The sequence below is a fragment of the Cellulomonas humilata genome (assembly GCF_030814415.1).
Classification (GTDB): Bacteria; Actinomycetota; Actinomycetes; order Actinomycetales; family Cellulomonadaceae; genus Cellulomonas; species Cellulomonas humilata_A.
Genome location: NZ_JAUSVB010000003.1, coordinates 456558 through 513809, shown reverse-complemented (window position 1 = coordinate 513809; position 57252 = coordinate 456558). Strand labels below are relative to the sequence as shown.

Below are 57252 nucleotides of genomic sequence, written 5' to 3'. Positions count from 1 at the left end.
CCCCGGCGGGCACCAGCTGGCTGGCCACCTGCACCATGCGCGCCTGGGTGGTGTCGGTGCCGGGCAGCGCCACGCCGACGAGCTCGGAGTCGACCGTCCAGCCGGCGCGGACCACCCCGGACCGGTGGCCCAGGACGGCCGCCGGGTTCATCGCGAGGCCCATCTCGTTCACGAGCACGACCGGCAGGTCCCCGACGGACATGCCGACGGACGTCTTCGCGTCGATGCCCAGGATCGCCGCCGCCCGCTCGGAGATGTCGAGCACCCGGCCGGCCAGCGACTGGACCAGCACACCCTCCTTGGTCACCGCCTGGAGCGCGTCGTAGCGGTGCCGCAGCTCGCGGGACAGCTCCAGCAGCTCGTTCGCCCGCCGGACCTGCGCGCGCTGCCGGCCGAGCAGGATGAGGACGGCGACGAGCGCCAGGACCGCCACGCCGGCGATCACCGTGCTGACGACCCCCCAGGGGTCGGGGAACGCGGCGCTCACCGACCCCCGCCGGACCAGCGTCCGGCGTCGTCCTCCTCAGCGCCGTCGAAGTAGTCGGTCGCCACCGGCGGCTCGCCCGGCAGGGCACCGTCCGTGGTGGCGTACCGGTCACCCTCGTCCTCGCCGGGCGCGCCACGCAGCATCGCGAGGGTCGCCGGCAGGTCGTCGGCCTGCACGAGGACCTCGCGGGCCTTCGACCCCTCGGACGGGCCGACGATCTCACGCGACTCGAGCAGGTCCATGAGCCGACCCGCCTTCGCGAACCCGACCCGCAGCTTGCGCTGCAGCATCGACGTCGACCCGAACTGCGTGGTGACCACGAGCTCCGCGGCCTGCAGCAGCAGGTCGAGGTCGTCGCCGATGTCCTCGTCCACCTGCTTCTTGACCGGCGCCGCCGTGACGTCCTGGCGGTACACCGGCTTGAGCTGCTTCTTGACGTGCTCCACGACCGCGTGGATCTCCGACTCGGACACCCAGGCACCCTGCGTGCGCATCGGCTTGGCGGCACCCATCGGCAGGAACAGTGCGTCACCCTGGCCGATGAGCTTCTCGGCGCCGGGCTGGTCGAGCACGACCCGGGAGTCCGTCAGCGAGCTGGTCGCGAACGCGAGGCGGGACGGCACGTTGGCCTTGATGAGACCGGTGACGACGTCGACGCTCGGGCGCTGGGTGGCCAGGACCAGGTGGATGCCGGCGGCGCGGGCGAGCTGCGTGATGCGCTGGATGGACGCCTCGACGTCGCGCGGGGCCACCATCATCAGGTCGGCCAGCTCGTCGACGACCACCAGCAGGTACGGGTAGGTCGCGATCTTGCGCTCCGAGCCGGGCAGCGGCTTGACCTTGCCGGCGCGGACCGCGGTGTTGAAGTCGTCGATGTGCTTGAACCCGAAGTTCGCCAGGTCGTCGTAGCGCGCCTCCATCTCGCGCACCACCCACTCGAGCGCCTCGGCGGCCTTCTTGGGGTTCGTGATGATCGGCGTGATCAGGTGCGGGATGCCCTCGTAGAGCGTGAGCTCGACCCGCTTGGGGTCGACGAGCACCATGCGGACCTCGTCGGGCGTGGCGCGCATGAGGATTGAGACGATCATCGAGTTGACGAAGCTCGACTTGCCCGCCCCGGTGGCGCCGGCGACGAGCAGGTGGGGCATCTTGGCCAGGTTGGCGACGACGTAGCCGCCCTCGACGTCCTTGCCGACGCCGATGACCATCGGGTGCTCGGTGCGCTTCGCCGCGCTGGAGCGCAGGACGTCGCCGAGCGAGACGGTCTCGCGGTCGGTGTTGGGGATCTCGATGCCGATCGCGGACTTGCCGGGGATCGGGGACAGGATGCGGACGTCCGCGCTGGCCACCGCGTAGGCGATGTTCTTGCTCAGCGCCGTGACCCGCTCGACCTTGACCGACCGGCCGAGCTCGACCTCGTACCGCGTGACTGTGGGCCCGCGCGTGAAGCCCGTGACCTGCGCGTCGATCTCGAACGCCTCGAGCACGGAGGTGAGGGACTCGACGACGCGGTCGTTGGCGGCCGACCGCACCTTGTGCGGCGCGCCCTTGGCCAGGGCGTCCTCGGACGGGAGCGTGTAGAGCACGTCTCCCCCGAGCATCGGCTGCTCGCCCCGCGGGACGGGGGTCGGCTCGGGTGCGCGCAGCGGGGCCTTGGTGCTCACGACGGTCGTCGGGACGGTGTCGGGTGCGGCGTCGCGGGCCGCCTGGGCCTCCGCCTCGGCCTCGGCCGCCGCGACGATCGCCGCGCGCTCGAACGCCTCGTCGCCGTCGTAGGCGTCGAGCCGGGTGTCGTCGGGGTCCTCGACCTGGTCGGCGCGCTTGCGTCGCCGCCCGAGCAGACCGCGCTTGGCGGGCGGAGCCTCGATCTCGGCGACTGCGGTGTGACCCGCGTTGATGACGAGCGGCGCGTCGTCGTCGGCCTCCTCGGCCGGCTTGCGGGTGTTCCCGGTCAGCTTGTCGTACACGCCGCGCAGGCGCGGGACGATCTGGTGCACCGGGGTCGCGGTCACCACAAGAACACCGAAGAACGCGAGCAGGATCAGCAGCGCGACGGCGACACCCGGGGTGAGCAGGCTGGCCAGCGGCGTGCCGACCAGGAAGCCGACGATCCCGCCGGCCACGCGCAGCGCCGCCATGTCGTCCGTGCCGGGCAGCCCGGCGCCGATCTGGACGAGGCCGCAGACGGCGAGGGTGATGGCGCCGATCCCGATGACGATGCGCCCGTTGGCCTCGACGCGCTCCGGGTGCCGCATGAGCCGCAGCGCGAGCCCGAGCAGGACGAGGGGAACCGCGACGCCGACCTTGCCGAACGTGCCGGCCACGATGTTGTGCACCACGGCACCGGCGGTCCCCGACAGGTCCCACCACTCGCGCGCGGCGATGACGATCGCGAGCCCGAGGAGCGTGAACGCCAGACCGTCCCGGCGGTGCGCCGGGTCGAGGTCCCGGGCGCCGTGCCCGACGCGCCGGGCGGTCCCGCCGACGAGGTGGGCGGTGCCCATGAACATGCCCTTGACGATGCGGACCGGCAAGGCCGGTCGTGGCGGCGGTGGCGCGGGCCTGCGCCCCTGCGGGCGGGACGATCCGGTCGTCTTGCCGGACGCGCGCGACGTCGCCGGCGCACCGGAGCGGGCGCGAGGGGTGGACGTGCGAGTCGCCATGGTCCTCAAACTAGTCGGGGCCGCCCGTGACACGTCGACCGTCGGGCGCGTGTCGGGCGCGCGTTCACCCGAGCAGCAGGCCGATACCCAAGGTCACGACCCCTGCGGCGAGCAGGACGGCGCCGACGCCGAGCAGGACGACGGCCCGGTTGGGCTGCTGTCGCCCGCGCCCCATCGCGGCGAAGAAGAACCCGGCCGACATGACGATCGCGGCAAGCAGCACCCCCGTCTGCGCGAGCCATCGCCAGAAGCCCGTCAGCGTCGTGGCCTCGCCGAGGAGCAGGCACACGAGCCCGAGCGTCACGAGGACGCCGGCGTGGGCGTGCCCGGCGCGGAAGAAGCTCTTCTGGAAGTCGGTGGCCTGCTCCTTGCCGGTGACGACGCGCAGCAGGAAGGCACCTCCGGACTCGATCGCGACCACCGACAGCGCGACGATGCCGGCGGTGACCCGAGCGGCCTCGGTCAGCTCGATCATGGGAGTCCTCCTAGTTTGCGAACAGCGTTATAGAACACCGTTCGCAAACCGACGTCAAGCCCTCTAGACTCGCCCGATGGCCCGTCCCCGCGTGCACGACGACGCTCTCCGTGCCCGCCTGCTCGAGGAGGCGTCGGCCATCGTCGCGACCTCCGGCGCCCCCGGCCTGACGGTCCGCGACCTCGCCGCCCGCGCGGGGACGTCGCCGTCGGCCGTGTACTCCCTCTTCGGCAGCCGCGAGGACCTGGTGCGGGCCGTCGGCGACGAGGCGTTCGCGCGCTTCGCCGCACGGCTCGCCGCCGTCCCCCGCACCGCGGACCCCGGCGCGGACCTGCTCGGGCTCGGCCTCGCCTACCGGGAGAACGCCCTGGCCGCACCGCACTTCTACCGGGTCATGTTCGGTGCGAGCGGCGCCGGGCTGCAGGACGGCACCCGCGGACCGGCGACCGCGAGCGCGACCTTCGGGGTGCTGCGCGACGCGGTCGCTCGCGTGCTCGGCACGGACCCGACTGACACCGTCGCCGCCGAGGAACCTGCGCTGGGGCTGTGGGCCGTCGTGCACGGCCTGGTCGAGCTCGAGCTCGGCGGCCTGCTGCCGGACGGATCCGCGCAGCGGTACGTGCACGTGCTGCGCACTGCGGGCCTGGCGATCCTCGAGGGCTGACGCCGCTCGAACCGCCCCCGGCAGTCCCGCACCGCCGCTAGGGTCGGCGGGACGCGACGGGCGCCGGGGCCGGTCGTCGGACGACGGGAGCCGCACCGTGTCGCACCGGACCGCCCTCGTGGTCGCGCTCGCGGTCACCGCGCTCGTCGCAGGCTGCGCCGCCCAGGCATCGACGAAGCCGCTCCCACCGGCGGTCCCGTCCGTCGCGCGCCCGGCCCCGGGACCGCTGTGGGCCTACCTCGACCAGGTCGACGTGCGCCTCGCGACGCAGGTGAACGAGGAGCGGACCCGGGCGTGCGTGGCCGACGCGGGGTTCATGTACTGGCCGGACGACCCGAACCATGAGCTCATGCAGGACACCCTGCCGTTCGCGCGCGCGTGGGGGTACGGCGGCCTGAGCCTGGAGACCGAGACCACGGCGGAGCTCAACGCCGCATTCGTCCGCACCCTGTCCGGACCGGACCGCGACCGGTACGACGCCGCGCTCACCGACTGTACGCCCGCCGACGTCGAGGAGCCCGCGCAGAGCTGGCGGGCCGACCCGGCCTTCGCCGACCTGGACGTGGAGATCAGCAGCTGGGTGCTTGCGACGGTCGACGACCCTCGCGTGCACGTGGCCGACGCGTCGTGGTCCGCGTGCATGGCCGAGGCCGGCTACGACGTCGGGTCGCCGGACGAGGCCGAGGAACAGGCGGCGGCCGCGACGCGGGGCGGCACCTTCTCCGACCCCGAGGTGCAGCAGGCGGAGATCGCGCTGGCGGTCGCCGACCTCACCTGCCGCGCGTCGACGGGGTTCACGGAGTCCACCCGCGTCGCGTGGCACGCCGTCCAGCAGGAGTTCGTCGACGCGCACCAGGACCAGCTGGACGCGTTGGTCGCGGCGCACGGTCTCTGAGCCGCGCGGCGGGACCGACCCTGCCGGTTGTCGGAGGCGCGTGCCACGGTGGACGCATGGCCGTGACCCGAACGCAGGTGCTCCGCTATCGCATTCACGCCCAGCAGCTGGACCGGGCGCCGAGAAAGGATCGTCGTCCCGACGCGGCCACGATCCTCGATCTCGGCGTGCAGGACACCGGCCCGGACGGTGCGCTCTGGGCGCTCGCGCTGCGCGGCGTCCCCGTGACCGCACACCACTGGCCGCACGAGCTCGCGCTCGCGTGGACCGTCCGGGCTGCGCCCCACGCCTACCGCCGCTCCGACCTGCCGGCCGTCGAGAAGGCGCTGCGCCCCTACTCCGAGGCCGACGCCGCCAAGCGCGTCATCAACGCCTCGGCTCCCCTGGCGGACGCAGGCATCCCCGTCCTCGACGCGCTCGCGACGGTGTCCCGGACGATGCGTGAGGTCGTCGCCGAGCCCATGGTCAAGGGGACGCTCTCCACCCGGATGACGGCGGAGGTGACCGAGCCGTACCTGCGCTGGTGCCCGGGCTGCCACGCCACCCACATGTACGAGATGCCGTTCCGGCTCGCCGCGCTGCACGCGGGGCTGGAGCTGGAGCCGTACACGTCCCCGCCGGTCGTGCGCCGCATCCCGCGCTGGCCCGCGAGCCAGGTGGGGAACCTCGAGCGGGCGGACGACAGCGACGACGGACCGGTGGACCTGCTGCGCGGGCTCCTGCACCTGCTCGGGCCGGTCACGCCGAAGCAGGCGGCGGTGTTTCTCGACTCGACCGTCCGGGACGTGAAGGCCCGGTGGCCCGAGGACGCCGTGGAGGTCGACCGGGACGGTGCGAGCATCCTCGACGCCGACCTCGCCGCGCTGCAGGATCCGCCGCACGAACCGCTCGTCCGGCTGCTGGGCCCGTACGACCTGTTCCTGCAGGGACGCGACCGTGAGCTCCTGGTCCCCGACAAGGCCCATCACAAGGCGCTCTGGCCCACCATCGGCCGGCCCGGTGCCGTCCTCGCCGACGGGGAGCTCGTCGGCACCTGGCGACCGCGCGCGAAGGGCAAGCAGCTCGCGCTCGAGCTCGACGAGTGGGTGCCGTGGTCGGGTCGCACGAAGGCGGCGGTCGGGGTCGAGCACGAGCGGCTCGCGGAGTTCCGTGGGGTGACGCCTGCGTGAGCGTCAGAGCTCGGTCGGACGCCCGCGCTCGAGCACGACCAGCCGGTCCCGCCGGCCGTGCACCGTGAAGCGCTCCTCGACGGCGGCGAGCGGGTCGACGAAGTGCGCCCAGTCCGTGTGGTGCACAGGCACGATCCGCGCGCCGGGCAGGAGGTCCGCCGCCGCACTGGCCCTGGCCGCGTCGAGCGTGAGCGGCTCGGCCCCGAACCGGCCGACGTTGGCGCCGCCCACGAACAGCACGGCGACCTCGATGTCCGGGACGCGTCGGGCGATCGCGTCGACCACGTCCAGCGACGCGTTGTCCCCCGACACGTAGACCGTCGGCCAGCCGTCGGCCCGCAGCACGAACCCGGTCACCACGCCGCTGAGCGGCTCGGCGCCCTCCGGACCGTGCCGCGCGGGAACGGCCGTCACCGTGACGGCACCAACGGTCGCCTGCTCCCACGGGACCAGGCCCCGGACGCCCGGGATCCGCGCAGCGGCGTCCGGCGTCGACAGCACGGTCGGGACCGACGCCAGGAGCGACCGGCCTGCGTGGTCGAGGTTGTCGGCGTGCTGGTCGTGCGAGAGCAGCACGACGTCGACCGGACCGAGCTCGGCGAGCGGCACGGCCGGACCGACGAGCTTGCGCAGCGTGGTGCCGGTGCCGGGGTACTCCCCCGGCGGGTCGAACGTCGGGTCGGTCAGGAAGGCCTGACCCGCGTAGCGGAGGTGCACGGTGGGTCCGCCGACGTAGCTCGCGGTGATCGAGGTCATGCGGCCAGCCTCGTCGCGCGGGTTGATGACGACCAGTGGCCCGAAGGACGCTGTTCGCTAGGATCGGGCCATGCACGAGGTTGCCGTCGTCGCGTTCCCCAGGATCAGCCCGTTCCACCTCTCCGTGCCCTCCACAGTCTTCGCGGCACGCTCGCGCAGCGCACCGACCCCCCGCTACCGCGTCACCGTCTGCACCGAGGAGCCCGGCGCACTGGCCACCGACGCCGGCTATGACCTGCTCGTCGCGCGCGGGCTCGACGCGCTCGCCGACGCGCAGACCGTGGTGATCCCCAGCTGGCTCGTCGAGCGTGCCCCGTCCGACGCCCTGCTGACCGCGGTGCGCGTCGCGCACGACCGTGGCGCCCGCGTGGTCGGGCTCTGCCTGGGGTCGTTCGTGGTCGCCGCGGCCGGGCTCGTCGACGGCCGCGAGGTGGCGACGCACTGGTCCGCCGCGCCCGAGCTCGCCCGACGGCACCCGTCGGCGACCGTGCGGTCCGACGTGCTGTGGTGCGACCTCGGCGACGTCGTCACCTCGGCCGGGGTCGCGGCCGCCCTCGACTGCTGCCTGCACGTCGTGCGCACCGACCACGGCGCCGCGTTCGCCGCCGACGTGGCACGGGCGCTCGTGCTGGCACCCCACCGGGACGGGAGCCAGGCGCAGTACATCCCCGCGCCGGTGGCCCCCACTCCGTCGGCGGACCCGGTCGAGGTCGCGATGGGCTGGGCGACCGCCCGGCTGGACGCGCCGCTGGACCTCGACACCTGGGCGCAGAGCGTGCACCTGTCGCGGCGGACGTTCACCCGCCAGTTCCGTGCCCGCACCGGCGCGAGCCCGTCGCAGTGGCTCCTGCGGCAGCGACTGGTGCGTGCCCGGGTGCTGCTGGAGTCGACCGACGCGCCCGTCGAGCAGGTGGCTGCGTCGGCCGGGTTTGGGTCGTCGGCGGCGCTGCGCCAGCACTTCGCGCGCGAGTTCCGCACCAGCCCGCGCCAGCACCGGGCGGCGTTCCGCACGGCCCCGTCAATGATGTCGGTGGCCGGTCCTACGGTGGGCGGTATGCGTTCTCGTTCTCTCGCGGCGCCCTCGTGAGCCGCCGCGGCTGGATCCTCCTGGTCGCCGTCGGAGTCATCTGGGGCATCCCGTACCTGCTCATCAAGATCGCCGTCACGGACGTCACGCCCGTCATGGTCGTGTTCGTGCGGACCGCGCTCGGAGCCCTGCTGCTCCTGCCCTTCGCGCTGCGCGGAGGGGGCCTGCGGGTGCTGCGCGGACACTGGCCGGCTGTATTGGGGTTCGCGGTGCTCGAGATCGTCCTGCCGTGGATCCTGCTGTCGAACGCCGAGCGCACGCTGTCCAGCTCGACCACAGGACTGCTCGTCGCGACCGTGCCGATCGCCGCGGTGATCCTCGGCCGGCTCGTGGGCGACCGACGTCCCGTGGCGTTCGTGCGCTGGGTCGGCCTGCTCGTCGGCCTCGGCGGCGTGGCGCTGCTGCTCGGACCGGGGGCGGCCGGTGGGGACCCGTGGGCCGTCGCCCAGGTGCTCCTCGCGGCCCTCGGGTACGCGGCCGCGCCGATCATCGCGGACCGCGCGCTGCGTGACGTGCCCGCCATCCCGCTGACCGCCACCTGCCTCGGCATCACGGCGCTCGCGTACGCACCCGTCGTGCTCGTGACGGGTCCGCACCCGTGGCCGCCCGTGGACGCCGTGCTGGCCCTCGTGGGGCTCGGCGCGCTCTGCACCGCGCTGGCGTTCGTGCTGTTCTTCCGGCTGATCGTCGAGGTCGGCGCCGCGCGGTCCACCCTCGTCGCCTACCTCAACCCGGTCGTCGCGGTGGCTCTGGGCGCGCTGGTGCTCGACGAGGTCATCACGGTCACCGTGCTCGCCGCGACCGCGCTCATCCTGATCGGCTCGGCGGCTGCCTCCCGGCGCACGCGTGACGTCGACGATGCGGCGCCGACCACCGAGGACGTCCCGACAGCCGACGAGGTCAGAGTCACCCCCACCTGACGAACGACGGCCCCACCCTGCGTGGCAGGACGGGGCCGAACGGTCGGGACGGGTCAGGCCTCGACGACCACGGGGATGATCATCGGCCGACGGCGCAGGCGGTTGGACACCCACCGCCCGACGACGCGGCGCATGACCTGCTGGAGGACGTGCGCGTCAGAGTTGCCGTTGCGGGCCGACTCCTCCAGCGCAGCGGTGAGCTCCGGGAGGATGTCGTCGAACACGGCGTCCTGCTCGGCGAACCCGCGCGCGTGGATCTGCGGCCCGGCGAGCACCTTGCCGTCGGCGGAGCTGACCACCGCGAAGATCGAGATGAAGCCCTCGTCGCCGAGGATCCGGCGGTCCTTGAGCTCGACCTCGGTGATCTCCCCGACGCTGGACCCGTCGACGTACACGTACCCGCAGGGCACGGCGCCGACGATCCGCGCGCGGCCGTCGATCAGGTCGACCACCACGCCGTCCTCGGCGAGGACCACGCGGTCGGCGGGGATGCCGGTCTGCACCGCGAGCGCCGCGTTGGCCACGAGGTGCCGGATCTCGCCGTGCACGGGCATGACGTTGCGCGGCTTGAGGATGTTGTAGCAGTACAGGAGCTCGCCGGCGCTGGCGTGGCCGGAGACGTGCACCTTGGCGTTGCCGGAGTGCACGACGCGGGCGCCGAGCCGGGTCAGGCCGTTGATCACGCGGAAGACGGCGTTCTCGTTCCCGGGGATCAGCGACGACGCCATGATCACGGTGTCGCCGGGGCCGACGGAGACCTTGTGGTCGTTGTTGGCGATCCGGGACAGCGCCGCCATCGGCTCGCCCTGGGAGCCGGTGCACATGAGCACGATCTCGTCGTCGCGCAGGGTGTCGACCTGCTTGAGGTCGATCAGCACGCCGTCGGGCACCTTGAGGTAGCCGAGGTCGGCGGCGATGCCCATGTTGCGGACCATCGAGCGGCCGACGAGCGCGACGCGACGCTGGTGCGTGTAGGCCGCGTCGAGCACCTGCTGGACCCGGTGCACGTGCGACGCGAACGACGCGACGATGATCCGCTTGGTCGAGTCGGCGAAGACCTGGTCCAGGACGGGACCGATCCCCCGCTCCTGGGCCACGAACCCGGGCACCTCGGCGTTGGTGGAGTCGACCATGAACAGGTCGACCCCGCGCTCGCCGAGACGCGCGAACGCCCGCAGGTCGGTGATCCGGCCGTCGAGCGGCAGCTGGTCCATCTTGAAGTCGCCGGTGTGCAGCACGGTGCCGGCGGCAGTGTGCACGGCCACCGCGAGCGCGTCGGGGATGGAGTGGTTCACGGCGACGAACTCGCACTCGAACCCGCCGAACGTGGCGGTCTGCCCCTCGCGCACCTCGCGCGTCACGGGCTGGATGCGGTGCTCCTTGAGCTTCGCCTCGATGAACGCGAGCGTCAGCTTGGAGCCCACCAGCGGGATGTTCTTGCGCAGCCGCAGCAGGTACGGGACGGCGCCGATGTGGTCCTCGTGGCCGTGCGTGAGGATGATCGCCTCGATGTCGTCGAGCCGGTCCTTGATGTACTCGAAGTCGGGGAGGATCAGGTCGACGCCGGGCTGGTGGTCCTCGGGGAACAGGACGCCGCAGTCGATGACGAGCAGACGTCCGGCGTGCTCGAGGACGGCCATGTTGCGGCCGACCTCTCCGAGCCCACCCAGTGCGACGACGCGCAGGGCGCCGTCGGGCAGTGCCGGCGGCAGGGTGAGCTCGGGGTGCGGGTGACTCATGTGACTCCTGGTGGGATCAGCGCACGACGACGTCGAGCAGCCCGGCGGCCCGCAGGCCGTCGCGGATCAGCGCGAGCTCGTCGTCGGTCGCGGGGACGAGCGGGAGGCGCACCGAGCGCTCGGGCAGGACGCCCAGCACCTGGAGCGCGGCCTTCGCGGCGACGGCCTGGAAGCCGGCACCGTTGAGTGCGTCGATCGCGGGCATGATCGATCGGAAGGTCTGGAGGGCCGCCGTGTGGTCGCCGGCGTCGAACGCCGCGACGACCTCGGCGAGCTGGCGGCCCACGACGTGGCCGGAGACGCTGACGATGCCGACGGCACCGTGCGCCAGCAGGCTCAGCAGGGCGCTGTCGTCGCCGGAGTACCAGGCGAGGCCGGTCTCGGTGATCGACTTGGCCGCCGCGTAGGTGTCGCCGCCGGCGTCCTTCATGGCGACGACCCGGTCGTGGCCCGCGAGCGCGGCGATGGTCGCCGGTGCGAAGCGGACGGCCGTGCGGCCGGGGACGTCGTAGAGCATCACAGGCAGGTCCGTGGCGTCGGCGACGGCCTCGACGTGCCGGCGGACGCCGTCCTGCGAGGGGCGCGAGTAGTACGGGCTGACGACGAGCAGGCCGTGCGCTCCGGCCTCGGCCGCCTGCTCCGCCATGCGGACGGCGTGCGCGGTGTCGTTGGACCCAGCGCCGGCGATGACGGAGGCACGGTCGCCGACGGCCTCGACGACGGCCCGGACGAGCTCCGCCTTCTCGGGTGCGTGCGTCGTCGACGCCTCGCCTGTGGTGCCGTTGAGCACGAGCCCGTCGTTGCCGTGGTCCACGAGGTGCTTCGCCAGCTGTACGGCTCCGGCGAGATCGACCGCGCCGTCCGCCGTCATCGGCGTGACCATCGCGGTGAGCACGGACCCGAACGGGCGGGCGGGCGTGGAGGTGCGCGGCATGGGGCCCACGGTACCGCCCCGCGCGCGCCCGACGTCGTGGGGTTCCGCCCCTCAGGCGCGCAGGTACGTCTCGAACCGGTACCGCGTGCCGCCGGCCGACGAGACGTGCCAGCCGTGGTCGGGATCGGCGCCGGCGCGCCGCCAGGATCTCTTGTCCAGGGACGGGGCTCGGGTGTCACCGCCCACGTCGAGGGACACGACGGTGACCTCGACGCGGTGCGCGAGGGGAAGCAGGGCCCGGTAGACCTCTCCCCCGCCGATGACCCAGGCGTCGCGGTCGCCGACCAGCCGGAGCGCCTCGTCGATCCCGTGCACGACGAGCGCGCCCGCGGCCTCGAACTCGGGGCTCCGGGTCAGCACGATGTTGTCGCGGCCGGGCAGCGGCCGGAACCGCGACGGCAGCGACGCCCACGTGGCGCGCCCCATGATCACGGGGTGCCCGCGCGTGAGGTCGCGGAAGTGGGCCATGTCCTCCGGGACGTGCCACGGCAGCGTGCCGTCGCGCCCGATGATCCCGGTGGGGGTCTGGGCCCAGACGAGCGCCAGGCTCACACGGCCACCGGGGCCTTGATGGCCGGGTGGTACTGATAGTCGACCACCTGCACGTCGTCGAACGTGTAGTCGAACAGCGAGTCGGCCTTGCGCAGCTCGAGGGTCGGTGCCGGGTACGGCGTGCGGCTCAGCTGCTCGCGGACCTGGTCGACGTGGTTGTCGTAGATGTGGCAGTCCCCGCCGGTCCACACGAAGTCGCCGACGTCGAGGCCCACCTGCTGGGCGACCATGTGGGTCAGCAGCGCGTACGAGGCGATGTTGAACGGCACCCCGAGGAACAGGTCCGCCGACCGCTGGTACAGCTGGCAGGAGAGCCTGCCGTCGGCGACGTAGAACTGGAAGAACGCGTGGCACGGTGCGAGCGCCATCGAGGGGATGTCGGCGACGTTCCACGCGGACACGATGTGCCGGCGCGAGTCGGGGTCGCGGCGCAGGTTGGCCAGCAGCTCGGTGATCTGGTCGATGTGGCCGCCGTCGGGCGTCGGCCAGCTGCGCCACTGCACGCCGTACACCGGACCCAGCTCACCGTCGGGCGACGCCCACTCGTCCCAGATGGTCACGTTGTTCTCGTGCAGGTACGCGACGTTCGACTCTCCCCGCAGGAACCACAGCAGCTCGTGCACGATCGAGCGCAGGTGCACGCGCTTCGTCGTGACCAGCGGGAAGCCCGCCGACAGGTCGAAGCGCATCTGGTGGCCGAACACGCTGCGCGTCCCGGTCCCCGTGCGGTCGGCCTTCGGGGTGCCGGTCTCGAGGACGAGCCGGAGGAGGTCCTCGTAGGGCGAAGGCACGCGCAGGTCCGTCATGGTCGTCATGGTAGGTCGCAGGTGCGGAAACCCTGTGCCGTTCCGTCCGTGCGTCGGAGCCGCTCGGGAGACATACTCCTCGGTATGACGCCGCCGTCCCTGCCGCCCACCGTCGCTGCCCACGTCCCCACCGGGGTCCTGATCGACGGGGCATGGCGCCCCGCGAGCACGGGCCGGACGTTCGAGGTCGCGGACCCCGCGACCACCGAGACGCTCTTCGACGTGGCCGACGGCGGTGAGCAGGACGCCCTCGACGCCCTGACCGCAGCGCACGACGCGTTCCCGCAGTGGCGCGCGACCGCACCGCGCGTGCGCGCCGAGCTGCTCCGGGCGGTCTTCGACACGCTGACCGCACGCACGGAGGACATCGCCGCACTGGTCACTGCCGAGGGTGGCAAGCCCCTGGCCGAGTCCCGGGCCGAGGTCGCCTACGGCGCGGACTACGTCCGGTGGTACTCCGAGCAGGCCGTCCGCTTCGAGGGGTTGGCCCGTCGCGCGCCCTCCGGCGCCAACCACCAGCTGGTCCTGCGCCGACCCGTCGGTCCGGCGCTGCTCATCACGCCGTGGAACTTCCCGATCGCGATGATCGCCCGCAAGGTCGCCCCGGCCCTCGCCGCCGGGTGCACAGTCGTCATCAAGCCCGCCCAGCTGACCCCGCTGACCACCGCGTACGTCGCGGAGATCATCCGCGAGGAGCTCGAGGCCCGCGACCTGCCGACGGGCGTCATCAACGTGGTGCCGTCGGCGTCGGCGCGCACCATCTCCGGTCCCCTGCTGGCGGACCCGCGGCTGCGCAAGCTGTCGTTCACCGGCTCGACCGAGGTGGGCGCCGCGCTGCTCAAGGCGTCGGCGGACAACATCCTGCGCACCTCGATGGAGCTGGGCGGCAACGCTCCGTTCCTCGTGTTCGAGGACGCCGACATCCCGGCGGCGGTGCAGGGCGCCGTGCAGGCCAAGATGCGCAACGCGGGCCAGACGTGCGTCGCCGCCAACCGGTTCCTCGTGCACGCGTCTGTCGCGGAGGAGTTCACGGCCGGCCTGACCGAGGCGTTCGACAAGCTGGTCGTCGGGCACGGTGCCGACGAGGGCACCACGGTCGGTCCGCTCATCGAGTCCTCGGCGGTCGACCGGGTCGAGGAGGTCGTCGCGGAGGCGGTCGACGCCGGCGCGCGCGTCCGGATCGGCGGCGACCGGCCGAACCGCCCGGGCTACTTCTACGCGCCGACCGTCCTCGACCGGGTCTCCGCCGACCTGCGCGTGATCACGGAGGAGACCTTCGGCCCCGTCGCCCCGGTGGTGACGTTCGGCTCCGAGGACGAGGGGGTCGCCCTGGCGAACTCGACGCCGTTCGGGCTCGTGGCCTACGCGTACACCCGCGACATCGCCCGCGTGATGCGCCTGGCGGAGTCGGTGGAGACCGGGATGCTCGGCGTGAACCGCGGGCTGGTGTCCGACGCGAGCGCTCCGTTCGGCGGCGTGAAGTCCTCGGGCCTGGGGCGCGAGGGCGGCGAGGCCGGCATCGAGGAGTATCTCGACAGCGTGTACGTCGCGATCTAGTCCTGGGACGCTGTGCCACAGTTGCCCGCGTGACACAGGACGCCGAAGGTCGGGCCGCCATCCGGCAGGCCGTCTCGGTCTCCCTGGCGACGGGCCTGTACGGCGTCTCGTTCGGCGCGCTCGCCGTCGCCGCCGGGCTCACCGTCCCGCAGGCCATGGCGCTCAGCCTCCTGATGTTCTCGGGCGGCTCGCAGTTCGCGTTCATCGGGGTCGTCGGGGCAGGTGGGCTCGCCGGCGCGGCCATCGCGACCGCGGGCCTGCTCGGCGTGCGCAACGGGCTCTACGGGCCGCAGGTCGCGCCGCTCATCGACGCCCGCGGCTGGCGTCGGCCGCTGGCCGCGCAGCTGACCATCGACGAGTCGACCGCGGTCGCGACCGCCCACAAGGCGCCCCACGCCGCCCAGCTCGGCTTCTGGTGGACCGGCGTGGGCGTGTTCGCGCTCTGGAACCTGTTCACGCTGGTCGGCGCCGTGGCCGGGGACCGGATGGGCGACCCGGCGAGGTACGGGCTCGACGCCGCGGCGGCTGCGGCGTTCCTCGGTCTGGTCTGGCCGCGGATCACCGGCCCGGGCTCGCGCCTCGCGCAGACGGTGGCCGCCGGCGCGGTCGTCGTCGCCCTCGCGCTCACTCCCCTGGTCCCCGCGGGGATCCCGGTACTGCTGGCCGCCGTGGTCGCGATCGTCGCGGGCCTCGTCGCACGTCAACGGGAACCGGTCGCATGAGCACCGTCGCCACCTGGATCGCGCTGGTCGTGGCCAGCGCCGTCGTCTTCGCGCTCAAGCTCGCCGGCCACCTGGTGCCCAAGCACTGGCTCGCCGAACCGCGCGTCGCACGGACCGCCGCCCTGGTGACGGTCGCCCTGCTGTCCGCGCTCGTCGCGGTGCAGACCGCCACCCGCGGGAACGAGCTCGTGCTCGACGCCCGGCTGCCCGCGCTCGTCGTCGCCGCGATCGCGCTGGCCCTGCGCGCGCCGTTCATCGTCGTCGTCCTGCTCGCCGCCGTCACCGCGGCCGTGCTCCGCGCACTCGGCATGCCCTGAGATCGTGGGCACCATCGGCGGCCGTCGGCCGTTGGGGTGTCGGAACGCCCCGCTGGTGCTGCAGACGCGCCCGGCACCACCACTTTCCGGAGGACCCCGTGGCCACTCCCGCCCAGCGCAGCTCGCTCGGTTCGTTGATCTTCTTCTCCCGCTGGCTCCAGGTCCCCCTGTACCTCGGACTGATCGTCGCCCAGGCGATCTACGTCTGGCAGTTCATGGTCGAGCTCGGCCACATCTTCTCCGAGGTGTTCTTCCACGGCGGGATGGACGAGTCCGCGATCATGCTCGCCGTGCTCGGGCTGGTGGACGTCGTGATGATCGCGAACCTGCTGATCATGGTGATCATCGGCGGGTACGAGACGTTCGTGTCCCGGATCAAGCTCGACGACCACCCCGACCAGCCGGAGTGGCTCTCGCACGTCAACGCGAACGTGCTGAAGACCAAGCTGGCGATGTCGATCATCGGCATCTCGTCGATCCACCTGCTGGCCAGCTTCATCCGGGCCGAGGCCATCCTCGAGGAGCCGCACGGCAACGCGGTGCTCCTGTGGCAGACCGCGATCCACCTCGCCTTCATCCTGTCCGCCGTGGCCCTGGCCTGGATCGACAAGATCTCGGCCAAGCACCCGCCGAAGGCGGCACCCGTCGTCGCCGAGGCTCGGGGGCCCGTCACGAACCCGCCGAAGGCGTCGGACGACCAGCGCGAGACGGTTAGCGTTGTCTAGTGCCCCTGTTCACTGAGAACGCCGACGTCTCGGTCCGCCCCGCCATCCGCGGCGACGAGCACGCCATCGCCCGGATCCAGGTCGAGGCGTGGCAGCTGTCCCACGTCGAGGTCCTGGGCCAGGGCGCCCTGGACCTGCTCGACGCGTCGGCGATCGAGGCGCAGTGGGCGTCGGCCGTCTCCTCCCCGCCCGGGGCGGGCTACCGCGTGCTGGTCGCCTGCGACGGTCCGACCGTCGTCGGCGTCGTGTCGGTCGCCCCGGTCCCGACCCCGGAGAGCCGGCCGTTCGACGCCCCCGGCGGTGCGATCCTCGCGCTCGAGGTCGAGCCGGCGCACCAGCGCGTGGGCCACGGCTCGCGGCTGCTCGCCGCGGCCGTCGACACGCTCCGCGAGGACGGCGCCGACCAGGTGCACACCTGGGTGCTGGACGGGGACGACGCGCGTGCGCAGTTCCTGTCGTCCGCCGGTCTCGGCCCCGACGACGTGGTCCGCGAGCTGGTCTCGGGCCGGATGCCCGACGGGTCGACACGCACCGTCACCGAGCACCGCTGGTCCGCCTCGATCTAGGCCCGGTGCAGCCGGCTGGCCGTCCGCAGCGACTCGCGGGCGCGCCGCCGGTCCCCCGCCGCGTCGTACGCGAACGCGAGGAGGTACCAGGACCGCCAGTCGTCGGGCTGCGCCTCGGCCCGCTCACGCGCCGGCTCGAAGGCCTCGCGGGCAGCGGCGCGGTCGATGCGCCCACCGGGCGACCGGGGCAGGTCGTCGACAGGCAGCTCGTCGGCCTCCGCAAGCTCGTCGGCCATCCGCTGCACGTCGATCGCGAGCCGCCACTCGCGCGCGACCAGCCAGATCACCAGCGGCGGCAGGACCCAGAAGGCGATCCCCAGGCCGATCCCGACGGGTTCGCCGGTGCGGATGAGGGCGGTCGCGCGCGTGGCGACGAGCCACAGGTACAGGCCGAGCAGCCCGGTGAGCGCGACGGCAGCGGCGACGGAGGTCCAGCGAGAACGGCTGGAGCGGGCGGCCACGGTCACGCCAGGTCGAGCAGCTGCTCGAGCCCGACGGTCAGGCCGGGTCGCGAGCCCACCTGACGCACGGCCAGCAGGACACCGGGCATGAAGCTGACGCGGTCGAACGAGTCGTGCCGGATGGTCAGCTGCTCGCCGGCGTTGCCCAGCAGGATCTCCTCGTGAGCGACGAGCCCGCGCAGCCGCACGGAGTGCACCCGCACCCCCTCGACGTCGGCTCCGCGAGCCCCGTCGAGCGCCTGCGTGGTCGCGTCCGGCACAGGACCCAGCGCGGCGGCGGCGCGCGCCGCAGCGATCGCCGTGGCCGTGTGGTGAGCGGTCCCGGACGGCGCGTCGACCTTGTCGGGGTGGTGCAGCTCGATCACCTCGACGGACTCGAACCAGCGGGCAGCCCGCGCCGCGAACGCCATGGCCAGCACGGCACCGAGCGCGAAGTTGGGCGCGACCAGGACGCCGACACCGGGCCGGTCGGCGAGGTGGTCCCGCACGCGGGCCAACGACTCGTCATCCCAGCCGGTGGTGCCGACGACCAGGTGGACCCCCGCGTCGACGAGCGCGTGCACGTTGCCCTCGGTCGCCGACGGGACCGTGAAGTCGACCGCGACCTGCGCACCCGCGTCGACGACCACCGACAGGTCCGCGTCGGCGTCGACCGCAGCGACCAGCTCCAGGTCGGGGGCCTCCTGCACGGCGCGGACGACCGTCTGTCCCATGCGTCCCGCCGCACCCAGCACGGCCACCCTGATGCGCTCGCTCACGAGGAGAAACCCTAACGTCAGGCAGCGAGCCCGAGCGCCGCCGCGATGCCCGTCTCCAGCCGTCGCAGCTCCACGTGGCTGAGGCCGGTGAACCGCTCGACCTCCCGGGGCGGATAGCCGGCCCGCAGGTACCACTGCAGGACGGCGAGCGCGTCCTGCGGCCGGACGGGACCGGGCCCGACGGCGTCCCGGACGAAGGCCGAGAACCGCACGGCCGCCAGGAACGCCTCCGGGGTGATCCCGAGCGTCTGGACGACCTCCCGGTGCAGGACCCCGATCGCGAGGTCGGCGTCCCGGGCCAGGTCCGACGCGCGGACCAGACCGCGCTGCTCGACGACGCTGCGCAGCACCGGGGTGAGTGCCTCCAGCGGCGACCCGACCGGCGCCGGCACGGCGTGCGCCGCGAGGGCCGCGCCAAGGGCCGCGGCCGCGTCCGCGTCGCGCCCCTGGCCCAGCGCGGTCACGCACTCCTCCTCCACCCCCGCACCGAGCACTGCCGACACCTCGACGGGCTCGTGGGCGGATGCGTGGACACCCATCCGCGCGAGCGCCACCGGGTCGAGCTGGGCACCGAGGCGGACGGACGGACCCTGCTGCTCACGGACGAACGCCCGGTCGGCGAGCCCGCGGACACCGCTGGCGTCCGGGATGCGCAGCTGCGTGAGCGGGTCGATGTGCACACCGGGGGTGCCGACGGCCACGGTGACGAGGCCGTGCCCGTCCGGCAGCAGCACCTCGCGCTCCACGGCACCGGCGGGCAGTCGCACCACCCACAGGTGCTCGACGATCCCGCGTGCACTCGGCGGCGGCGCATAGCGCCGGTAGACGACCTGGTCGAGGGCCATGCCCCATCATCGCGCTCCCGGCACCCCCGGTGGGCGCCTCAGACGAACCTCCACAGGTGGTCGTCGGTCCCGTTGTCGTCCCACACGAGCGCCTGCGCACCCTGCGTGGTGGACATGGCATCCACACCCAGCACGCGGCCGGTCGCGTTCTGGAGGCGGAAGTACCCGTTCGACCCGTACCGCAGCCGCCACCGCTGGGTGGTCGAGCCCGTGTCCGTGGTGGAGACAGCCCGTCCGCCGTTGCCCGTGCCGTCCACCGCGAGCACCTTGCCCGTGTGCTGGTTGCGCAGCCGCAGCAGCCCGTCGCTGCCGAGCGTCGCCGTCCACAGGTGGTCCGCCGTTCCGGTGTCGACCCACTGCACGGCGAGCGCGCCGTCGGCGGTGGACATGCCCGAGACCCCGAGCACGAGCCCGCTGTTGCGGTTCTGCAGGCGCCGGGCTCCCGTGGGCACGACGCGCCAGCGGTTGTCCGTGCTCCCGTCGTCTCCCGACATGACCGCCTGCGCCCCCTGCGCGGTCGAGTTCCCCTGCAGTCCCAGGACCCGCGACGTGTGCACGTTGCGGACGCGGTGCGTGCCGTCGCCCGCATCCACCAGCACCCAGCGGTGGTCCGCCGTGCCCGTGTCGCCCCACTGCAGGACGCGCGCGCCGTCCGTCGTCGACATGTTCTCGACGCCGAGCACCTTGCTGCTGTGCACGTTCCGGAGCTTGAGCGCGTCGCCGTCGGCCACGAACAGCCAGTCGTGGTCGGCGGACCCGTTGTCTCCCCACTGCAGCGCCAGGCCGCCATCGGCGGTGGACATGCCCGAGACGCCGAGCACGAGGCCGCTGGCGACGTTCACCAGGCGGTACGGGCCCGACGAGCCCGTGGCCCCACCGCCCTGGCCGCCCGTGCGCCAGTAGACGGTGTAGTTGTGGCCGTGGGCGTCGTAGAACGGGCCGAGCCCGACGTTCTGCCCGTCGGCCTGCGCGGTGAACGCCAGCGAGGTGGTGCTGGTGCGGGTGACGGACGCGATGTTCAGCGCCGGCGGGCCGGACAGCGTGCGGTCGCCGTAGTTGCCGGACAGCAGGGTGGGACCATAGAAGACCGCCCCCGTGCCGGCGTCGTCGTTGGTTGGCTCCACCCGCACACTCATCGGCAGCCGGAGGGCGAGCGCGTCGCCCGCGGCCCAGGTTCGGGTGACAGACGCGTACGACCCCGGGGCGGCCGCGACGTCCAGCGCCGCTCCGTTCAGGGTCAGCGAGGCGCCCGTGGCCCAGGCCGGGATACGCACCCGGACCGTCCAGGACCCCGACGGGCTCCCGCCGATCGTCAGGGTCGTCGTGTCCCCGACGGGGTACGACGTGGCCTGGGTGACCGTCACGTTGCGGGCGGCCCACGTCAGGGTGGACGGCATGAACAGGTTGACCGTCAGCGTGGTGCCCTCGGAGAAGTAGATCGAGTCCATGAGCTTGGTGTTGGTCTCGATCCCGGTGCCCTGGCAGCACCAGAACGTCGTGTACGGCGTGGAGAACGTGCCGCCGCCCCAGGCCGGGCCCGAGGAGGGCGTGCCGCGCCGGCCGCCCGGACGCAGCGGCGTGAAGTAGGAGAACCCGCCCATCGAGTCGGACGGGTTCTGCGCGCCGAGCAGGTGGTTGAGCAGCGCCCGCTCGTAGTAGTCGAAGTAACCCGCGTTGTCGGGGTCGAGAGTCCACAGCTCGCGCGTGAGCTTGAGCATGTTGTAGGTGTTGCACTGCTCGGCCGTGTCGTTGTCCAGGTACGTCGAGATCGCGTTCGGGGGACGGAAGTGCTCGGCCTCGCTGTTGCCGCCGATCGCGTACGTGTGCGCGCCCACCGTGATGGCCCAGGCGTTGCGGGCGATGTCCCGGTACCGCGTCGCGCCCGTGGACTTGTACTCGCGCGCGGCACCGACCCACTTGGGCACCTGCGTGTTGGCGTGCAGGCCGTTCAGCTGGTCACGGTTGGAGGCGAGCGGGTCGAACACCGACGCGTGGTCGAAGCGCTGCGCCACGGTGAGCCAGCGCTGGTCGTTGGTCATGAGGTAGAGGTCGGCGAAGACCGCGTTCATGCCGCCGAACTCGACCCGCAGGGCGACCTGCATCTGCGACTGCGACAGCCGGCCGGTGCGAGCGTCCACCCAGCCCGCGAACCGCAGCAGGACGTCGCGCGCCTGCGTGCTGCCCAGCAGCCGCCAGACGTCCAGCAGGCCGGCGAGCGTCTTGTGGATCGCGTAGTACGAGACGTTGCCGGACCCGGTCTCGACGGCGTTGAAGTCAGACTCCGGGAAGCCGGACAGGTACCCCGTCGTGAACCCGGCGGCGCCGTTGTTGGCCTGGCACTTCGCCAGCTCCGCCACCATCGTCGCGGCCTTGTCGCGGCACGTCGTGTCGCCCAGCACCGCCCACGCCTGCGCCCAGGCCGTGAGGAAGTGGCCCTGGCTGTGGGTGCGGAACGGGAAGTTCGGAGCCTCCCAGCCGCCCAGCGCCTGGGCGCCCTGCGTGGACAGCCGGTGGTTGGCGCGGAAGTTGTAGAGCAAGCGGTTGACGTCGACGCTGCGCAGGTACGCGAGCGTGCGGTCCTGGTTCTGCGTCCAGCGGCTAGCGGTCAGCCGCACCTGGCCGAGCTCGAAGGGCCGGGCACGGGTGCCGATCTCGGCACGGGCCTGCGCCAGCTCGGCGGCGTGCGACCGGGCGATCGGCCCCAGCTGCGGGCCCGCTGCGGCGGCGAGGCCAGCCACGCCCGCCAGCTGCAGGAGCCGTCGGCGGGAGAGCGACGTGCTCGGTCGGGGGGACTCGGGTCGTCCGGGCTCCGGGTTCATGCCGAACCTCTCCGTCGAGGTGATGTTAGCGCTCACAATTGGTACCGGAGCGACGCTAGGCGGTACGCGGCCGTGCGTACACCTGCCGGAGAATCCGAAACGCTTCGCATGCTCAGATCGGCGCGCGACGACGCCGACGGGGACCAGGTGCGGGGTTCGGTCAGTCCCCGAAGGGACCCACGCGCACGACCGAGCGCGGACGCGACGCCAGGTCGGCCGCCAGGTCCTGCACGTCCTGCACGGTCACGGCACGGATCAGGTCGAGCGACTCGTCGATGCTCAGCAGGGACCCGTGCACCAGCTCGGACTTGCCGAGCCTGCTCATGCGCGACCCGGAGTCCTCCATGCCGAGCACCAGCCCGCCGGCCAGCTGTCCCATCGACCGCTCGAGCTCGGCCTGCGTGATCGGCGCATCGGCCATCCGCTCCCACTCGGCGACCATCAGCGCGACGACCTCGTCGACCTTGCCCGGCGTGCAGCCCGCGTACAGGCCGAAGACACCGGTGTCGGCGTGGCCGGACGCGAACGAGTACGTGGAGTAGGCCAGGCCGCGGCGCTCGCGGATCTCCTGGAAGAGACGCGACGACATGCCCCCGCCGAGCACGGCGTTCAGGACCGAGAGCGTGAACCGCTTCGGGTCCGTCGCGGTGAGCGAGGTGCCGCCGATGATGACGTTCGCCTGCTCGGTGTGCCGGCGGATCGTCAGCTCGACACCCGCGGCGGGGATCCCGCCCTGCCCGGCCTGCACCGCCACGTCGGTCGGCACCCGGCGGCTGTGCGGCTCCGCACCGGCGTCCAGCGGCCAGCCGCCCGTGGTGAGCGCCTCGTTGACCTGGGCGCACAGCACGTCGTGGTCCACGCCGCCGGCGGCCGTGACGACGAGCGTCGACGGCCGGTAGTGCTCGCGGTAGTGCTCCCAGACGGCGTCGCGCGGGACGGCGCGGATGGTGTCGGGGGTGCCGCCGATGGGCCGGCCCAGCGCGTGGGCGCCCAGCACGGCGGCGGCGAACTGCTCGTGGACGACGTCGCTGGGGTCGTCGTCGTTCATCGCGAGCTCTTCGAGGATCACGCCGCGCTCGGTCTCGAGCTCGTCGGTGTCCAGGCGCGCGGACGTGACCATGTCCGCGATGACGTCGACCGCCATCGGGAGATCGGTGTCGAGCACCCGTGCGTAGTAGCAGGTGTGCTCCTTGCCGGTGGCGGCGTTGGCCTCACCGCCGACGGCGTCGAACGCCTCCGCGATGTCCATCGCGGTGCGGCGTGCGGTGCCCTTGAACAGCAGGTGCTCGAGGAAGTGCGTCGAGCCGTGGTGGCCGTCGGACTCGTCGCGCGAGCCGACCCCCACCCACGCGCCGACGGTCGCCGAACGCAGGCCCGGCATGTGCTCGGTGAGCACCCGGACCCCGCCGGGCAGGACGGAACGACGCACGATGGCGTCGCCGTCCTGCCCGACGGACTGCTCGGCCCCGGGCTGACCCGGGCGGACGAGCGGGAGGTCCAGAGGCATCGTCAGGCGTCGACCGGCTGCGACGTGTCCTCGGCGGGAGCAGCCTGCTCGGCGTCCCCACCCTCGGAGCCCTCGTCGATGACCGCGTGCAGCGACAGCTTGCCGCGCGGGTCGATCTCGCCGATCTCGACCTGGACCTTCTGGCCCACGGCCAGGACGTCCTCGACGTTCTCGACGCGACGACCACCGACGAGCTTGCGGATCTGCGAGATGTGCAGCAGACCGTCCTTGCCCGGCGAGAGCGAGATGAACGCGCCGAACGTCGTGGTCTTGACGACCGTGCCGACGAAGCGCTCCCCGATCTCGGGCATGTGCGGGTTGGCGATCGCGTTGATCGCCGCACGCGCGGCCTCCGCCGACGGACCGTCGGTGGCGCCGATGTAGACCGTGCCGTCGTCCTCGATGGAGATGTCGGCGCCGGTCTCCTCCTGGATCTGGTTGATCATCTTGCCCTTCGGCCCGATGACCTCGCCGATCTTGTCGACCGGCACCTTCACCGTGATGACGCGAGGAGCGAACGGGCTCATCTCGTCGGGCACGTCGATCGCCTCGGCGATGACGTCGAGGATCGCCAGGCGAGCCTCCTTGGCCTGCGTCAGCGCGCCGGCCAGCACCGAGGCGGGGATGCCCTCGAGCTTGGTGTCGAGCTGGATGGCCGTGACGAACTCGCGGGTTCCGGCGACCTTGAAGTCCATGTCACCGAACGCGTCCTCGGCACCGAGGATGTCCGTGAGCGCCGCATAGCGGGTCTCACCGTTCACCGTGTCGGAGACGAGGCCCATCGCGATGCCCGCGACCGGCGCGCGCAGCGGCACCCCGGCGTTGAGCAGCGACAGGGTGGAGGCGCAGACCGAGCCCATGGACGTCGAGCCGTTGGAGCTCAGCGCCTCGGAGACCTGGCGGATGGCGTACGGGAACTCCTCGCGGCTGGGCAGCACCGGCATGAGCGCACGCTCGGCGAGCGCCCCGTGGCCGATCTCGCGACGCTTCGGCGAACCGACGCGACCCGTCTCGCCCGTGGAGTAGGGCGGGAAGTTGTAGTTGTGCATGTAGCGCTTGCGCGTCTCCGGGGAGAGCGTGTCGAGCTGCTGCTCCATGCGCAGCATGTTCAGCGTGGTGACACCCAGGATCTGGGTCTCGCCGCGCTCGAAGATCGCCGAGCCGTGCACGCGGGGCAGGACCTCGACCTCGGCCGAGAGCGTGCGGATGTCCCGCAGGCCGCGGCCGTCGATGCGGAAGCCGTCCGTGAGGATGCGCTGGCGGATGAGCTTCTTCTGCACCGAGCGGTACGCGGCGGACAGCTCCTTCTCGCGGCCCTCGAACTGCGCGGAGAGCTGCGCGACGACCTCGGCCTTGAGCTCGTCGAGGCGGTTCTCGCGGCTCTGCTTGTCCGCGATGCTCAGCGCGTCGCTCAGCGACTGCGTCGAGGCACCCTCGACGGCCGCGTACGCGTCGTCCTGGTAGTCGGGGAACGTCGGGAAGACCTGGGTCTCCTTGGCGGCCTTCGACGCCAGCTCCTGCTGGGCCTGCACGAGCACCTTGATGAACGGCTTGGCCGCCTCGATGCCCTGGGACACGATCTCCTCCGTGGGGGCGGTGCCACCCTCGAACTTGATGAGGTTCCAGGACTTCTCGGGCGCCTCGGCCTCGATCATGGCGATCGCGACGTCGTCACCCACGACGCGGCCGGCGACGACCATGTCGAACGTGGCGCGCTCGCGCTCGGAGTACCGCGGGAACGCGACCCACTGGTTGTCGATGAGCGCGATGCGCACACCGGCGACGGGGCCGGAGAACGGCAGGCCCGACAGCTGCGTCGAGATGGACGCCGCGTTGATGGCCAGCGTGTCGTAGGAGTCGTCCGGGTGGATCGACAGCACGGTGATGACGACCTGGACCTCGTTGCGCAGGCCCTTGACGAACAGGGGGCGCAGCGGGCGGTCGATCAGGCGGCACGCGAGGATGGCCTCGGTGCTGGGGCGACCCTCGCGACGGAAGAACGAGCCGGGGATCTTGCCGGCCGCGTACGACCGCTCCTCGACGTCGATCGTCAGCGGGAAGAAGTCGAACTGCTCCTTCGGGTGCTTGCCGGCCGTGGTGGCGGCGAGCAGCGTCGTCTCGCCGTCCAGGTAGGCGACAGCGGCACCGGCGGCCTGCTTGGCGATGCGGCCGGTCTCGAAGCGGACGGTGCGGGTGCCGAAGCGACCGTTGTCGATCACTGCCTCGGCGAACTGGATCTCGGGACCCTCCACGGGTGCCCTCCTCTTTGGTGAAGGCGCCGGCCGTCCGCGAGCGATCTTCGATCGAGGCCACCGGACTCCCCTCGCGGAGCTTCCGGAAGCCACTACCGAGGACCGAACCGAGCGGACCGACGCGGTGTGGTGGTGCTGGTGGTGCAGTCGTGCTGGTGGGCCCGTGGGGGCCCGACGCGGCACCAGCCCGGACCCTTGAGCGGGTCCGGGCTGGTGCGAGGCGTTATCGGCGCAGACCGAGCTTCTCGATGAGGCTGCGGTAGCGGTTGATGTCAACCTTCTGGAGGTAGCCCAGCAGGCGACGACGCTTACCGACGAGCAGCAGCAGTCCGCGGCGGCTGTGGTGGTCGTGCTTGTGGGTCTTGAGGTGCTCCGTGAGGTCCTTGATGCGCTGCGTGAGCATCGCGATCTGGACCTCGGGGGAACCGGTGTCACCCTCGTGGGTGGCGTGTTCGGTCATGATGGACTGCTTGACGGCACTTTCGAGCGGCACGGTTCTCCAGGTTGTCTCGTTGCGCGGTGCGCCGGGGCATGTCCACCCGGGCTCTCTCTGTCCGCGGCCGTTCGTACGGCAGCGACCATCGTACCAGGGGCGGCAGGTCGCTCCGGACGCCGGTGAGCTCAGGCGCGCAGGACCTCGCGCGTACGGTCGACGTCCTCGTGCATCCGCACGACCAGGTCGTCGACCGAGTCGAAGCGCAGCGTCGGCCGCAGCCGTTCGACCAGCTCCAGCACCACCACCTCGTCGTACAGGTCGAGGTCGGTGCGATCGAGGACGTAGGCCTCGACGCGGCGCTCGACGCCGTCGAACGTCGGGTTGGTGCCGATCGAGATGGCCGCGGGCAGGACGGCGTCTGCGCTGCCCGGGTCGACCGAGACGCGACGCAGCCAGCCGGCGTACACGCCGTCGGCGGGCACCATGCCGGTCGCGTCGGGTCCGAGGTTGGCGGTCGGGAAGCCCAGGTCACGGCCGCGTGCGTCACCGTGCACGACGGTGCCGCGTACCCGGTGCGGCCGGCCGAGCACGCGCGCGGCCTGGACGACGTCGCCGGCGTCGAGGAGCTCGCGCACCCACGTCGAGGACCAGCGTCGGCGCAGCGGGTCTGCGGCGCGGTCCTCGGCGCTGCCCGGATCGGCGGACGCGGCGGGGGTCACGTCGTCGATGACCTCGACCTCGAACCCGTGCTCGCGCCCGAGCTCGACCATGGTGGACAGGTCTCCGGAGTTGCCGGCGCCGAACCGTACGTCCCGCCCCACCACGACCGTGCGCGCGTGCAGCACGTCCACGAGGTACCGCCGGACGAACTCCTCGGGCGTCTGCCGGGCGAACTCCAGGGTGTACTCCAGCAGGAGCACGGCGTCGAGACCGGTGTGCTCGAGGAGCTCGAGGCGGTCGGCGTCGCCCGTGAGGAGCGGCGGCGCGGTGTCCGGCCGGTGCACCTGCTGCGGGTGCGGGCTGAACGTCACCGCGACCGCCTGCGCGCCGGCCGACGCGGCGTCGGCGCACATCCGGCGCAGCACGCTGACATGACCGCGGTGGACGCCGTCGAAGTTGCCGATCGTCACCACCGACGGACCGAAGTCCGCGGGCACGTCGGACAGCTCCCTCCAGACCTGCACACCTGCTCCTCGTCGTCCGTGCCCCACCTGCGATCGAGGGCTCGACGGACAAGCCTGCCATCCCGCCCACCCGGCGCACGCCATCGAGGCGCGCGCCGGGCGATCATCCGGGCGTGACGACTAGCTCCGAGGGTGTCCCGGCAGCGTGATCGTGAGCCGGGCGGGGTTCGTCGCCGTGGTCCCGGCCGCGTTCTTGAAGACCGCTCGGTACTCCGTGCCGAGGCTCAGCACGGTGGCCTTGAACGTGAGCGTGGTGCTCTTCGCACCCGGCACCGTGACCCACGGGCTGCCGAACCAGCGCACCTGCCAGGTGACCGTCGGCGTCGGGTAGCCGGTGGCGGCCGCGGTGAAGGTCACCGTCGTGCCGAGCGCGGCGCGGACCGGCGCCGGGTGCGTGGTGATGACCGGGGCGGACTTCGCCACCTTCAGCGTCGCCACCTGCGTCGTCGCCGAGCCGGCCGCGTTGGTGAACACCGCGCGGTACCGGGCGTTGGCGGAGACGACCACGTCGAGCGTGGTCGACGTGGCACCGACGACGTCCTGCCACGGCCCGGCCTGCTGGACCTGCCACTGCACCGTCGGCGTGGGTGTGCCGGACGCCGTCGCGGTGAACGACGCCGTCGAGCCGAAGGCTGCCGTCACGGACGCGGGCTGCGCCGTGATGGCCGGGGCCACCTGCACCGGCGCACCGGCACCCAGGTCGGCGACGAACGACGCCACCCAGGACATCGACGAGTTCCAGTTGATCGTGATCTCGTTGGACGCCCAGGAGGAGATGACGTCGAGGTAGCACATCGCCGGAGCGCAGCCCTGGGTGAACGTCGACTGCATCGTCGGGTCCCACGTTCCGGTGATCGAGTTCGGGCCGCCCGCCAGCGAGCCCGGAGGCGGCTCCGGCAGACCCGGGTCGAGGGAGTTCGCGAACCAGCGGCTGTGCTGCTGGTGCGAGGCCACCTCGCCCCACCCGGTCACGTAGGACTGGTTGAGGCCGTTGCGGCCCAGCAGGTAGTCCATGCCCTCGAGCACCGCGCGGCTGTACGTCGCGTCACCGGTGAGGTCGAACGCCACGCCGAGAACGACCAGGTTGTTCGTCACCGAGGAGCTGGAGCCCCAGTCGTACGTGCCCGAGGTGGGCGAGTAGACCGAGCCGAACGGGTGCGCCGCCTGGCTGGCGACGTACTCGTCCGCACCGGCGACGACGGACGCCTTGACCTCGTCGAGGCCGGGCAGGTCGTTCGGCACCGTGGCCAGGTCCATGCGGCCGAGTGCCGCGACGCTGCCCCAGTTGAACCCGCCGGCCGTGAACACGTCCGCGGTGTGCTGCGGGCTGGTGAGGACGTACTGCTCGAACGCGTCCTCACCCGTGGTGAGGAACAGCTCCGCGGCCGCCCAGTAGAACTCGTCCGTGACCACGGAGTCGTCATACGGGCCACCACCGTCGGCACCCGCCGCGGCGGGTGCGAAGACGGCCGGGTGCTCGAGCGCCGCGGCCCAGGTCGACCGCGCCGTCGCCAGCAGGGAGTCGGCGAACGCGGCGTCGTACTCGCGGAACAGGCGGGCACCCTGCGCGGCCACCGCGGCGACGTTGAGCGTCGCAGCCGTGGACGGCCGGTGCAGCGAGCGCACCTGCGGGTCGTCCGCAGGAGCCAGCGGCAGGCCAGTCCAACCCTCGTCGTGGACCTTGTGGTGCACCATCCCGGCATACTCGCCGGAGGGCGCGATCATCTTCTGCATCCACTCGAGCTCCCAGCGCGCCTCGTCCAGCACGTCGGGAACGCCGTTGCCGTGCTCGGGCAGGTCGAGGGTGCCGTCGCCGAGAGCCCCCGGCGTCGCCGTCCACGCCGTCAGGGTCCGCTCGTAGGTGCCGAGCAGCTGCGCCACCGAGATGCCGCCGTTGACCACGTACTTGCCGTGGTCGCCCGCGTCGTACCAGCCGCCCGAGACGTCGAGCGTGTAGTCGCAGGTCCAGCCGTCGTAGTAGTCACGCGGACCGATGCACGGCACCTCGGTGTCGCCCTGGTTGGGTGCGACCCCGACGTGCCCGGCCTCACGGGCGTACTCCTCGCCGACGATCGCGCCGTCGATCGGCGTGCCCGAACGAGCGAGGTAGAAGTAGTCGAGCGCGTCCTGGCGGAGCTGCTGGTAGAGGTCCGCGTCGATGTCGAACGGGCGGCTCGTCTCGCCGTCGGCGACGAGCGTGTAGCCGGCACCGGCCGTGGTCACGTCCGAGAAGTCGATGACGTGGACGTTGAGGTCGGTCGAGTCGTCCGTGCCCTCGGGCGTGGTCGTCCCGCTCGCCACGACGGCGTCGCCCGCGTCGTGCAGCTCCCACGCCAGCGCCTCGGTCGACTCGGTCACGAGGGTCGCGCGCTTCGGGCCCTCGGGCACGTAGCCGACCTGGTTGACGCGCACCCGGGGCCCGGTCTCGGGCTCGTACGGCGGCGGCGGTGCCGCGGTGGTGCGCAGCGACACGTCGGTGATGCAGAACTCGTACCCGGTCGTCTTCCCCAGGTGGAAGGCCAGCTGGCCGGGCGCCGCGCCGTCGGCGGGGAACGTGAGGTTCGCCGTGAACGGGTACGTGTACGTGGTCAGCTCGCTGGTCAGCGGCACGGAAGCCTGCTCGAACGTGGTCCGGTACGCACCGCCGCCCTCGCCGACGATCACGCGCACCGGGGTGTCCGGCGTCGCCTTGGCGGTGAAGGTCAGGACGTAGTTCTGACCCTCCTCGACCGGGATCCCGGTGAAGGCCAGGCCCGCGTCCCAGGGGTTGGTCTGCCCGCCGGGCAGGGTGGTGCAGAAGCCCCCGTCGGCGAACACGGGGTCCGAGCCGCCGTACAGGCCCCACGGCCCGAGCGACTCGGCGAAGGACGTGTGCGGCAGGAGCTCGACGTCGGAGGACAGCGACACGTCGTCCAGGCAGAACGTCCAGGCGTCCGGGCTGAAGCCGCCGAGCTGGAAGGCGATCTGGCCCTCGGGCTCGTCCGGGGTGGCGGTCGCGGGGTAGCTGTCGCCCGCGGTGAACTCGTAGGAGAAGTCCGTGGGCTCCGAGGTCAGGGCGGGGCTCCTGTCCAGCACCGTCCCGTAGGGGGGGCCGTTCTGGCCGACGAGCGCACGGACGGTGACGTCCGTCGTCGCGGACGCCGAGAACGCGAGCGTGTACGTCGTCCCCTGCTCGACCTCGACGCCGTTGAGCAGGACGCCGACCCCGTACTGCGCGGAGCCCGCGGGCACGTCGACGCAGAAGGCGCCGCCGCTGGTGTCGATCGCCCCCTCGTGCCCGTAGGCGACCCAGGCCCCTGGGCCGTCGTCGAAGGACTCGGCCGGCACGTCGGCCACCGCGGGTGCGATCCCCACGAGCACGAGCGCGGCTGTAGCGGTCAAGGCGGCGCTGGTGCGCCAGGTACGACGAGAAACCACGGTGTCTCCCTAGGTAGGAGCGCTCCCACGACCCTGTGGGGCGCCGATGACGCTCCGCGCAGGGTAGCCCTCGAACCAGACATTTCGGAAGAGCCTCGAAACGATTCGCCCGGACGAGGTACCTGTGCTCAGGCGGGCGCGAACACCAGAGCCGGCCGGATCGTGCCGCCCCGCTCCTCGAGCAGCGCGACGAGCTCGCCGGCCGGGTCGATCCCCGCGACCGTCGTCCCCGGCGCATCCTCGACCACCGCGATGGACTGCCCGTAGGACAGCGCGCGGGCCTCGGCGGCGGTGAGGTCCCGCACCGGGAACGTGGCGCGCGCCGAGTCGGCCAGCGACACCACGTCGATCGGCTCGTCCATCGGCAGGGCACCGAGGTCGTCCAGCGACCGGGCCACGTCGAGCCCGTAGCCGCCGACCCGCGTCCGCCGCAGCGCCGTCAGGTGGCCGCCGACGCCGAGCCCGGCACCCAGGTCGCGGGCGAGGGCGCGGACGTAGGTTCCCGACGAGACCACGACGGTCACGTCGACGTCGAGCACCGGCGACCCGTCGTCGGTGCGGGCCGGGCGCACGTCGTGCACGTCGAACCGGCTGACGGTGACGGGGCGCGCCGCCAGCTCGACGTCCTCGCCCGCGCGGACCCGGGCGTACGCCCGCTGACCGTCGACCTTGATGGCGGAGACGGCACTGGGCACCTGCTGGATCGCGCCGGTGAGGACGGCCGCTCCCGCGACGACGTCTGCCCGCGTCACGCCCGAGGCGTCGACGACCGCCAGGGCCTCCCCCTCGGCGTCGTCGGTCGTCGTCGCGACCCCGAGCCGGACGGTCGCGGTGTACTCCTTGTCGGCGCCGACGATGTAGGTCAGCAACCTCGTCGCGCGGCCGATGCCCACCACGAGCACGCCGGTCGCCATCGGGTCGAGCGTGCCCGCGTGCCCGACCTTGCGGGTGCTCGCCAGCCGGCGCATGCGGGCCACGACGTCATGGCTGGTCCACCCGGCGGGCTTGTCGACGACGACGACGCCGTCAGCGGCGGTAGGCCGCCTGGGCCCCTGCTCGGCCGAGCGCGTCACGCGGTGCGCCGCTCGGCGATGCCGTCCTGCACGCACTGCACGAGCGCGTCGAGGCCGCCGTCCTCGCCGCGGTGCGCCAGGGCGTCGACCGCGAGGAGCACGTTGATCAGCATCCCCTGCGCGACGAACGCGCGGGCGGTCTCGTCGTCGGCACCGGACCGCTCCCGGAACAGGCGGAACGCCTCCCCCAGCGTGTGTCGTGCGACGCGGCCCACCTCCTCGTCGGCACCGGCGATGAACCCGTGCATGACCAGGCGCAGCAGGTCGCGGTCCGCCAGGAGGCTGACGTACGCGTCGCCCATCGCGTGGCCCGCCTCGGGCCCCGCCGGAACGGCGCCGAGCGTCTCGAGGATCTGGGCGCTGGCCTCGGAGTACGCCGCGAGGAAGAGCTCGAGCTTGGTACCGAACAGCCGCACCACGTACGGCTGCGACACGCCTGCGGCGCGCGCCACCTCGTCCGTGCTGGCCGCGTACCCGCGCTCGGCGAACACCTTGCGGGCGGCGACCAGGATCTCGGCACGCCGCTGGGTGCCGGACATGCGCGGGGTCGGCTTCTTCGCCGTCCAGTCGATGAGCTGCTCCTGAGACATGGTTGACATGTTATCAGCCAATGCCTACGGTCGCTCTTGTTAGTAATCAATCAATGCCAACAAGGAGACCCTCGTGACCGTCACGATGCCGGCACCGGCCGGGCTGCCCGTCGCGCCACCTCCCGTGGGGCGGCGCCGAGGCACCGCCGTCGCGCTCGTCGCCGCCTCCGTCCCGATGTTCATGGCCACTCTCGACAACCTCGTCATGACCACCGCACTGCCCGTCCTGCGCACCGAGCTGTCGGCCACCCTCGAGCAGCTGCAGTGGATGGTGAACGCCTACACGCTCAGCTTCGCCACCCTGATGATCGCCGCCGCGACCCTGGGTGACCGGTGGGGACGGCGCCGGGTGTTCGTCGCCGGCATCGTCGTGTTCGCGCTCGCCTCGATCGCGTCCGCGCTGGCCACGAGCGCCGAGATGCTCATCGCCGCCCGCGCGGTGCAGGGCGCCGGCGCCGCGGCGATCATGCCGCTGTCCCTCACCCTGCTCGCCGGCGCGGTCCCTGCGGCCCGGCGGGCGATGGCGATCGGGATCTGGGGCGGCGTCTCCGGGCTGGGCGTCGCGCTCGGACCCGTCATCGGCGGCGCCGTGGTCGACGGGATCTCGTGGGAGGCGATCTTCTGGATCAACGTGCCGGTCGCCGTCGTCGCCGTCCCGCTGGTCCTCTGGGCGCTGCCCGAGTCGCACGGCCGACGCCAGCCGCTCGACCTCGCCGGGCTTGCCCTGGCGGGTGCCGGCATCCTCTCGCTCGTCTGGGCGATCATCCGCGGCAACGACGACGGCTGGGGCTCGGTCACCGTGGTCGGCGGCATGCTGCTCGGCGCCCTCCTGCTCGGCGCGTTCCTGCTCCGTGAGCAGCACACCGACCACCCGCTGATCCCGCTGCGGCTGTTCCGGGTGCGGTCCTTCGCGGTGGCCAACGGGAGCGCGCTCGTGTTCTCGTTCGGCGTCTTCGGCCTCGTCTTCCTGCTGGCCCAGTACCTGCAGATCGGCATGGGCTTCACGCCTCTGGAGGCCGGCATCCGCACGCTGCCGTGGACCGCCGCGCCGATGATCTTCGCGCCGATCGCCGGGATGCTCGCCCCCCGCGTCGGCGTCCGCCCGCTGCTCGCCGCGGGGCTCGCCCTGCAGGCCGCGGGACTGGCGTGGCAGGGACTCATCGTCTCCACCGACGGGCTCGTGTACGCCGACCTCGTGCCCGGGCTCGCCCTGGCCGGCATCGGCATGGGTCTGACCTTCGCACCGAGCGCGACGGCCGTGCTCTTCGACATGGCGCCCGACGACCACGGCACCGCCAGCTCGGTCAACTCCACGATCCGCGAGATCGGCGGAGCGCTGGGCGTCGCGGCCCTCGTCGCGGTGTTCACCGCGTCGGACGGCACCCTGACCCCCGACGGCTACGTGGCAGGGCTCCAGCCGGCGGCCCTCGTCGCCGCCGTGGTGGTGGCGCTCGGGGCACTCATGGTCCTGGTGTGGATGCCCCGCGAGACGGGACGTCAACGCGTCTGACGCAGCACACGACGGCGCCCCCTGGATCTCCAGGGGGCGCCGTCGTGTGCGTGGGGTTCAGTCGTCCGACGCGTCCTCGTCGGCCTTCTTGTACGGGTCCGCGTCGCCCGCGAAGCTCGCCTGCGCGGCGAGTGCGGCAACCTCGCGGTCCCGGCGAGCCGCCTCGAGCAGCGCGGCGTCCAGCTGGGCCGAGGTGTCCGGCAGCGCGTCGAGGTGGAAGTCCAGCGACGGGGTCAGCCGGATGCCGGTCTGCTTGCCCACCTCGGAGCGGATGATCCCCTTCGCGCTCTCCAGCGCGGCAGCGGTGTCGGTGCGTGCGGCGTCGTCGCCGAGCACCGTGTAGAAGACGTCGGCGTGCTGGAGGTCACCGGTGACGCGTACGTCGGTGACCGTGACGAAGCCCAGGCGCGGGTCCTTGATCCGGGTGTCGAGCATCTGCGCGACGACCTGCTGGATGCGCTCGCTGAGCTTGCGGGCGCGGGCTGTGTCCGCCATGGCATTCCTTTCTCGGGAGAGACCGCGGGGCGGGCGAGGAGGATTCCTCGCCCGCCCCGCGGGCGTGATCACTGGGGTCAGGCGCGAGGCTTCTCGCGCATCTCCCAGGTCTCGATGGTGTCGCCGATCTCGACGTCGTTGAACGAGCCGAGGCCGATACCGCACTCGAAGCCCTCGCGGACCTCCGTGGCGTCGTCCTTGAACCGCTTGAGCGACTCGATCGTCAGGTTGTCGCCGACGACCTTGCCGCCACGCGTGACGCGCGCCTTCGTGTTCCGTCGGATGAGGCCCGACCGGACGATCGAGCCGGCGATGTTGCCGAACTTCGACGACCGGAAGACCTCGCGCACCTCGGCGGAACCGAGCTGCACCTCCTCGTACTCCGGCTTGAGCATGCCCTTGAGGGCCGCCTCGACGTCGTCGATCGCCTGGTAGATGACCGAGTAGAAGCGCACGTCGACGCCCTCGCGGTCCGCCAGCTCCTCGACGCGCTCCGCGTACTTGACGTTGAAGCCGATGATGATCGCCGAGTCGACGGTGGCCAGGTTGACGTCGTTCTGCGTGATGGCACCCACCCCACGGTGGATGACGCGCAGCTCGACCTCCTCGCCCACGTCGATCTTGAGCAGTGCGTCCTCGAGCGCCTCGACGGCACCCGACACGTCGCCCTTGAGGACCAGGTTGAGGGTCTCGACCTTGCCCTGCTGGAGCGCCTGCGTGAAGTCCTCGAGGCTGATGCGCTTGCGACGCTTGGCCAGGAGGGCGGCACGCTCGGCCGCCTCGCGCTTCTCGCCGATCTGACGCGCGGTGCGGTCGTCCGGAGCCACGATGAACGTGTCGCCGGCGCGGGGCACCGAGGTCAGGCCGAGCACCTGGACGGGGCGCGACGGACCGGCCACGAGGACCGGCTCACCGTGCTCGTCGAACATCGCGCGGACACGGCCGTACGCGGTACCGGCGACGATCGAGTCGCCGACGTTCAGCGTGCCGGACTGCACGAGCACCGTCGCGACGGCACCGCGGCCCTTGTCGAGGTTCGCCTCGATGGCGACGCCACGAGCGTCCTTGTCGGCGTTGGCCCGCAGGTCGAGGGCCGCGTCCGCCGTGAGGAGGACCGCCTCGAGCAGCTGGTCGATGCCGACGTTCTGCTTCGCGGAGACGTCGACGAACATCGTGTCGCCGCCGTACTCCTCGGCCACCAGGTTGTACTCGGTGAGCTGCTGGCGGATCTTGTCGGGGTTGGCCCCCTCCTTGTCCACCTTGTTGACCGCGACCACGATCGGGACGCCGGCCGCCTGGGCGTGGTTGAGCGCCTCGATGGTCTGCGGCATCACGCCGTCGTCGGCTGCGACCACGAGGATCGCGATGTCGGTCACCTGCGCACCACGGGCACGCATGGCGGTGAACGCCTCGTGGCCCGGGGTGTCGATGAACGTGACGGCACGGTCGATGCCCTCGTGCACGGTGTGCACCTGGTAGGCGCCGATGTGCTGGGTGATCCCGCCGGCCTCGCCCGCGACGACGTCCGTCTGACGGATGGCGTCGAGGAGCTTGGTCTTTCCGTGGTCGACGTGACCCATGACGGTGACGACAGGCGGACGCGCCGTCAGGTCGTCGTCGCCCTCGGCCTCGAGCTCGGCGTCCAGGTCGATGTCGAAGGCCCCGAGCAGCTCGCGGTCCTCCTCCTCGGCCGACACCATCTCGATGATGTAGCCGAGCTCCTCGGCCAGCGTGCCGAACGTGTCCTCGTCCAGCGACTGCGTCGCCGTGGCCATCTCACCGAGGTGGAAGAGCACGGTGACCAGCGCGGCCGGGTTGGCGTCGATCTTGTCGGCGAAGTCGTTCAGCGACGAGCCGTGGCGCAGGCGGACGACGGTCTTGCCGTTTCCGCGAGGAACCTGCACGCCACCCAGCGAGGGGGCCTGCATCTGCTCGAACTCTTGACGCTTCGCACGCTTCGACTTGCGGCCACGGACGGGACGACCGCCCGCGCGACCGAAGGCACCCTGCGTGCTGCCGCGACCGGCACCGCCGGGACGACCGCCACCGCCACCGGGACGACCGGCGAAACCGCCGCCGCCACCGGGAGCGCCACCGGGCGCGCCGCCGCCGCCACCGGGACGACCGGCGTAACCGCCGCGCGCACCGCCACCGGCACCGCCGGGACCGCCACGGCCACCGGGGCCGGCAGGACGCTCGCCCGGACGACCGACACCGCTGGACGTCTTGCCCGGCATCATGCCCGGGTTGGGACGCGGACCACCGGGACGGGGACCACCGGGACGGGGACCGCCCGGACGCTCGCCGGCCGAGGCGGCCGGAGCACCCTCGGCGGCGGGACGACGGTCACGGTCGCCCGGACGCGGCATGCCCTGCGACGGCGCGAACGGGTTGTTGCCCGGACGCGGCGGACGGGGACCGCCACCACCGGGGCGCTCGCCCTGGCGAGGCATGCCCTGGGACGGAGCGAAGGGGTTGTTGCCCGGGCGTGCGGCAGGCGGGGCCTGACGCGGACCGGGACGGACAGCAGGGCTGGCCGGAGCAGCGGCAGCAGGAGCCTGCGCGGCGGCCGGGGCCGGGCGCGCGGGTGCCGGACGTGCCGGAGAGGGGGTTGCCGGAGCCGGGGCTGCGGGGGCAGCCGGCGCGGCAGGCGCAGCTGCTGCAGGCGCGGGCCGGGGGGCCTCGACCGGTGCAGCGGGTGCGGGTGCTGAGGGAGCAGCGGCCGCCGGGGCGGGCGCCGGGCGTGCCGGTGCCTTCGGGGCGGGTGCTGCTGCGGGGGTTGAACCTCCGCCACCGACCGGGTAGGTGTCCCGCAGCTTGCGGACGACCGGCGGTTCGATGGTCGAGGATGCCGAACGGACGAACTCTCCGAACTCGTTCAGCTTGGTCATGATGGTCTTGCTGTCGACCCCGAGCTCTTTGGCGAGCTCGTAGACGCGGACCTTGGCCACATCTCTCCTGTCTCGGTCCGCCCGGACAGGGTCGGACCGTCGTTAGTGCTGGGTACTCATCGCTGGGTACTCATCGGTGCGTGCTCATCGGGCAGCCATCGGCTTCCAACCCGCTTTCCGTATCGACGATCGGCCTCGCCACCGGGAACTACCCGGCGACGTCCTGCTCCTGCTGCTCCTCGAGGTGCCGGTGCACCGCGCTCGTTCCGGGCTGCCCCGCAACTCGCAGGGCGCGCCCGAACGCTCGGCGGCGTTCGGCCTTCTCGAGACATCCAGGATCGGGGTGCAGCCATGCCCCCCTGCCCGGCATCGTGCGGTCGACGTCCACGACGAGCTCGACTGTGCTCTCAGTGACAGCGACCACCCTCAGCAGGGCTGACCTCGGGCCGGTGGCTCGGCACCCCACGCACGTGCGGAGCGGACCCATGCCAGAGACACGTTCGGGTGTCTGTGGGGTCCGCCGGCTCGACGGGAGGAGCCGGACATCCGGCCCAGCCGCAGCAAGTCTACCGCGCCGCGGCTCCGGCGGCGTCACTCGTGAGGTCACTCACTGCCGTCCGCACCGTCGCGGGCAGCGTGCGACGCACCCTCGCGCTCCCCCGGCACCTCGGCGTCCGAGCGGATGTCGATGCGCCAGCCGGTCAGCTTGGCGGCGAGGCGGGCGTTCTGGCCCTCCTTGCCGATCGCCAGCGACAGCTGGTAGTCCGGCACGATCACGCGCGCCGCACGCGCCTCGGGGTCGACGACCGTCACGGAGAGCACCCGGGCGGGCGACAGGGCGTGGGCGATCATCTCCGCCGGGTCGTCGGCGTGGTCGACGATGTCGATCTTCTCGCCGTGCAGCTCGGCCATCACGGCACGCACACGGCCGCCCATCGGACCGATGCAGGCGCCCTTGGCGTTGACTCCGGGGACGGTCGCACGGACGGCCATCTTGGTGCGGTGCCCCGCCTCGCGCGCCATCGCGGTGATCTCGACGGTGCCGTCGGCGACCTCGGGGACCTCGAGCGCGAAGAGCTTGCGCACAAGGTTCGGGTGCGTCCGGGACAGGGTCACCTGCGGGCCGCGCTGGCCCCGGGCGACCTCGAGGACGTAGCCGCGGATCCGGTCGCCGTGGACGTACTCCTCGCCGGGGACCTGCTCGTGCGCGGGCAGGACCGCCTCGGTGCCGCCGACGTCGATCAGCACCGTGCGGGGGTCACGCCCCTGCTGGATGACCCCACCGAGGACCTCGCCCTCCTTGCCGCGGAACGCCCCGAGCACCTGGTCGTCCTCGGCGTCGCGCAGTCGCTGCACGATGACCTGGCGGGCCGTCGCGGTCGCGATGCGCCCGAAGCCGTCCGGGGTGTCGTCGAACTCGGGGCCGTCGGGTCCGGGCGGCGGCAGGATGCCCTCGTCGTCGGGCTCGCCGGCGGGTGCGGCCTCGCGCGCCCACACGGTCACGTGCCCGGTCTTGCGGTCCACCTCGACCCGCGCCCTCGTCTGCGCGCCCGGCGTGCGGTGGTAGGCGGACAGCAGCGCCTGCTCGATCGCTGAGACCAGCACGTCGAGGCTGATCTCCCGTTCGCGCTCGAGCAGCCGCAGCGTCTGCATGTCGATGTCCATCTCAGCTCTCCTTGCCGGCAGCGGCGTCGTGGCCGGCCGAGTCGTCGTCGTCCACAGGGCCGATGCCCGACAGGTCCACCTCGACGTGCGCGTGGCGCACGTCCGACAGGGGCACGCGGACGGGCTCGCCCACCACCGGCTTGCGACCCTTGAGCCCGGGCGTCACGGGCACGACGACGATCGCGTCGTCGGACCGATCCACCTCCGTCAGCCGGCCGGCCAGCGACCCGCCATCCGAGAGCGCCACGGTGACGAGGTGCCCGACGGCGTGCGTGAAGTGGCGGCGCTCCGTCAGCGCACGGTCAACACCAGGGCTCATCACGTCGAGGGTGTACTCGCCGACGATGACGTCGGCTGCGTCGAGGGCGTCGGAGACCGCTCGGGTGGCCTGTGCCACGCGGTCGAGATCCAGGCCGCCCTCGTCGTCCTCCGTGATGTCGAGGACCACCTCGACGACGGACCGCGAGCCTGCCTTGCGCACGGTGACGTCCTCGAGCACGAGACCCTCGGCCACGACGGCGGGCTCCACGACGTGCCGGACCCGCTCTGCGTGTGCTGGCGCGACCATCTCGGCCTCCTGTCGGTCCAGCGGGTCGTCGGCGAGCGACGTTGCGACCCTGTGATGTTGTGGGACCACAGTAACGAGTCCGGGCGTGCCCCACGGCCGCGGCCCCTCGGCATGGCAGGATCACCGGCGATGAGCGCGGACGAGAACCCTGCAGGCCACCGTGATCACGCGCGGGATCACGCGCGCACGGGGCGCTCGATCGTCCGCGCGCTCGTCGTCGCAGTGACGGTTCTCACCCTGGCGGCGTGCGGTCTGCGGGTGGAGACACCGCCACCCGTCGAGCCCAGCCCCGACGCCGTCGAGCAGATCCGTGCCCGGACGGTAACCGACTCGCTCGCGCTGTCGGCCGCGGCGAGCGCCGCCCTGCTGCTGCCCGACGGTGCCGTCGAGCCGGTCGCACCCGTGCTCGCGGACGTCACCGGCTTCTCCGACCAGCATGCCGACCAGCTCGGCGGCGTGTACGTGTCCGGGCTGCCGGCACCCACGGACTCCCCCACCGCCACCAGCACGCCGACGACCGACTCCGTGGCCGACGTCCTCGAGCAGCTCGCGTCGGCGACGCGCACCGCGCTGACGGATGCCGACGCCGTGACCGACGGACCGCTCGCACGGCTCATCGCCTCCGTCGCGACCTCCCGGGGGGAGCTGGCCACGCGGCTCGCGCTGGTCACCGGTGCGGAGATCCCGTCCCTGGTCCCCGACGAGACTGTTGCGCCGGCGGACCCGACGCCGAGCCCCGACAGCACAGCGCCGGAGGGCGACGCGCTGTCCGCCACCGAGGTCGGCGTGCTCGCACTCGTGCACGACGAGGCGGGGTACGGCTTCGAGGTGATCGCCGCCAAGCTCTCCGCCGAGCAGCGCGCGACGGCGGTGTCCGCCGCGGCCTCGCACCGGGCCCGCAGCGAGGACTGGGCGGCCGCCGCCGGGATCGACGGGACGGCGCAGGATCCTCGCCGTGCGTCGTACACGCTGCCGGCGGGCCTCGACGACCCGACCGTCGCGACGGCCCTCGGGCGCACGCTCGAGACGGCCGTCGCCGACGCCTACGCGAACGCGGTCGCCCAGGCCGGACCCGGTGACCGGGCGACGCTGATCGACGGCCTGCGCCGCGCGACCGTCGACGCCGCGATCTGGGGCGCCACCCCGGTCCCGTTCCCCGGCCTGCCGGAACGCGCCCAGCAGCCGACGGGCTGACGACCCGGGACGTCCGAGACGGGAACGTCCGAGCATCCGGTCGTCGGAACGACCCGATGCTCGGACGTGCTGCGGGCGGTCAGGCGGTGAGCAGGGCCGTGACCAGGGACTCGACCCGGTCCGCTGCCTCGGCGACGGGGACCTGCTCGGTGGCGCCGCCGACCCGCGGACGGACCTCGAGCACGCCCTCGGCCAGCCCGCGGCCGACGACGACCACGAGCGGGACGCCGAGGAGCTCCGCGTCGGCGAACTTCACGCCGGGCGAGACCTTGCCCGGTCGGTCGTCGTAGAGCACCTCGACACCGCGCGACGACAGTTCGGTGGCGATCGCGTCGGCGGCCTCGAACACCGCCGGGTCCTTGCCCGTGGCGACGACGTGGACGTGCGCCGGTGCCACGTGCGCCGGCCAGGCCAGCCCGCGCTCGTCGTTGTTGGCCTCCGCGAGCGCGGCGAGCACGCGGGTGACCCCGACGCCGTAGGAGCCCATCGTCACCACCTGCGCCTTGCCGTTCTGGTCCAGCACCGTCAGGCCGAGCGCCTGGGCGTACTTGCGCCCGAGCGCGAAGATGTGACCGATCTCGATGCCGCGCGCCAGCTCGAGCGGGCCGGAGCCGTCCGGCGCCGGGTCGCCCGCGCGCACCTCGGCGGCCTCGACCGTGCCGTCGGCGTGGAAGTCCCGACCCGCGACCAGGTCGAACACGTGCTTGCCGTGCTCGTTGGCGCCGGTGATCCACCGGGTGCCCGCGACGACCCGCGGGTCGAGCAGGTAGCGGATCGCCGTGCGCTCAGAGCCGTCGGCGACCGGGACGTTCGGGCCGAGGACCTCCGGCCCGAGGTAGCCGCGGACGAGCTCCGGGTGGGGTGCGAAGTCGGCGTCGCCCGCGGCCTCGACCTCGGCCGGCGCGACGGCCGCCTCGAGGCGCTTGAGGTCCACCTCGCGGTCGCCGGGCAGGCCGACGACGAGGAGCTCGCGCTCACCGCTCGGGTGCACGAGGGCCAGGACGACGTTCTTGAGCGTGTCGGCAGCGGTCCACGGCCGGTCCGGACGGGCGAACCGCTCGTTGGCGACGGCGACGAGGGTGTCGATGGTCGGGGTGTCCGGGGTGTCCTCGACATGGGCCGCCGGGGCGTCGTCGAACGGGATGGCGTCGGGGACGACCGTGGTGACCGCCTCGACGTTCGCCGCGTAGCCACCCGGTGAGCGCACGAACGTGTCCTCGCCGATCGCGGTCGGCGTGAGGAACTCCTCGGAGCGCGAGCCGCCCATCGCGCCGGACGTGGCCGCGACGATGACGTACTCGAGCCCCAGCCGGTCGAAGATGCGCTGGTAGGCGTCGCGCTGCGCCTGGTAGGAGGCCTCGAGCCCGGCGTCGTCGACGTCGAACGAGTAGGCGTCCTTCATGACGAACTCGCGCCCGCGGATGAGCCCGGCGCGCGGACGCGCCTCGTCGCGGTACTTCGTCTGGATCTGGAAGAGCGTGAGCGGCAGGTCCTTGTACGACGAGTACAGGTCCTTGACCAGCAGCGTGAACATCTCCTCGTGCGTCGGCGCGAGCAGGTAGTCACCGCCCCTGCGGTCCTTGAGCCGGAAGATGTTCGGCCCGTACTCGGTCCAGCGACCCGTCGCCTCGTACGGCTCCTTGGGCAGGAGCGCCGGGAAGTGGACCTCCTGGGCGCCGGCCGCGGCCATCTCCTCGCGGACGACCTGCTCCACCTTGGCGAGCACGCGCAGGCCCAGCGGCAGCCAGGTGTAGATGCCGGGGGCGGCGCGACGGATGTAGCCCGCGCGCACGAGCAGACGGTGGCTGGCGACCTCGGCGTCGACCGGGTCCTCCCGCAGCGTGCGGAAGAAGAGCTGGGACAGGCGGATGAGCATGGGAGGAGCGTAGTTGCCTGCGCCGAGTGGCTCGCACGAGATTACGGCGTACGCCACGATGGGCGCGTGCCCGAGCTTCCCGAGGTCGAGGCGCTCGCGCAGTTCCTGCGCGGGCGCGCGGACGGCCGCGCCGTGACCGAGGTGTCGATCGGTGCGATCAGCGCGCTGAAGACGTTCAGGCCCCCGCCCGACGCACTCGTCGGCGGCACGGTGGTCGACGTGCAGCGGCACGGCAAGTGGCTGGACCTCATGGTGGCGACGTCGACGGGTGAGCCGCTGCACCTGATCTGGCACCTGTCGCGCGCCGGCTGGGTCCGCTGGTCGGAGCAGCTGTCGACCAATCCCGTCCGGCCGGGGAAGTCACCGCTCGCGCTGCGGGTCCGCCTCGACGACGGCTCCGGGTTCGACCTGACCGAGGCGGGCACCCGCAAACGGCTCGCCGTGCACGTCGTCGAGGACCCGACCAACGTCCCGCAGATCGCGACGCTGGGCGTGGAGCCGCTCTCCGACGAGTTCACGGAGGACCGCCTGGCGGAGCTGCTCGCGTCGCGCAACCAGCAGGTCAAGGGCCTGCTGCGCGACCAGGGGACGATCGCGGGGATCGGCAACGCGTACTCCGACGAGATCCTGCTCGCCGCCCGGATGAGCCCGTTCGCGATGACGAAGTCGTTCGACGCGGAGCGCACCCGGGTCCTCTGGGAGGCGATCCGCGAGGTCCTCACGGGGGCCGTGGAGTCGGCGTCGGGAAAGCCTGCGATCGAGCTCAAGGACGCCAAGCGTCGCGGCATGAAGGTGCACGGACGGACGGGTCAGCCGTGTCCCGGGTGGGACGACGTGCCGTGCGGGGACACCGTGCACGAGGTGTCGTTCGCGGACTCGTCGCTGCAGTACTGCCCGACGTGCCAGACGGGCGGCAAGCCGCTCGCGGACCGGCGGATGTCCCGCCTGCTCCGCTGACCCGTCAGAACAGGACGGTGGCGTACGTGCCGACCTGGCGGAAGCCCACCGCGCGGTACGCCGCGAGCGCCCGCGTGTTGTAGCTGTTCACGTACAGGGACACCAGCGGCGCCACCTCACCGCGCGCGATCTGCACCACGGCGGCCATCCCGGTCTCCGAGAGCCGTTCGCCGCGCCGGTCCGGTGCCACCCACACGCCCTGCACCTGCGCCACTCCCCCGGCGACGGCGCCGAGCTCGGCCTTGAACACGACGTCGCCCGAGCGTCGACGGCCCACGACGCCCTCGGGCCGGTCGATCCGCACGAACGAGCGCCCCTGGGCGATCAGCCCGTGCACCCGCGTCTCGTACGGTCCCCCAGGACCGCTGACCGGCGAGTAGCCGACCTCCTCGGTGAACATCCGGACGCAGGCCGGGAGCACGATGTCGAACTCGTCGGGCAGCGAACGCCGCACGCGGGGGTCGGCCGTGATCAGCGGCGCGTGCTCGATCACCATGGACGGCTGGTCCTCGCGGACCTCGCGCGCAGCCGGCCAGAAGTAGCGGAGCCTGGCCCACAGCCCGAGTACGGCCTCGGCGGGCCCGACGATCGACGAGCAGCGGCGACCCTGTCCGCGCGCGAGCCCGGCGAAGGCGTCGAGCGCCCGGCTCACCACGTGGGGGTCGTCGACGGGGATGACCGGGACCATGTTCGCCCCGGCGTAGCAGATGGCGAGGAGCTCGCCGCCCTCCTCGTAGCCCCACAGCGTCCCGCCCGCGGCACGCAGCGACCGGCCCACGGCCTGCTCGAGCCGGGCGGTCGCCAGGACCGAGCCGACGGCGTCCCGCGCACAGACGGCCAGCGCGGCTTCGAGGTCGACGTCACCGAGGACCCGACCTCCGGCCCGACCGTCGAGCAGAGCAGCGCGGCGTTGCACCATGGGTAGATCCTGCACCACGGGCGTCCGGTTCACCCCTTGTCCGACACGTCGATCGAGTGAAGCTGGGCGCCAGCACCTCAGCCGACGGTGACGACGGGCGCTCCGTCGCCGGACTCGACGGGATCCATGCTCTCCGCGAGGCGCATGGCCTCCTCGATGAGGGTCTCGACGATGAGCGCCTCCGGCACGGTCTTGATGACCTCGCCGCGCACGAAGATCTGGCCCTTGCCGTTGCCGGACGCGACGCCCAGGTCGGCCTCCCGGGCCTCACCGGGGCCGTTGACGACGCAGCCCATGACGGCCACGCGCAGCGGGACCTCCATGCCCTCGAGCCCGGCGGTGACGCGCTCGGCGAGCGAGTAGACGTCGACCTGGGCGCGTCCGCAGGACGGGCAGGAGACGATCTCGAGCTTGCGTGGGCGCAGGTTGAGGGACTGCAGGATCTGGATCCCGACCTTGACCTCCTCGACCGGCGGCGCGGACAGGGACACGCGGATGGTGTCGCCGATGCCCTTGCTGAGCAGCGCGCCGAACGCGGTCGCGGACTTGATGGTGCCCTGGAACGCCGGGCCGGCCTCGGTCACGCCGAGGTGCAGCGGCCAGTCGCCGCGCTCGGACAGCAGCTCGTAGGCGCGGACCATGATCACGGGGTCGTTGTGCTTGACGGAGATCTTGAAGTCGCGGAAGCCGTGCTCCTCGAACAGCGACGCCTCCCACACGGCGGACTCGACGAGCGCCTCCGGGGTGGCCTTGCCGTACTTGGCCAGCAGGCGCGGGTCCAGCGAGCCGGCGTTGACGCCGATCCGGATCGACGTGCCGGCGTCGGTCGCCGCACGGGCGATCTCCTTGACCTGGTCGTCGAACTTGCGGATGTTGCCCGGGTTGACGCGGACCGCGGCACAGCCGGCGTCGATGGCGGCGAAGACGTACTTCGGCTGGAAGTGGATGTCCGCGATCACAGGGATCTGCGACTTGTGCGCGATCGCGGGCAGCGCGTCCGCGTCGTCCTGCGTCGGGACGGCAACCCGGACGATGTCGCAACCGGCGGCGGTCAGCTCGGCGATCTGCTGCAGCGTCGCGTTGATGTCCGTCGTCTGCGTCGTGCACATCGACTGCACGCTGACCGGGGCGTCGCCGCCGACGTCGATCTTGCCGACCTTGATCTTGCGGGTCTTGCGCCGGGGTGCCAGGACCAAAGGGGGCGCCTCCGGCATGCCGAGGCTGATCGGGATGCTCACGAGTTCATCATCGCACCCGGCAGGTGACGCGCCTGCCCGCGGGGGCGGGTGTGCACGAGATCACCCCAGGGTTCCCACGCGTCAGATCTGCACCGGGTTGACGATGTCGGCGTAGATGAGCAGCAGGCCGACGGCGCCGAGCAGGACGAACACCGAGTACGCGAGCGGGACCAGCTTGGCCGAGTCGAACGGACCGGGCCGGGGCAGCCCGCGCAGTCGAGCGACCTGCCGTCGGCCGCCCTCCCAGAGGGCTGCAGCCACGTGCCCGCCGTCGAGCGGCGGGAGCGGGATGAGGTTGAAGACGAACAGGGCGATGTTCAGCGTGGCGAGCATCTGCAGGAGGGCGGCGGCCTTGAGCTGCCACTCGATGCCGTCGGTCGAGGCGATCTCCCCGGCGAACCGGCCGATGCCGACCACGCCGACGATGCTGTTGGTGTCCCGCGGGGTGCCGTTCACCTGCGACTCGACCAGGTCGCCGACGCGGGCGGGCAGCGTGGCCACCACGGTGATCGTCTGCCACGTGGTGTCGGCCACGACGCCGACCACGTCCAGCGGGGACTGCCGGACCAGCTCCTGCGCGGGGGTGATGCCGAGGAACCCGACTGGCTCCGTCACGGGGTCGCCGGCGCTGTCGACGACCAGCTCGTCGTTCTCGTCGTAGACGGGACGGTCCGCGACGACCGGCGTGATCGTGAGGTCCACGCGCTCGCCGTCGCGCTCGACGACGATCGGGACGGCCTCCGCGCCGGTGGCGCGGATGAGGCCGGACAGCTGGTCCCAGGACGTGATCTCGGTGCCGTCGTAGGACACGACGGTGTCGCCCGGCTCGATGCCGGCCGCCGCGGCGGGCGCGGACTCGTCGGCCGCGGTGCACTCGCGCGCCTGGTCGGCATCGGCGGGGATGACGCACTGCGAGACGCCGGCGAGGTTGGTGGTCACCGTCGGGAGACCGATCCCGACCAGCACGATCGCCATCAGGAAGATCGCGATGAACAGGTTCATCACCGGGCCGCCGAGCATCACGACCAGCTTCTTGGGCGTGGACAGGTGGTAGAAGGCGCGCCCGTCCTCACCGGGCCGGATCTCCTCGGCGCTGGCCTGGCGGGCGTCGCGGGCGAGCCGGCCGGTCCAGGTGCGCGCCGGCGGGTTGCCCACGGCAGCGTCGGGCGGGTACATGCCGACGAGGCGCACGTAGCCACCGAGCGGGATCGCCTTGAAGCCGTACTCCGTCTCCCCCCGGGTGCGTGACCACAGGGTCGGGCCGAAGCCGACCATGTAGTGGCTCACCCGGACACCGAAGCGCTTGGCGGGCACCATGTGGCCGACCTCGTGCAGCCCGATGGACAGCAGCAGCACCACGAACACGATGAGCACAGCGACCAGGTACTCCATCGACCCCTCCGTCAGCAGCCCCCACGCACGCGCGAGGAAGCGGGGTCACGACCGACTCCGCGGAGGACATCTTGCCTCCTGTCCCTGGGAACCCCCTGAACGCACGCTCAGGTCACCCGATCAGCCGACTCGACGTGCGATCCGGCGGTCGGCGGATTTCGTCGTGTGATCCTTTCCCGAGCACGAGATCGGCACTAGCGTCCCCCTATGACCACCGTTTCCGCCCCGGTGCCTCCCCTCGAGCAGCACCGCGCCCTGCACACACAGATCCCTGGACCGCGCTCCGTCGCGCTCGGCGAGCGTCGCGCGGCTGCGGTCGCGTCCGGTGTGTCGTCGACGCTGCCGGTCTACGTGGCCCGGGCGTCGGGTGCGGTGATCGAGGACGTCGACGGCAACGTGCTGATCGACCTGGGCTCCGGCATCGCGGTCACCTCCGTCGGGGCGAGCGCCCCCGAGGTCACCGCGGCGGTCGCCGCACAGGCGGCCGACTTCACGCACACCTGCTTCATGATCAGCCCGTACGAGGAGTACGTCGCCGTCTGCGAGGCGCTGGCGCGGATCACCCCCGGCACCCACGACAAGCGGTCGGTCCTGGTCAACTCCGGCGCCGAGGCCGTCGAGAACGCCGTGAAGATCGCGCGCCGCGCCACCGGCCGCCCGGCGGTCCTCGTGCTCGACCACGCCTACCACGGGCGCACCAACCTCACGATGGCGATGACCGCGCGTGCCATGCCCTACAAGACGGGCTTCGGGCCGTTCGCCGGCGAGGTCTACCGCGTGCCGGCGTCGTACCCGCTGCGCGACCCCGCGGGGATGACGGGGAAGCAGGCGGCGCTGCGGGCCATCGGCGTGGCTGAGCGCCAGGTGGGCGCCGACCAGGTGGCCGCGCTCGTCGTCGAGCCGATCCTCGGCGAGGGGGGCTTCGTCGTCCCGGCGCCCGGGTTCCTGTCGACCCTCGCGGGGTGGGCGGCCGACCGCGGCATCGTGCTCGTCGCCGACGAGGTGCAGACCGGCTTCGCGCGGACGGGCGCGATGTTCGCGATGGATCACGAGGACGTCGTCCCGGACCTCGTCGCCATGGCCAAGGGCATTGCGGGCGGCCTGCCGCTCGGTGCCGTGACCGGGCGGGCCGAGCTGCTCGACGCCGTGCACGCGGGCGGGCTGGGCGGCACGTTCGGCGGGAACCCCCTGGCGTGCGCAGCGGCCCTGGCGACGCTCGAGATCTACGAGCGCGACGACCTCGCGGCCGCCGCGCGGGCGATCGAGGCGGCGGTCGTCCCCCGTCTGACGGCCCTCCGCGACGAGGTCCCGGCCGTGGCGGAGGTGCGCGGCCGAGGAGCGATGCTCGCGGTCGAGCTGGTCCGCCCCGGCACGCTCGAGCCCGACAAGGCCGGTGCCCAGAAGGTGGCGGCGGCGTGCGCGGCGCAGGGCGTCCTGGTGCTCACCTGCGGGACCTGGGGGAACGTGCTGCGCCTGCTCCCGCCGCTGGTGATCGGGCACGACCTCCTCGACGAGGCCCTGACCGTGCTCGAGGACGAGCTCCGCGCGCTCTAGGCGGGGTCGCGCTCCTCCATCCCCCACGGCGAGCCGTAGCCCTGCGGGGTCGGCGCCGCCAGGAGCTCGAGGAACGGGACGGCGTCGAACGCCTCGGGGCCGAGCACACCCGCCCCCGACCAGGTGCCGGCGGCCAGGAGCTCGAGCGCGACGACCGGGTTGACGGCCGTCTGCCACACCACGCACTGCGCGCCGTACTCGGCCATCGACCAGGCGTTGTCCACCAGGTGGTAGAGGTACACCTCGCGCGGCGAGCCGTCCACGCCCGTGCCGGTCACCAGCAGCCCGGCGCACGTGGACCCGGTCATGCGGGGGCCGATCGTCGCCGGGTCGGGCAGCGCCGCGGCGACCACGTCGCGCGGGCTCACCGGCACGCCGCGGACCGTCACCGGCTCCGTCCTGTCCAGTCCCAGACGGTGCAGCGTCCGGAGCACGCCGATGAACTCCTCGCCCAGGCCGTACTTGAAGGTCACCTTCCGGGCGTCGACCCAGCGCGGCATGAGGAGCACCTCCTCGTGCTCCACGTGGACGCACTCGACGTCGCCGATCGGGTCGGGGAACCGGAACACCTCCGGCTCGTGGAACGGCGCGACGGTGAACCACCCGTCTTCCAGCCCGGCGCCGGCCTCGGCACGGTCCGCCGACCAGATCACCGGCGGGTTGAGGCACTCCTCGATCGTCGTCCAGATGGAGAACGACGGCGCGAAGATCGGCTCACCGTCGTCGCCGACGACCTCGAGGTTGGCGCCGTCGCGCACGCCGAGCTCGTCGATCGCGGAGAACAGGTGGTCCGCCGCGTAGCGCGCGAACACGTCGGACAGGCCAGGCTCCACCCCGATGCCGACCAGCGCCAGCTGCCCGTCCGCCTCCCACCCGTCGGCCTGCGCGAACTGCTCGTCGCCCAGCTTGACGCCCGGCAGCTCGTACGGGCGCTCCGGGTGCGCGTGGGACAGCGACATCGCCATGTCGAGGTAGTGCGCCCCGGCCGCCCGCACCCCCTCGAAGATCGGCAGCACGAACCGCGGGTCGACCGCGTTGAGCACGTGCGTGGCACCGTGCTCGCGGACCAGCGCCTCCACGGCGTCAGCGCTCGACGCGTCGACCGCCGCCGCGACGAACCGGTCACCCACCACGTCGTGCGCGCTCGCGGCCCCGACCGTGCGCTGCGACCGTCCCAGGTCCACGTCGGCCACGACGAGCCGCTCGAAGAACGTCCGACGAGCCGCGATCCGGGCGACCGCGTCGCCCACCCCACCACTTCCGACCACCAGGATCCGCACGAGCCGTGCCTCCGCGTTCAACGGGTCCGGAGCCGCTTGCCCCGGGCATAGCCGAGCACCTGGACCAGCACGACGATCGCGAGGGCCAGGACGAACATGAACGAGCTGATCACGTTCGCCTGCGGCGGGATGCCACGGGTGGCAGACACGTACACGAACTTGGGGAACGTCGTGTACGAGCCGGACGTGAAGTTGGTGACGATGAAGTCGTCGAAGCTGAGGCTGAACGCGAGGAGCGCCGCCGCGGCGATGCCCGGGATCAGCAGCGGGAACGTGACGCGCCAGAACGCCTGCCACGGCGACGCGTACAGGTCGGCCGCGGCCTCCTCGAGCGCGGGGTCCAGACTGGCGACGCGCGCCTTGACGGTGACGACGACGAAGCTGATGCAGAACAGCACGTGGGCCGCGACGACCGTGCCGAAGCCGAGCGGGACGCGCACGGTCAGGAACTGCGCGAGCAGGGCTGCGCCGAGCACGACCTCGGGCGTCGACATCGGCAGGAAGATCAGCAGGTTCGTCGATGCACGCCCGCGGAACCGGAACCGGACCAGCGCGATCGCGACCAGCGTGCCCAGCGCGGTCGCGATCAGCGTCGAGACGACGCCGACCTGCAGGGAGTTGGCGAACGCCTCGCACACCTGCGGCGCACCGCAGGGGTTCTGCCAGTTCGCCAGCGTGAAGCCCTGCCACACGAGGTTGGTCTTGCCGGCGTCGTTGAACGAGAACACGACGGTGTAGGCGACCGGGACGAGCAGGTAGACGAACGCGAGCGCGGCGAAGACCGGGACGATCATGTCTCCGAGGCGACGGCGCGGGCGACGCGGCGGACGCTCCGGTGTCGGCACCGTCGTGGACTCGCCCGCCCGGTCGAGGACCGCCGTCACAGGAGGTCCTCCGTGCCGGAGCGTCGGATGTACGCACCCACGAGCACCAGGATCGCCACCATCAGCACCACCGACAAGGACGCGGCCGTCGGATAGTCGAGCACCTTGAAGAACCGGGCGTCGATGACCTGCCCGATCATCGTCGTGTTCGTGTTGTTCCCGAGCAGCGAGGCGTTCACGTAGTCACCGGCGGCGGGGATGAACACCAGCAGGGTGCCGGCGACGACCCCGGGCATGCTCAGCGGCCAGGTGACCGTGCGGAAGGTCGTGGCGGGTGACGCGTACAGGTCCGCACCGGCCTCCAGGAGCCGGGAGTCCAGCCGCTCCAGGGCCGCGAAGATGGGCAGCACCATGAACGGCAGGAAGTTGTAGGTCAGGCCGCTGACCACCGCGAACGGGGTCGCGGTCAGCCGGGCGTCGGCGGGCAGCAGGTGCAGGAAGTGCATGGCCGTCACGACGAAGGCGTCGTCTGCCAGGATCTGCTTCCACGCGATGGTGCGCAGGATGAAGCTGGTGAAGAACGGCGCGACGACCAGCACGAGCAGCAGCCCTTGGAGGAGCTTGCGGCCTCGGGCGCGCACCGCGATGACGTACGCCATCGGGTAGCCGATGACCAGCGCGGCGACGGTGGCCAGGAACGCGAACCAGAACGAGCGCAGGAGAGCGGGCCAGAACTGGGCGAGCGAGTCGACGTAGTTCTGCCAGTGGAACGCGGGCTGGTACTCCCCCACGTCGCCGCCGGGCACCGGCACGTACAGCGACGTCGCCAGCAGGGCGCCGACGGGCACGACGAAGAACAGGACGAGGTAGACCACGCCCGGTCCGAGGAGGAACAGGTGTGCGCGACGTGCGCGGCGGCGCGGAGGCTCGGCGGCGACTCCCGCGACGCTGTCGCCGAGCGCGGCCGTGATGCTCACGGCTCGTCGTCCAGGTCGACCGCGCCGTCGTCGCGGGCCTGCGCGCCGTCCAGCCCGAACGTGAAGTCGACGGCCCAGGCCAGCCGCACGGACGTCCCGACCGTGACCGTGGCACCGCCCAGCAGGTTCTGCGCGAAGACGCCGAACGTCCCGAGGCCCGGGATCTCCACCTGGTACTGCGTGCTCACGCCCATGAACGAGACGTCGGTGACCGTCCCGGGACCGAGCACGTTGTCGCCCCGACCCGGCGCCTGGTCCCCGACGAGCAGCCGCATCTTCTCCGGCCGTGCCCCGACGAGCACCGCACCGTCCGAGCTCACCGCACGCGCCGCGGGGACCAGGACGCGCGTCCCACGCACGTCGACCCCCAGCAGGCCACGCTTCGTCAGCCGCTCGGTGACCGTGCCCGCGACGAGGTTGGACTGGCCCAGGAAGTTGGCGACGAACGCGGTCCGCGGCAGCTCGTACAGGTCGGCCGGCGAGCCCAGCTGCTCGATGCGCCCGTGGTTCATCACGGCGACCGTGTCGGCCATCGTCATGGCCTCCTCCTGGTCGTGCGTGACGTGCACGAACGTGAGGCCCACCTCGGTCTGGATGCGCTTGAGCTCGAGCTGCATCTGGCGACGGAGCTTGAGGTCGAGCGCCCCCAGCGGCTCGTCCAGGAGCAGCAGCGCCGGGCGGTTCACCAGCGCCCGGGCGAGAGCCACCCGCTGCTGCTGCCCCCCAGAGAGCTGGGCGGGCTTGCGGTGGGCGAGGTGGCCCAGCTCGACCAGGTCGAGACCGTCGGCCACCCGCGCGGCGACGTCCTTCGCCCGCGAGCGCTTCAGCCCGAACGCCACGTTCTCGCCGACCGTGAGGTGCGGGAACAGCGCATAGCTCTGGAACACGGTGTTCACGGGACGCTGGTGCGCCCGGGTGCCGGTCACGTCCTGGCCACCGAGCGTGATGGTCCCCGCGGTGGGCTGCTCCAGGCCGGCGACCATCCGCAGCGTCGTCGTCTTGCCGCACCCGGACGGGCCGAGGAGGGCGAAGAACGACCCGGACGGGACCTCGAGCGTCAGGTCGTCCACCGCGACGAACTGCCCGAACGACTTGGTCACGCCGCCGAGCTCGAGCGCAGCACCGCCCGTCGCGTCCGCCGTGACGGCGGCCGCAGTGCTCGTGCTCGTCATGCGCCGATCACGGTGAGGAACTCGCCGTTGTAGCGCTCCTCCTCGTCCGGACTGAGCGTCCGGAACACGCTGACCTTGGACAGGATCTCGTCGGTCGGGAAGATCATCGGGTTCTCGGCGAGCTCGGGATCGATGGCCATCATCGCCTCCTGGGCCCCCTGCACCGGCGTGATGTAGTTGACCCAGGCGGCCACCTGCGCGGCGACCTCGGGGTCGTAGTAGTAGTTCATGAGGTCCTCGGCGTTCCCCAGGTGCGGGGAGCCGACCGGCACCATCAGGTTGTCGCTCCAGAGCGTCCCGCCGGCCTCCGGGATGGCGAACTCGAACTTGTCGTCCGCCTCGTAGTTGAGCGACGTGATGTCGCCCGACCACCCGATGACGGCGATCGCGTCGCCCGAGGCCAGGTCCTGCGTGTACGCGTTGCCGCGGACCTGCCGGATGTGGCCGGAGTCGATCTTCTCCTTGAGCACCTCGAGCGCCGTGTAGAAGTCGCTGTCGCTCCAGTTGCCCGACGGGTCGACGCCCTGGTCGAGCATGATCAGGCCCATCGTGTCGCGCATCTCGGAGAGCACCTCGACGCGGCCCGCGAGCTCGGGGGCCCACAGGTCCGACAGCGTGTGCAGACCGCCCGGCACCTTCTCCTTGTCCCACGCCAGCCCGGCGAAGCCGGACTGCCACGTCAGGGAGTGCGAGCGGCCCGGGTCGAAGTCGACGTTCGCCAGGCCGGACAGGATGTTGTCCGCGTTCGGCATGCGGGACTTGTCCAGCGCCTGGGTGTAGCCCAGGCGGATCATCCGTGCGGCCATCCAGTCGGTGAGCGTGACGATGTCGTAGCCGATGTCCTGGCCGTTCTTGAGCTGGCCGGAGACCTTGCCGAAGAAGGCGTCGTTGTCGTCGATGTCCTCGGCGTAGGTGGCCTTCAGCCCCGACTGCTCCTCGAAGGCCTGGAGCGACGGGTAGCTCTTCCCGTCCTCGTCCTGGTCGAGGTACTGCGTCCAGTTGGCCCAGCGCACGATCTTGTCGCTGTCGGAGAGGTCCTGCGCGGACGACGCGGACGAGGACGGCGACCCGGTGCCGCACGCAGCGAGCAGCGCGCCGGTGCCGGCGGTGCCCAGGGCACCGATGAGGAACGACCGCCGGGACATGCCGCCGCGGTGCGCAGCCTGGGCGACGAGCGCCCGCACCCGAGGGTCGGCGGGGGCGGGGCGACGGTGGGGGCTCATGGGGCTCCTAGGTGCCGACGGGCGCCGCGGTGCACGGCGGGTCGCTGGATCTTCGCAAACGGACGGCCGTCCAGCAAGGAATCCGTCGCATCAGCACCCGTCCGCAACGAAAATGTTGCACGGACGGAACATACGGCTCCTGGATCCGTCGACTTACGCGTCGAAAGCAGACATCACATGCTTGATCCGGGTGTAGTCCTCGAAGCCGTACATCGAGAGGTCCTTGCCGTACCCGGAGTGCTTGAAGCCGCCGTGCGGCATCTCCGCCACGAACGGGATGTGAGTGTTGATCCAGACCACCCCGAAGTCCAGCGCGCGGGACACCCGCAGCGCCCGGCCGTGGTTCTGCGTCCACACCGAGCTGGACAGCCCGTACCGCACGCCGTTGGCCAGCGTGATCGCCTCGTCCTCGTCGGTGAACGTCTGCACCGTGATGACCGGCCCGAAGATCTCGTCCTGCACGGCCTCGTCGTCCTGCTTCAGCCCCGCCACGACGGTCGCCTCGACGAAGTACCCCACGTCCCCGACGCGGTGGCCGCCGGCCAGGATCGACGCGTGGTCCGGGAGCCGGTCGAGGAAGCCGGTCACCCGCTCCAGCTGCAGCGCGTTGTTCACCGGACCGAATGCGACGCCCTCGTCGCTGGGCACACCGGTGCGCTGCCCCTTGGCCGCCTCGGCGAGCGCCGCGACGAAGTCGTCGTGCACGGACGCGTGCACCAGCACGCGGGTGGCGGCCGTGCAGTCCTGGCCGGCGTTGTAGTACCCGGCGCCCGCGATGCCCTCGGCAGCGGCGGCGAGGTCCGCGTCGGCGAACACGATCACCGGCGCCTTGCCGCCCAGCTCCAGGTGGACGCGCTTGACGTTGGCCGCGGCAGCCGCGGCCACCTGCGAGCCGGCGCGCACCGACCCCGTGATGGCCACCATGTCGGGGCGCTGGTGCGAGACGAGGGCGCGGCCCGTGTCGCGGTCACCGCAGACGACGTTGAGGACCCCGGGGGGAAGCACCTCGCTGGCCACCCGCCCGAGCAGCAGCGTCGAGGCCGGCGTCGTGTCGGACGGCTTGAGGACGATGGTGTTGCCGGCCGCGAGCGCCGGGGCGATCTTCCAGATCGCCATCATCAGCGGGTAGTTCCACGGCGTCACCTGGCCGACGACCCCGACCGGCTCGCGGCGCACCCAGGAGGTGTGGCCCGCCATGTACTCCCCCGCGCTCAGCCCGTCGAGCACGCGGGCGGCGCCGGCGAAGAACCGCAGCTGGTCGACGCAGGGCGGTACCTCGTCGGTCGCGGTCAGGTGCAGCGGCTTGCCGGTGTTGCGGGACTCGACGGCGACGAACTCGTCGGCACGCTGCTCGATCGCGTCGGCGAGGCGCAGCAGCGCGAGCTGGCGCTCGGCCGGGGTCGTGCGGCCCCACGTCGTGAACGCCTCCGACGCCGCTCCGTACGCCGCGTCGACGTCCTCCGCCCCGGACAGGGGCGCGCGGGCGTACTCCTGCCCCGTGGACGGGTCGATCACCGACGTGGTGCGGCCGTCCGCGGCGGGCCGCTCGACACCCCCGATCACGTTGCGCAACAGAGGCGTCTCGGCGGTCTGGCTCACGGGTGCTCTCCTCACAGTCGGTGTGCCGCACGCTACGCCGCTCGACGTCCGCGCGGGAGCCCCGGACGGTGCATTCGGCCGATCGGGCGCCCGTGGACACCGGAATCAGAAGTTCACACGGCCTGTCACGACGGATTCCCTTGCGCTGAACCCTCGGGCGCACCACCATCGGCGGGTGGGCACACGCAGACCAGCACCGGGGCACCCGGCACTCGACGACGTCTCCAAGGCGATCGTCGAACAGCTCCAGGAGGACGGCCGGCGACCGTACGCCACCATCGGCAAGGCGATCGGGCTGTCCGAGGCGGCGGTGCGCCAGCGCGTCCAGCGCCTCACGGACTCCGGCGTGATGCAGATCGTCGCGGTGACCGACCCGCTGCAGGTCGGCTTCTCCCGGCAGGCGATGATCGGGCTGAAGTGCGAGGGCGACCTGTCGCTCGTCGCGGACGCGCTCGCGGCGATGACCGAGGTCGACTACGTCGTGATCACGGCCGGCGGGTTCGACCTGCTGTGCGAGGTCGTCTGCGAGGACGACGACCACCTGCTCGAGGTGCTCAACCAGAAGATCCGCTCGCTCCCCGGGGTGCGGACCACCGAGACGTTCGTCTACCTGAAGCTGCGCAAGCAGCTCTACAACTGGGGGACCCGATGAGCACGACACCGCGTGGCACGGATCGGTCCGAGGCCGCACGTTCGCACCTCTGGGGCCACTTCACGCGGCAGAGCGCGTGGGCCGACGACGTCCCGACGATCGTGCGCGGCCAGGGTCACCACATCTGGGACGACCAGGGCCGCCAGTACATCGACGGTCTCTCCGGGCTGTTCGTGGTGCAGGCCGGGCACGGTCGCACCGAGCTGGCCGAGGCCGGACGCGTCCAGGCCGAGAAGCTCGCGTTCTTCCCGCTGTGGTCCTACGCGCACCCGCAGGCGATCGACCTGGCGGAGCGCCTCGCGGCCTACGCCCCCGGCGACCTCAACCACGTCTTCTTCACCACCGGCGGCGGCGAGGCCGTCGAGACCGCCTGGAAGCTGGCGAAGAACTACTTCAAGCTCACCGGCAAGCCGAACAAGTACAAGGTGATCTCGCGGTCGATCGCGTACCACGGCACCACGCACGGGGCGCTGTCGATCACCGGCCTGCCGACGCTCAAGGCGCAGTTCGAGCCTCTGGTACCGGGCGCGCACAAGGTGCCGAACACCAACGAGTACCGCGCGCCCGACCACCTGCGCGACGACCCCAAGGCATTCGGACGGTGGGCTGCGGACCGCATCGGTGACGCCATCGAGATGGAAGGGCCGGACACCGTCGCGGCCGTGTTCCTGGAGCCGGTGCAGAACGCCGGCGGCTGCTTCCCGCCGCCCCCGGGGTACTTCGAGCGCGTCCGGGAGATCTGCGACCAGTACGACGTCCTGCTGGTCTCCGACGAGGTCATCTGCGCGTTCGGCCGGATCGGGTCGATCTTCGCGTGCGACGACTTCGGCTACGTCCCGGACATGATCACGTGTGCCAAGGGCATGACGTCGGGGTACTCCCCCATCGGC

At 72.2% G+C, this 57252-nt stretch carries 50 protein-coding genes (2 of these 50 running past the window's edge); 16 read left to right on the top strand and 34 right to left on the bottom strand.

Features of this window, described 5'->3' with window-relative positions:
- The 3 genes from J2X26_RS13420 to J2X26_RS13410 all read right to left on the bottom strand — a co-directional run.
- Positions 1–487 carry the 5' portion of a putative bifunctional diguanylate cyclase/phosphodiesterase gene (locus J2X26_RS13420; protein WP_307492980.1) on the bottom strand. It extends 1712 nt beyond the left edge of the window, so only the first 487 of its 2199 coding nucleotides appear in the window; it begins with the start codon at positions 485–487; the stop codon falls past the left edge of the window.
- A complete protein-coding gene (locus tag J2X26_RS13415) occupies positions 484–3150 on the bottom strand; it encodes an FtsK/SpoIIIE family DNA translocase (RefSeq protein ID WP_307492979.1) in 2667 nt (888 codons plus the stop codon). Before J2X26_RS13415 ends, J2X26_RS13420 begins: the two co-directional genes overlap by 4 nt.
- Positions 3151–3214: 64 nt before the next feature.
- Positions 3215–3625 (bottom strand): hypothetical protein, encoded by a 411-nt coding sequence (locus tag J2X26_RS13410; RefSeq protein ID WP_307492977.1) that lies wholly within the window; start codon positions 3623–3625, stop codon positions 3215–3217.
- 76 nt (positions 3626–3701) lie between these two features.
- Between J2X26_RS13410 and J2X26_RS13405 the strand changes: the two genes are divergently transcribed.
- The 3 genes from J2X26_RS13405 (at position 3702) to J2X26_RS13395 (ending at position 6353) form a co-directional block, all read left to right on the top strand.
- Complete coding sequence (locus J2X26_RS13405; protein WP_307492975.1) at positions 3702–4289, top strand: TetR/AcrR family transcriptional regulator; 588 nt, start codon at positions 3702–3704, stop codon at positions 4287–4289.
- 97 nt (positions 4290–4386) lie between these two features.
- Positions 4387–5184, top strand: coding sequence for a hypothetical protein (locus J2X26_RS13400; RefSeq protein WP_307492973.1), 798 nt, complete (start codon positions 4387–4389; stop codon positions 5182–5184).
- A 56-nt stretch (positions 5185–5240) separates the two neighbouring features.
- Positions 5241–6353 carry a DNA glycosylase AlkZ-like family protein gene (locus tag J2X26_RS13395; protein ID WP_307492972.1) on the top strand — a complete coding sequence of 371 codons (1113 nt, stop codon included), beginning with the start codon at positions 5241–5243 and terminating at the stop codon, positions 6351–6353.
- Between the two features lie 3 nt (positions 6354–6356).
- Here J2X26_RS13395 and J2X26_RS13390 read toward each other — a convergent pair whose 3' ends face one another.
- The gene (locus tag J2X26_RS13390; protein ID WP_307492970.1) at positions 6357–7109 is read right to left on the bottom strand and encodes an MBL fold metallo-hydrolase; all 753 of its coding nucleotides are present in this window, start codon (positions 7107–7109) and stop codon (positions 6357–6359) included.
- Between the two features lie 70 nt (positions 7110–7179).
- On the opposite strand from J2X26_RS13390, the gene J2X26_RS13385 reads away from it, so the two are divergent.
- Positions 7180–8196 carry a GlxA family transcriptional regulator gene (locus J2X26_RS13385; RefSeq protein ID WP_307492968.1) on the top strand — a complete coding sequence of 339 codons (1017 nt, stop codon included), beginning with the start codon at positions 7180–7182 and terminating at the stop codon, positions 8194–8196.
- On the top strand, positions 8193–9116 hold the full coding sequence (locus J2X26_RS13380; RefSeq protein ID WP_307492967.1) for a DMT family transporter: 924 nt from the start codon (positions 8193–8195) through the stop codon (positions 9114–9116). Before J2X26_RS13385 ends, J2X26_RS13380 begins: the two co-directional genes overlap by 4 nt.
- Before the next feature lie 53 nt (positions 9117–9169).
- Here the strand turns inward: J2X26_RS13380 and J2X26_RS13375 are convergent, their stop codons facing one another.
- Genes J2X26_RS13375 through J2X26_RS13360 form a run of 4 tightly spaced genes read right to left on the bottom strand, consistent with a single transcriptional unit; the run spans position 9170 to position 13156 of the window.
- Positions 9170–10855, bottom strand: a complete 1686-nt coding sequence (locus tag J2X26_RS13375; RefSeq protein WP_307492965.1) for a ribonuclease J — start codon at positions 10853–10855, stop codon at positions 9170–9172.
- 16 nt (positions 10856–10871) lie between these two features.
- Positions 10872–11789 carry a 4-hydroxy-tetrahydrodipicolinate synthase gene (gene dapA, locus J2X26_RS13370; protein ID WP_307492963.1) on the bottom strand — a complete coding sequence of 306 codons (918 nt, stop codon included), beginning with the start codon at positions 11787–11789 and terminating at the stop codon, positions 10872–10874.
- A gap of 51 nt (positions 11790–11840) precedes the next feature.
- The gene (locus J2X26_RS13365) at positions 11841–12341 is read right to left on the bottom strand and encodes a dihydrofolate reductase (RefSeq protein ID WP_307492962.1); all 501 of its coding nucleotides are present in this window, start codon (positions 12339–12341) and stop codon (positions 11841–11843) included.
- Complete coding sequence (locus J2X26_RS13360) at positions 12338–13156, bottom strand: thymidylate synthase (RefSeq protein WP_307492960.1); 819 nt, start codon at positions 13154–13156, stop codon at positions 12338–12340. Before J2X26_RS13360 ends, J2X26_RS13365 begins: the two co-directional genes overlap by 4 nt.
- Positions 13157–13231: 75 nt before the next feature.
- Between J2X26_RS13360 and J2X26_RS13355 the strand changes: the two genes are divergently transcribed.
- The 5 genes from J2X26_RS13355 to J2X26_RS13335 all read left to right on the top strand — a co-directional run bounded on the left by J2X26_RS13355 (position 13232) and on the right by J2X26_RS13335 (position 17034).
- Entirely contained in the window at positions 13232–14704 is a 1473-nt protein-coding gene (locus J2X26_RS13355) for an NAD-dependent succinate-semialdehyde dehydrogenase (protein ID WP_307492958.1), read from the top strand.
- Positions 14705–14733: 29 nt separating this feature from the next.
- The gene (locus tag J2X26_RS13350) at positions 14734–15426 is read left to right on the top strand and encodes an AzlC family ABC transporter permease (RefSeq protein ID WP_307492956.1); all 693 of its coding nucleotides are present in this window, start codon (positions 14734–14736) and stop codon (positions 15424–15426) included.
- Positions 15423–15743, top strand: a complete 321-nt coding sequence (locus J2X26_RS13345) for an AzlD domain-containing protein (RefSeq protein WP_055922133.1) — start codon at positions 15423–15425, stop codon at positions 15741–15743. Before J2X26_RS13350 ends, J2X26_RS13345 begins: the two co-directional genes overlap by 4 nt.
- Before the next feature lie 98 nt (positions 15744–15841).
- Complete coding sequence (locus J2X26_RS13340) at positions 15842–16468, top strand: TIGR00645 family protein (protein ID WP_307492954.1); 627 nt, start codon at positions 15842–15844, stop codon at positions 16466–16468.
- Positions 16468–17034, top strand: a complete 567-nt coding sequence (locus tag J2X26_RS13335) for a GNAT family N-acetyltransferase (RefSeq protein ID WP_307492951.1) — start codon at positions 16468–16470, stop codon at positions 17032–17034. Before J2X26_RS13340 ends, J2X26_RS13335 begins: the two co-directional genes overlap by 1 nt.
- Here J2X26_RS13335 and J2X26_RS13330 read toward each other — a convergent pair.
- The 11 genes from J2X26_RS13330 to J2X26_RS13280 form a co-directional block, all read right to left on the bottom strand.
- Entirely contained in the window at positions 17031–17495 is a 465-nt protein-coding gene (locus J2X26_RS13330) for a hypothetical protein (RefSeq protein ID WP_307493182.1), read from the bottom strand. The two genes, J2X26_RS13335 and J2X26_RS13330, sit on opposite strands and share 4 nt — an antisense overlap.
- Before the next feature lie 2 nt (positions 17496–17497).
- Positions 17498–18253 (bottom strand): 4-hydroxy-tetrahydrodipicolinate reductase, encoded by a 756-nt coding sequence (gene dapB, locus J2X26_RS13325; protein ID WP_307492950.1) that lies wholly within the window; start codon positions 18251–18253, stop codon positions 17498–17500.
- 17 nt (positions 18254–18270) lie between these two features.
- Positions 18271–19098 carry a hypothetical protein gene (locus J2X26_RS13320; protein ID WP_307492948.1) on the bottom strand — a complete coding sequence of 276 codons (828 nt, stop codon included), beginning with the start codon at positions 19096–19098 and terminating at the stop codon, positions 18271–18273.
- Between the two features lie 38 nt (positions 19099–19136).
- Positions 19137–21953: a beta-L-arabinofuranosidase domain-containing protein gene (locus J2X26_RS13315; protein ID WP_307492946.1), complete on the bottom strand. Its 2817-nt coding sequence runs from the start codon at positions 21951–21953 to the stop codon at positions 19137–19139.
- Between the two features lie 124 nt (positions 21954–22077).
- A complete protein-coding gene (locus J2X26_RS13310) occupies positions 22078–23424 on the bottom strand; it encodes a M16 family metallopeptidase (RefSeq protein ID WP_307492944.1) in 1347 nt (448 codons plus the stop codon).
- Positions 23425–23426: 2 nt separating this feature from the next.
- On the bottom strand, positions 23427–25676 hold the full coding sequence (locus J2X26_RS13305) for a polyribonucleotide nucleotidyltransferase (protein WP_307492942.1): 2250 nt from the start codon (positions 25674–25676) through the stop codon (positions 23427–23429).
- A 223-nt stretch (positions 25677–25899) separates the two neighbouring features.
- Positions 25900–26169, bottom strand: a complete 270-nt coding sequence (rpsO, locus tag J2X26_RS13300) for a 30S ribosomal protein S15 (protein WP_055922151.1) — start codon at positions 26167–26169, stop codon at positions 25900–25902.
- Positions 26170–26297: 128 nt separating this feature from the next.
- Positions 26298–27296 (bottom strand): bifunctional riboflavin kinase/FAD synthetase, encoded by a 999-nt coding sequence (locus tag J2X26_RS13295; protein ID WP_307492938.1) that lies wholly within the window; start codon positions 27294–27296, stop codon positions 26298–26300.
- Positions 27297–27416: 120 nt separating this feature from the next.
- Complete coding sequence (locus tag J2X26_RS13290) at positions 27417–30713, bottom strand: glycoside hydrolase family 9 protein (protein ID WP_307492936.1); 3297 nt, start codon at positions 30711–30713, stop codon at positions 27417–27419.
- 128 nt (positions 30714–30841) lie between these two features.
- A complete protein-coding gene (gene truB, locus J2X26_RS13285) occupies positions 30842–31786 on the bottom strand; it encodes a tRNA pseudouridine(55) synthase TruB (RefSeq protein WP_307492934.1) in 945 nt (314 codons plus the stop codon).
- Positions 31783–32376, bottom strand: a complete 594-nt coding sequence (locus tag J2X26_RS13280; RefSeq protein ID WP_307492933.1) for a TetR/AcrR family transcriptional regulator — start codon at positions 32374–32376, stop codon at positions 31783–31785. The genes truB and J2X26_RS13280 overlap by 4 nt, the downstream gene beginning before the upstream one ends.
- Positions 32377–32449: 73 nt before the next feature.
- Between J2X26_RS13280 and J2X26_RS13275 the strand changes: the two genes are divergently transcribed.
- Positions 32450–33886, top strand: a complete 1437-nt coding sequence (locus J2X26_RS13275) for an MFS transporter (protein ID WP_307492931.1) — start codon at positions 32450–32452, stop codon at positions 33884–33886.
- A 57-nt stretch (positions 33887–33943) separates the two neighbouring features.
- Here J2X26_RS13275 and rbfA read toward each other — a convergent pair whose 3' ends face one another.
- The 5 genes from rbfA to rimP all read right to left on the bottom strand — a co-directional run bounded on the left by rbfA (position 33944) and on the right by rimP (position 39505).
- A complete protein-coding gene (gene rbfA, locus J2X26_RS13270; RefSeq protein WP_307492929.1) occupies positions 33944–34381 on the bottom strand; it encodes a 30S ribosome-binding factor RbfA in 438 nt (145 codons plus the stop codon).
- A 77-nt stretch (positions 34382–34458) separates the two neighbouring features.
- Complete coding sequence (infB, locus tag J2X26_RS13265) at positions 34459–37332, bottom strand: translation initiation factor IF-2 (RefSeq protein ID WP_307492927.1); 2874 nt, start codon at positions 37330–37332, stop codon at positions 34459–34461.
- Between the two features lie 148 nt (positions 37333–37480).
- Positions 37481–37759 carry a YlxR family protein gene (locus J2X26_RS13260; RefSeq protein WP_307492925.1) on the bottom strand — a complete coding sequence of 93 codons (279 nt, stop codon included), beginning with the start codon at positions 37757–37759 and terminating at the stop codon, positions 37481–37483.
- A gap of 116 nt (positions 37760–37875) precedes the next feature.
- The gene (gene nusA, locus J2X26_RS13255) at positions 37876–38937 is read right to left on the bottom strand and encodes a transcription termination factor NusA (protein ID WP_307492923.1); all 1062 of its coding nucleotides are present in this window, start codon (positions 38935–38937) and stop codon (positions 37876–37878) included.
- A gap of 1 nt (position 38938) precedes the next feature.
- A complete protein-coding gene (gene rimP / locus J2X26_RS13250) occupies positions 38939–39505 on the bottom strand; it encodes a ribosome maturation factor RimP (RefSeq protein ID WP_307492921.1) in 567 nt (188 codons plus the stop codon).
- Positions 39506–39634: 129 nt separating this feature from the next.
- On the opposite strand from rimP, the gene J2X26_RS13245 reads away from it, so the two are divergent.
- Complete coding sequence (locus tag J2X26_RS13245) at positions 39635–40699, top strand: DUF4439 domain-containing protein (protein WP_307492919.1); 1065 nt, start codon at positions 39635–39637, stop codon at positions 40697–40699.
- Between the two features lie 79 nt (positions 40700–40778).
- Here the strand turns inward: J2X26_RS13245 and J2X26_RS13240 are convergent, their stop codons facing one another.
- A complete protein-coding gene (locus tag J2X26_RS13240) occupies positions 40779–42575 on the bottom strand; it encodes a proline--tRNA ligase (RefSeq protein ID WP_307492917.1) in 1797 nt (598 codons plus the stop codon).
- 66 nt (positions 42576–42641) lie between these two features.
- On the opposite strand from J2X26_RS13240, the gene J2X26_RS13235 reads away from it, so the two are divergent.
- Positions 42642–43532 (top strand): Fpg/Nei family DNA glycosylase, encoded by an 891-nt coding sequence (locus tag J2X26_RS13235; protein WP_307492915.1) that lies wholly within the window; start codon positions 42642–42644, stop codon positions 43530–43532.
- 4 nt (positions 43533–43536) lie between these two features.
- On the opposite strand, the gene J2X26_RS13230 is transcribed toward J2X26_RS13235, so the two are convergent.
- From J2X26_RS13230 to J2X26_RS13220, 3 genes are all read right to left on the bottom strand, one after another.
- Entirely contained in the window at positions 43537–44451 is a 915-nt protein-coding gene (locus J2X26_RS13230) for a GNAT family N-acetyltransferase (protein WP_307492913.1), read from the bottom strand.
- A 77-nt stretch (positions 44452–44528) separates the two neighbouring features.
- Positions 44529–45689 carry a flavodoxin-dependent (E)-4-hydroxy-3-methylbut-2-enyl-diphosphate synthase gene (ispG, locus tag J2X26_RS13225; protein WP_056021182.1) on the bottom strand — a complete coding sequence of 387 codons (1161 nt, stop codon included), beginning with the start codon at positions 45687–45689 and terminating at the stop codon, positions 44529–44531.
- A gap of 81 nt (positions 45690–45770) precedes the next feature.
- Positions 45771–47081 carry a M50 family metallopeptidase gene (locus J2X26_RS13220; protein ID WP_307492911.1) on the bottom strand — a complete coding sequence of 437 codons (1311 nt, stop codon included), beginning with the start codon at positions 47079–47081 and terminating at the stop codon, positions 45771–45773.
- 207 nt (positions 47082–47288) lie between these two features.
- Between J2X26_RS13220 and gabT the strand changes: the two genes are divergently transcribed.
- Complete coding sequence (gene gabT, locus J2X26_RS13215; protein ID WP_307492909.1) at positions 47289–48635, top strand: 4-aminobutyrate--2-oxoglutarate transaminase; 1347 nt, start codon at positions 47289–47291, stop codon at positions 48633–48635.
- Here the strand turns inward: gabT and J2X26_RS13210 are convergent.
- The 6 genes from J2X26_RS13210 to J2X26_RS13185 all read right to left on the bottom strand — a co-directional run bounded on the left by J2X26_RS13210 (position 48632) and on the right by J2X26_RS13185 (position 55710).
- A complete protein-coding gene (locus J2X26_RS13210; RefSeq protein ID WP_307492908.1) occupies positions 48632–49915 on the bottom strand; it encodes a saccharopine dehydrogenase C-terminal domain-containing protein in 1284 nt (427 codons plus the stop codon). The genes gabT and J2X26_RS13210 overlap by 4 nt on opposite strands.
- 17 nt (positions 49916–49932) lie before the next feature.
- Complete coding sequence (locus J2X26_RS13205; protein ID WP_307493180.1) at positions 49933–50709, bottom strand: ABC transporter permease; 777 nt, start codon at positions 50707–50709, stop codon at positions 49933–49935.
- Between the two features lie 86 nt (positions 50710–50795).
- Positions 50796–51716, bottom strand: coding sequence for an ABC transporter permease (locus J2X26_RS13200; protein ID WP_439897854.1), 921 nt, complete (start codon positions 51714–51716; stop codon positions 50796–50798).
- Positions 51713–52888 (bottom strand): ABC transporter ATP-binding protein, encoded by a 1176-nt coding sequence (locus J2X26_RS13195; protein ID WP_307492907.1) that lies wholly within the window; start codon positions 52886–52888, stop codon positions 51713–51715. The genes J2X26_RS13200 and J2X26_RS13195 overlap by 4 nt, the downstream gene beginning before the upstream one ends.
- Complete coding sequence (locus J2X26_RS13190; protein ID WP_307492906.1) at positions 52885–54111, bottom strand: ABC transporter substrate-binding protein; 1227 nt, start codon at positions 54109–54111, stop codon at positions 52885–52887. The genes J2X26_RS13195 and J2X26_RS13190 overlap by 4 nt, the downstream gene beginning before the upstream one ends.
- A gap of 153 nt (positions 54112–54264) precedes the next feature.
- Positions 54265–55710 carry a gamma-aminobutyraldehyde dehydrogenase gene (locus J2X26_RS13185; protein ID WP_439897853.1) on the bottom strand — a complete coding sequence of 482 codons (1446 nt, stop codon included), beginning with the start codon at positions 55708–55710 and terminating at the stop codon, positions 54265–54267.
- Positions 55711–55885: 175 nt separating this feature from the next.
- Between J2X26_RS13185 and J2X26_RS13180 the strand changes: the two genes are divergently transcribed.
- Both J2X26_RS13180 and J2X26_RS13175 read left to right on the top strand, forming a co-directional pair.
- Complete coding sequence (locus tag J2X26_RS13180) at positions 55886–56362, top strand: Lrp/AsnC family transcriptional regulator (protein WP_055922212.1); 477 nt, start codon at positions 55886–55888, stop codon at positions 56360–56362.
- Positions 56359–57252: the 5' portion of an aspartate aminotransferase family protein gene (locus J2X26_RS13175; RefSeq protein WP_307492904.1), read on the top strand. It continues 483 nt past the right edge of the window; 894 of the gene's 1377 nt are visible here — the first part of the coding sequence; it begins with the start codon at positions 56359–56361; its stop codon lies beyond the right edge, outside the window. Before J2X26_RS13180 ends, J2X26_RS13175 begins: the two co-directional genes overlap by 4 nt.

What these genes read in the sequence shown, in the direction of transcription:
- gabT (WP_307492909.1), top strand. Translation starts at nt 47,289, where the DNA reads ATGACCACCGTTTCCGCCCCGGTGCCTCCCCTCGAGCAGCACCGCGCC.
- J2X26_RS13195 (WP_307492907.1), bottom strand. Translation starts at nt 52,888, where the DNA reads ATGACGAGCACGAGCACTGCGGCCGCCGTCACGGCGGACGCGACGGGC.
- J2X26_RS13240 (WP_307492917.1), bottom strand. Translation starts at nt 42,575, where the DNA reads ATGCTCATCCGCCTGTCCCAGCTCTTCTTCCGCACGCTGCGGGAGGAC.
- J2X26_RS13360 (WP_307492960.1), bottom strand. Translation starts at nt 13,156, where the DNA reads ATGACGACCATGACGGACCTGCGCGTGCCTTCGCCCTACGAGGACCTC.
- nusA (WP_307492923.1), bottom strand. Translation starts at nt 38,937, where the DNA reads ATGGACATCGACATGCAGACGCTGCGGCTGCTCGAGCGCGAACGGGAG.
- J2X26_RS13230 (WP_307492913.1), bottom strand. Translation starts at nt 44,451, where the DNA reads ATGGTGCAACGCCGCGCTGCTCTGCTCGACGGTCGGGCCGGAGGTCGG.
- J2X26_RS13405 (WP_307492975.1), top strand. Translation starts at nt 3,702, where the DNA reads ATGGCCCGTCCCCGCGTGCACGACGACGCTCTCCGTGCCCGCCTGCTC.
- J2X26_RS13355 (WP_307492958.1), top strand. Translation starts at nt 13,232, where the DNA reads ATGACGCCGCCGTCCCTGCCGCCCACCGTCGCTGCCCACGTCCCCACC.
- J2X26_RS13375 (WP_307492965.1), bottom strand. Translation starts at nt 10,855, where the DNA reads ATGAGTCACCCGCACCCCGAGCTCACCCTGCCGCCGGCACTGCCCGAC.
- J2X26_RS13345 (WP_055922133.1), top strand. Translation starts at nt 15,423, where the DNA reads ATGAGCACCGTCGCCACCTGGATCGCGCTGGTCGTGGCCAGCGCCGTC.
- J2X26_RS13245 (WP_307492919.1), top strand. Translation starts at nt 39,635, where the DNA reads ATGAGCGCGGACGAGAACCCTGCAGGCCACCGTGATCACGCGCGGGAT.
- J2X26_RS13390 (WP_307492970.1), bottom strand. Translation starts at nt 7,109, where the DNA reads ATGACCTCGATCACCGCGAGCTACGTCGGCGGACCCACCGTGCACCTC.
- rimP (WP_307492921.1), bottom strand. Translation starts at nt 39,505, where the DNA reads ATGGTCGCGCCAGCACACGCAGAGCGGGTCCGGCACGTCGTGGAGCCC.
- J2X26_RS13415 (WP_307492979.1), bottom strand. Translation starts at nt 3,150, where the DNA reads ATGGCGACTCGCACGTCCACCCCTCGCGCCCGCTCCGGTGCGCCGGCG.
- rbfA (WP_307492929.1), bottom strand. Translation starts at nt 34,381, where the DNA reads ATGGCGGACACAGCCCGCGCCCGCAAGCTCAGCGAGCGCATCCAGCAG.
- J2X26_RS13410 (WP_307492977.1), bottom strand. Translation starts at nt 3,625, where the DNA reads ATGATCGAGCTGACCGAGGCCGCTCGGGTCACCGCCGGCATCGTCGCG.
- J2X26_RS13310 (WP_307492944.1), bottom strand. Translation starts at nt 23,424, where the DNA reads ATGCCTCTGGACCTCCCGCTCGTCCGCCCGGGTCAGCCCGGGGCCGAG.
- J2X26_RS13385 (WP_307492968.1), top strand. Translation starts at nt 7,180, where the DNA reads ATGCACGAGGTTGCCGTCGTCGCGTTCCCCAGGATCAGCCCGTTCCAC.
- J2X26_RS13320 (WP_307492948.1), bottom strand. Translation starts at nt 19,098, where the DNA reads ATGGCCCTCGACCAGGTCGTCTACCGGCGCTATGCGCCGCCGCCGAGT.
- J2X26_RS13205 (WP_307493180.1), bottom strand. Translation starts at nt 50,709, where the DNA reads ATGATCGTCCCGGTCTTCGCCGCGCTCGCGTTCGTCTACCTGCTCGTC.
- J2X26_RS13260 (WP_307492925.1), bottom strand. Translation starts at nt 37,759, where the DNA reads ATGGGTCCGCTCCGCACGTGCGTGGGGTGCCGAGCCACCGGCCCGAGG.
- dapA (WP_307492963.1), bottom strand. Translation starts at nt 11,789, where the DNA reads ATGCCGCGCACCTCCACGCCCGCCCGCCCGTTCGGGTCCGTGCTCACC.
- J2X26_RS13280 (WP_307492933.1), bottom strand. Translation starts at nt 32,376, where the DNA reads ATGTCTCAGGAGCAGCTCATCGACTGGACGGCGAAGAAGCCGACCCCG.
- J2X26_RS13190 (WP_307492906.1), bottom strand. Translation starts at nt 54,111, where the DNA reads ATGAGCCCCCACCGTCGCCCCGCCCCCGCCGACCCTCGGGTGCGGGCG.
- J2X26_RS13220 (WP_307492911.1), bottom strand. Translation starts at nt 47,081, where the DNA reads ATGGAGTACCTGGTCGCTGTGCTCATCGTGTTCGTGGTGCTGCTGCTG.
- J2X26_RS13395 (WP_307492972.1), top strand. Translation starts at nt 5,241, where the DNA reads ATGGCCGTGACCCGAACGCAGGTGCTCCGCTATCGCATTCACGCCCAG.